The organism is Bacillota bacterium (genome assembly GCA_013178415.1).
Classification (GTDB): Bacteria; Bacillota; SHA-98; order Ch115; family Ch115; genus Ch115.
This window is the reverse complement of record JABLXA010000004.1, coordinates 1-57,671: the sequence shown is the minus strand read 5'-3', so window position 1 is coordinate 57,671 and position 57,671 is coordinate 1. Positions and strand designations below refer to the sequence as shown.

The 57,671-nt window shown below is 51.1% G+C and carries 51 protein-coding genes and 2 tRNA genes (1 of these 53 running past the window's edge); 36 read left to right on the top strand and 17 right to left on the bottom strand.

All coding sequences use genetic code 11. The features are described 5' to 3' along the window. The 3 genes from HPY52_04415 to HPY52_04405 form a co-directional block, all read right to left on the bottom strand. Positions 1-1,142, bottom strand: partial view of a TolC family protein gene (locus tag HPY52_04415; protein NPV79508.1) — the 5' portion only. It extends 217 nt beyond the left edge of the window; 1,142 of the gene's 1,359 nt are visible here — the first part of the coding sequence; its start codon is at positions 1,140-1,142; the stop codon falls past the left edge of the window. Positions 1,143-1,731: 589 nt separating this feature from the next. Beyond that, entirely contained in the window at positions 1,732-2,013 is a 282-nt protein-coding gene (locus tag HPY52_04410) for a hypothetical protein (protein NPV79507.1), read from the bottom strand. 4 nt (positions 2,014-2,017) lie between these two features. After that, positions 2,018-2,308 (bottom strand): hypothetical protein, encoded by a 291-nt coding sequence (locus HPY52_04405; GenBank protein ID NPV79506.1) that lies wholly within the window; start codon positions 2,306-2,308, stop codon positions 2,018-2,020. Between the two features lie 431 nt (positions 2,309-2,739). Here HPY52_04405 and HPY52_04400 point away from each other — a divergent pair, with 431 nt between their 5' ends. The 20 genes from HPY52_04400 to HPY52_04305 all read left to right on the top strand — a co-directional run bounded on the left by HPY52_04400 (position 2,740) and on the right by HPY52_04305 (position 20,125). Then, the gene (locus HPY52_04400; protein ID NPV79505.1) at positions 2,740-3,231 is read left to right on the top strand and encodes a ferritin-like domain-containing protein; all 492 of its coding nucleotides are present in this window, start codon (positions 2,740-2,742) and stop codon (positions 3,229-3,231) included. Between the two features lie 89 nt (positions 3,232-3,320). Continuing rightward, a complete protein-coding gene (locus tag HPY52_04395) occupies positions 3,321-4,601 on the top strand; it encodes an amidase domain-containing protein (protein ID NPV79504.1) in 1,281 nt (426 codons plus the stop codon). 238 nt (positions 4,602-4,839) lie between these two features. Then, positions 4,840-5,259, top strand: coding sequence for an Rrf2 family transcriptional regulator (locus HPY52_04390; protein NPV79503.1), 420 nt, complete (start codon positions 4,840-4,842; stop codon positions 5,257-5,259). A gap of 108 nt (positions 5,260-5,367) precedes the next feature. Beyond that, positions 5,368-7,236, top strand: coding sequence for an anaerobic carbon-monoxide dehydrogenase catalytic subunit (cooS, locus tag HPY52_04385; protein NPV79502.1), 1,869 nt, complete (start codon positions 5,368-5,370; stop codon positions 7,234-7,236). 165 nt (positions 7,237-7,401) lie between these two features. Further along, on the top strand, positions 7,402-8,391 hold the full coding sequence (locus HPY52_04380) for an AAA family ATPase (protein NPV79501.1): 990 nt from the start codon (positions 7,402-7,404) through the stop codon (positions 8,389-8,391). 3 nt (positions 8,392-8,394) lie between these two features. Further along, a complete protein-coding gene (locus tag HPY52_04375) occupies positions 8,395-9,006 on the top strand; it encodes a GTP-binding protein HSR1 (protein NPV79500.1) in 612 nt (203 codons plus the stop codon). 28 nt (positions 9,007-9,034) lie between these two features. After that, positions 9,035-9,595 (top strand): hypothetical protein, encoded by a 561-nt coding sequence (locus HPY52_04370; protein NPV79499.1) that lies wholly within the window; start codon positions 9,035-9,037, stop codon positions 9,593-9,595. Positions 9,596-9,630: 35 nt separating this feature from the next. Then, the gene (locus HPY52_04365) at positions 9,631-10,761 is read left to right on the top strand and encodes a diaminopimelate epimerase (GenBank protein ID NPV79498.1); all 1,131 of its coding nucleotides are present in this window, start codon (positions 9,631-9,633) and stop codon (positions 10,759-10,761) included. Next, entirely contained in the window at positions 10,761-11,930 is a 1,170-nt protein-coding gene (locus HPY52_04360) for an LL-diaminopimelate aminotransferase (GenBank protein NPV79497.1), read from the top strand. Before HPY52_04365 ends, HPY52_04360 begins: the two co-directional genes overlap by 1 nt. Next, positions 11,923-13,218: a hypothetical protein gene (locus HPY52_04355; protein NPV79496.1), complete on the top strand. Its 1,296-nt coding sequence runs from the start codon at positions 11,923-11,925 to the stop codon at positions 13,216-13,218. Before HPY52_04360 ends, HPY52_04355 begins: the two co-directional genes overlap by 8 nt. Positions 13,219-13,316: 98 nt before the next feature. Further along, positions 13,317-13,700: an S-adenosylmethionine decarboxylase proenzyme gene (locus HPY52_04350; GenBank protein ID NPV79495.1), complete on the top strand. Its 384-nt coding sequence runs from the start codon at positions 13,317-13,319 to the stop codon at positions 13,698-13,700. A 76-nt stretch (positions 13,701-13,776) separates the two neighbouring features. After that, complete coding sequence (locus HPY52_04345; GenBank protein ID NPV79494.1) at positions 13,777-15,213, top strand: hypothetical protein; 1,437 nt, start codon at positions 13,777-13,779, stop codon at positions 15,211-15,213. A 228-nt stretch (positions 15,214-15,441) separates the two neighbouring features. Continuing rightward, complete coding sequence (locus HPY52_04340) at positions 15,442-15,930, top strand: hypothetical protein (protein ID NPV79493.1); 489 nt, start codon at positions 15,442-15,444, stop codon at positions 15,928-15,930. Beyond that, on the top strand, positions 15,851-16,420 hold the full coding sequence (gene folE, locus HPY52_04335) for a GTP cyclohydrolase I FolE (GenBank protein ID NPV79492.1): 570 nt from the start codon (positions 15,851-15,853) through the stop codon (positions 16,418-16,420). The genes HPY52_04340 and folE overlap by 80 nt, the downstream gene beginning before the upstream one ends. Before the next feature lie 107 nt (positions 16,421-16,527). Further along, positions 16,528-18,006: a stage IV sporulation protein A gene (spoIVA, locus tag HPY52_04330; GenBank protein ID NPV79491.1), complete on the top strand. Its 1,479-nt coding sequence runs from the start codon at positions 16,528-16,530 to the stop codon at positions 18,004-18,006. A 143-nt stretch (positions 18,007-18,149) separates the two neighbouring features. Next, positions 18,150-18,422 (top strand): HU family DNA-binding protein, encoded by a 273-nt coding sequence (locus HPY52_04325; GenBank protein NPV79490.1) that lies wholly within the window; start codon positions 18,150-18,152, stop codon positions 18,420-18,422. A gap of 200 nt (positions 18,423-18,622) precedes the next feature. After that, complete coding sequence (locus HPY52_04320; protein NPV79489.1) at positions 18,623-18,940, top strand: hypothetical protein; 318 nt, start codon at positions 18,623-18,625, stop codon at positions 18,938-18,940. A gap of 170 nt (positions 18,941-19,110) precedes the next feature. Continuing rightward, positions 19,111-19,188 (top strand) — tRNA-Pro (locus tag HPY52_04315). Positions 19,189-19,498: 310 nt separating this feature from the next. Next, entirely contained in the window at positions 19,499-19,777 is a 279-nt protein-coding gene (locus HPY52_04310) for an acylphosphatase (GenBank protein NPV79488.1), read from the top strand. A gap of 150 nt (positions 19,778-19,927) precedes the next feature. Next, positions 19,928-20,125, top strand: coding sequence for a spore coat associated protein CotJA (locus tag HPY52_04305; GenBank protein ID NPV79487.1), 198 nt, complete (start codon positions 19,928-19,930; stop codon positions 20,123-20,125). A gap of 23 nt (positions 20,126-20,148) precedes the next feature. Here the strand turns inward: HPY52_04305 and HPY52_04300 are convergent, their stop codons facing one another. Continuing rightward, a complete protein-coding gene (locus HPY52_04300; GenBank protein ID NPV79486.1) occupies positions 20,149-21,408 on the bottom strand; it encodes an MFS transporter in 1,260 nt (419 codons plus the stop codon). A gap of 150 nt (positions 21,409-21,558) precedes the next feature. Beyond that, positions 21,559-22,611: a Gfo/Idh/MocA family oxidoreductase gene (locus tag HPY52_04295; protein ID NPV79485.1), complete on the bottom strand. Its 1,053-nt coding sequence runs from the start codon at positions 22,609-22,611 to the stop codon at positions 21,559-21,561. A gap of 347 nt (positions 22,612-22,958) precedes the next feature. On the opposite strand from HPY52_04295, the gene HPY52_04290 reads away from it, so the two are divergent. Together HPY52_04290 and HPY52_04285 are read left to right on the top strand one after the other, a co-directional pair. Continuing rightward, positions 22,959-23,228, top strand: coding sequence for a spore coat protein CotJB (locus HPY52_04290; protein NPV79484.1), 270 nt, complete (start codon positions 22,959-22,961; stop codon positions 23,226-23,228). Positions 23,229-23,233: 5 nt separating this feature from the next. Next, positions 23,234-23,806, top strand: a complete 573-nt coding sequence (locus HPY52_04285) for a manganese catalase family protein (protein ID NPV79483.1) — start codon at positions 23,234-23,236, stop codon at positions 23,804-23,806. A 100-nt stretch (positions 23,807-23,906) separates the two neighbouring features. On the opposite strand, the gene HPY52_04280 is transcribed toward HPY52_04285, so the two are convergent. Further along, positions 23,907-25,277 carry a PFL family protein gene (locus HPY52_04280; protein NPV79482.1) on the bottom strand — a complete coding sequence of 457 codons (1,371 nt, stop codon included), beginning with the start codon at positions 25,275-25,277 and terminating at the stop codon, positions 23,907-23,909. 26 nt (positions 25,278-25,303) lie between these two features. After that, positions 25,304-25,579: an ACT domain-containing protein gene (locus HPY52_04275; protein NPV79481.1), complete on the bottom strand. Its 276-nt coding sequence runs from the start codon at positions 25,577-25,579 to the stop codon at positions 25,304-25,306. Between the two features lie 175 nt (positions 25,580-25,754). On the opposite strand from HPY52_04275, the gene HPY52_04270 reads away from it, so the two are divergent. Further along, positions 25,755-26,861: a glycosyltransferase family 4 protein gene (locus tag HPY52_04270; GenBank protein ID NPV79480.1), complete on the top strand. Its 1,107-nt coding sequence runs from the start codon at positions 25,755-25,757 to the stop codon at positions 26,859-26,861. Here HPY52_04270 and HPY52_04265 read toward each other — a convergent pair. Further along, a complete protein-coding gene (locus tag HPY52_04265) occupies positions 26,826-27,866 on the bottom strand; it encodes a Gfo/Idh/MocA family oxidoreductase (GenBank protein NPV79479.1) in 1,041 nt (346 codons plus the stop codon). The genes HPY52_04270 and HPY52_04265 overlap by 36 nt on opposite strands. 239 nt (positions 27,867-28,105) lie before the next feature. On the opposite strand from HPY52_04265, the gene HPY52_04260 reads away from it, so the two are divergent. From HPY52_04260 to HPY52_04245, 4 genes are all read left to right on the top strand, one after another. After that, positions 28,106-28,252 carry an EamA family transporter gene (locus HPY52_04260; protein NPV79478.1) on the top strand — a complete coding sequence of 49 codons (147 nt, stop codon included), beginning with the start codon at positions 28,106-28,108 and terminating at the stop codon, positions 28,250-28,252. Positions 28,253-28,638: 386 nt separating this feature from the next. Then, the gene (locus HPY52_04255) at positions 28,639-29,268 is read left to right on the top strand and encodes an SGNH/GDSL hydrolase family protein (protein NPV79477.1); all 630 of its coding nucleotides are present in this window, start codon (positions 28,639-28,641) and stop codon (positions 29,266-29,268) included. A 302-nt stretch (positions 29,269-29,570) separates the two neighbouring features. Further along, the gene (gene deoC, locus HPY52_04250) at positions 29,571-31,259 is read left to right on the top strand and encodes a deoxyribose-phosphate aldolase (protein NPV79476.1); all 1,689 of its coding nucleotides are present in this window, start codon (positions 29,571-29,573) and stop codon (positions 31,257-31,259) included. A gap of 115 nt (positions 31,260-31,374) precedes the next feature. Beyond that, a complete protein-coding gene (locus tag HPY52_04245; protein NPV79475.1) occupies positions 31,375-33,246 on the top strand; it encodes an NAD+ synthase in 1,872 nt (623 codons plus the stop codon). 116 nt (positions 33,247-33,362) lie between these two features. Here HPY52_04245 and HPY52_04240 read toward each other — a convergent pair whose 3' ends face one another. Beyond that, positions 33,363-33,845 (bottom strand): spore cortex-lytic protein, encoded by a 483-nt coding sequence (locus HPY52_04240; GenBank protein ID NPV79474.1) that lies wholly within the window; start codon positions 33,843-33,845, stop codon positions 33,363-33,365. 302 nt (positions 33,846-34,147) lie between these two features. Then, positions 34,148-35,158, bottom strand: a complete 1,011-nt coding sequence (locus HPY52_04235) for a zinc-dependent alcohol dehydrogenase family protein (GenBank protein NPV79473.1) — start codon at positions 35,156-35,158, stop codon at positions 34,148-34,150. A 355-nt stretch (positions 35,159-35,513) separates the two neighbouring features. Between HPY52_04235 and HPY52_04230 the strand changes: the two genes are divergently transcribed. The 8 genes from HPY52_04230 to lexA all read left to right on the top strand — a co-directional run bounded on the left by HPY52_04230 (position 35,514) and on the right by lexA (position 47,902). Then, positions 35,514-36,557 (top strand): LCP family protein, encoded by a 1,044-nt coding sequence (locus tag HPY52_04230; protein NPV79472.1) that lies wholly within the window; start codon positions 35,514-35,516, stop codon positions 36,555-36,557. A 318-nt stretch (positions 36,558-36,875) separates the two neighbouring features. After that, positions 36,876-39,383: a magnesium-translocating P-type ATPase gene (mgtA, locus tag HPY52_04225; protein NPV79471.1), complete on the top strand. Its 2,508-nt coding sequence runs from the start codon at positions 36,876-36,878 to the stop codon at positions 39,381-39,383. A gap of 196 nt (positions 39,384-39,579) precedes the next feature. Then, entirely contained in the window at positions 39,580-40,773 is a 1,194-nt protein-coding gene (locus tag HPY52_04220; protein ID NPV79470.1) for a hypothetical protein, read from the top strand. A 184-nt stretch (positions 40,774-40,957) separates the two neighbouring features. Beyond that, positions 40,958-42,859: a polysaccharide biosynthesis protein gene (locus HPY52_04215; GenBank protein NPV79469.1), complete on the top strand. Its 1,902-nt coding sequence runs from the start codon at positions 40,958-40,960 to the stop codon at positions 42,857-42,859. Beyond that, the gene (locus tag HPY52_04210; protein NPV79468.1) at positions 42,859-44,262 is read left to right on the top strand and encodes an MATE family efflux transporter; all 1,404 of its coding nucleotides are present in this window, start codon (positions 42,859-42,861) and stop codon (positions 44,260-44,262) included. Before HPY52_04215 ends, HPY52_04210 begins: the two co-directional genes overlap by 1 nt. A gap of 52 nt (positions 44,263-44,314) precedes the next feature. Next, positions 44,315-44,539 (top strand): zinc ribbon domain-containing protein, encoded by a 225-nt coding sequence (locus HPY52_04205; protein NPV79467.1) that lies wholly within the window; start codon positions 44,315-44,317, stop codon positions 44,537-44,539. Between the two features lie 311 nt (positions 44,540-44,850). Next, positions 44,851-46,962, top strand: a complete 2,112-nt coding sequence (locus tag HPY52_04200) for a CoA-binding protein (protein ID NPV79466.1) — start codon at positions 44,851-44,853, stop codon at positions 46,960-46,962. Between the two features lie 283 nt (positions 46,963-47,245). Beyond that, the gene (gene lexA / locus HPY52_04195; protein ID NPV79465.1) at positions 47,246-47,902 is read left to right on the top strand and encodes a transcriptional repressor LexA; all 657 of its coding nucleotides are present in this window, start codon (positions 47,246-47,248) and stop codon (positions 47,900-47,902) included. Between the two features lie 143 nt (positions 47,903-48,045). On the opposite strand, the gene HPY52_04190 is transcribed toward lexA, so the two are convergent. Continuing rightward, a complete protein-coding gene (locus HPY52_04190) occupies positions 48,046-48,411 on the bottom strand; it encodes a hypothetical protein (GenBank protein ID NPV79464.1) in 366 nt (121 codons plus the stop codon). A 368-nt stretch (positions 48,412-48,779) separates the two neighbouring features. Further along, positions 48,780-49,175, bottom strand: a complete 396-nt coding sequence (locus HPY52_04185; GenBank protein NPV79463.1) for a TIGR04086 family membrane protein — start codon at positions 49,173-49,175, stop codon at positions 48,780-48,782. 239 nt (positions 49,176-49,414) lie between these two features. Here HPY52_04185 and HPY52_04180 point away from each other — a divergent pair. Then, positions 49,415-49,491 (top strand) — tRNA-Pro (locus HPY52_04180). Positions 49,492-49,549: 58 nt separating this feature from the next. On the opposite strand, the gene HPY52_04175 is transcribed toward HPY52_04180, so the two are convergent. The 5 genes from HPY52_04175 to hydE form a co-directional block, all read right to left on the bottom strand. Further along, on the bottom strand, positions 49,550-52,120 hold the full coding sequence (locus tag HPY52_04175; GenBank protein ID NPV79462.1) for an SMC family ATPase: 2,571 nt from the start codon (positions 52,118-52,120) through the stop codon (positions 49,550-49,552). Further along, the gene (locus HPY52_04170; GenBank protein NPV79461.1) at positions 52,117-53,244 is read right to left on the bottom strand and encodes a DNA repair exonuclease; all 1,128 of its coding nucleotides are present in this window, start codon (positions 53,242-53,244) and stop codon (positions 52,117-52,119) included. The genes HPY52_04175 and HPY52_04170 overlap by 4 nt, the downstream gene beginning before the upstream one ends. A 290-nt stretch (positions 53,245-53,534) precedes the next feature. Continuing rightward, positions 53,535-54,767, bottom strand: coding sequence for a [FeFe] hydrogenase H-cluster maturation GTPase HydF (gene hydF, locus HPY52_04165; protein NPV79460.1), 1,233 nt, complete (start codon positions 54,765-54,767; stop codon positions 53,535-53,537). A gap of 82 nt (positions 54,768-54,849) precedes the next feature. Next, positions 54,850-56,256: a [FeFe] hydrogenase H-cluster radical SAM maturase HydG gene (gene hydG / locus HPY52_04160; protein ID NPV79459.1), complete on the bottom strand. Its 1,407-nt coding sequence runs from the start codon at positions 56,254-56,256 to the stop codon at positions 54,850-54,852. 8 nt (positions 56,257-56,264) lie between these two features. Next, entirely contained in the window at positions 56,265-57,389 is a 1,125-nt protein-coding gene (hydE, locus tag HPY52_04155) for a [FeFe] hydrogenase H-cluster radical SAM maturase HydE (GenBank protein NPV79458.1), read from the bottom strand. Between the last annotated feature and the right edge of the window lie 282 nt (positions 57,390-57,671).

Genomic DNA, 57,671 nt, shown 5'->3' with positions numbered 1-57,671 from the left:
GAATGCCGCGCCGCTTGGAGTTCATTGAATGCTTGCCGCACAGAGACCTCTATTTGAGATTCGATAACGCGGACCTGCCGTTCAAGCTGGGAAATCGTCAGTCTGGCCTGCTTCTCTCTTTCGGCGCCTGTTCCACCATCCAGTGGGGTCCAGGATATATTGACCCCCGCGTACCAGCCAGCCGGCTTTCGCTGGTTTGCATCGACCGAGACCTGCGATCCCTTTATTGCCTTCTCTTCACCACATTGTCCAGTCAACTGCCAGCTGAGATTCCATTCAGGGTCCCCCGCGGAGAGACCGAATGACCAGTCTCTCTCAGCGTAACCTCCTGTGATAGTCATTATGGGACCTTTCGCCTGGATCAGCTTTTTGAGCTCCAGGTTTGCCTCCGTAAGCTTATCCCTTGCATCATATAGTTCCACGCGGTGCTTCAAGGCATGATCAAGCAACTGCTGAAGATCGTATTCCGCGGGAGCATAGTCCTGCTGGTCCACCAGGGCGATAATACCGGAACCCAATGGACATCCAGTCACTTGATTGAATTCCAGGTAGGCCAGCTCCAGGGCGGCGGCAGCCTTTGAGAGATTCTGCTTTGCTTCATCCATATCCTGCTGTGATTTGAGAACATCGGACGTCGACGCGATCCCCAGCTGTAACTTTAGCTTTGCATCGCGAAAAAGGGTCTGGGAAATCTCGAGGGACTTTTGGGCGAGCTCTAGAGATTTTTGTGCCTTGAGGACCGTAAAATATGCCGATGTAGTCTTATATATCACCTTCTCCCGGACGAGCGCAAGGTTCCTTTCCGCGCCCTTTACTTTCAGTTCTGCGAGAGCTTCCTGGATAGGCGGGCCCATCAACTTTCTCCCGGTAGGAAGAGAATCCTGCACACTCAGACTCAATGTCGCCGCATCATAGGTTCTTTTCATGCTCCTGTCCCAACCTGCGTTCGCGTTAGTTTCTATCTTGACTGTGGGGTTGAAAAGACTATCCCTGGACGCGAGTGAAAGATTGGAGCGTGCCATGATCACGGCATCTTCAGCATCAGCTATCTCGGGATTTGCCTCGAGAGCGATCTCAATCGCGTCATGTAAGGAGAGTTTTCCTTGGCCGTGTCCCCTAATCAGGTCGGACGATGAGTCCAAGACCCCTCCCTCAGCCTGGCTGGGACTCGAAGCGGATGATGGATTCGAGTTTCGTCCTTCAGCCTGGCCACCAGCAGATGCAGGTAATTGATTTGAACCTTGGTCTGCAAGGACACGGCCCATACTCGTGGAGAATATGAGGCATAGCGAGGCCACGACGAAAAATATTCGCATCGATCTGTTTCGCCACACAATGCGGTCACCTGCCAAAATGAAATAACATGATCCTGTGCCAGTTCCCCCCATCTCATGTTAGACGCATATACATGGCCAACCCTTCAAACCTTTTGAAAGTTTTTTCAAAGCAGACTCCCTATGTGGATACCCGTGCTAGGTGAAGGTTCGAAGATCTTCAGGCCTCTTGAACAAAATGGTTGCGGCGACCCTTCTCGACATGCGGCCTATGCTACGCTATGCAGAGGGGAGTCAATGTTCTCCTCGTACTATCACTTAATACTGAGGCTGTTGATGTTTCCCACATTTTGTCAACGCAGCCCGGTTGAATCGCGCAAAACCGTCGTCGTGCTCGGCCAAACTGGCAGCTGCTAGGGAAGTTCAACAGTCTCAGTACTACTCTGTTAGATAAGGATTAAGGGTGCAAGCCTCGAGAACGGAGCCTCTCAAGGTAGCGGTGCAAGACCATTCGGATCAGAGTAGTCTGGCCGATACCGGCCTTCTCGGCGACACGTCTGAATGTTTCCAGATCTTCACGTGGCAGTCGTAGAGAGAGGTGCACCAGTTCCTTTTCCGGAGCCCTCTTAGTTTCGACATTTACCTCCTCCAGACCCATCAAGTCCATGCTGTCGGTCTCGTCAAAGAATTTTGCAAGTTCATCGATATTATCGGTATCGGGAGGATACTTCCCGGCCATAAAGCTACCCCCTTTCATAATATCGTCGTTCGCGGTCGGTCATGTCCCGGGCGGTTATCGGGAGCGCGACTCCCTGTCCTTCGTCTAGAAGCACTATGTATATATACCGCCCATCGCTGGTCTTACCATAGAAATAGTAAATATAATGCTCCGGGTCCTTTTCAGACCTTGGCCCGCGTCGAATAATATGTCCTTCATCATCGAATACGACCTCTTCCACTTCATCGGTGTCGATGCCATGACGGGCTATGTGTGCAATGCGATCGAGCCTCCAGTTAAGCTTTTCGATCCGCATTTGATAACCTCCTATTGTACCACAATGTAGCACATTGATCAGGTAATGTCTATAAGGGAATGTTAGATCAGTCTAAAAATCTGATAGGGACCCGAGCATGAATAGTTATCTCTCCAGGTATTACTTCGATTTGATCCACCAGCATGCGAACAAAGCGTTTACGGCCCTCGAAGTCTAGGTTGTCCAGGGTGGCCTTTACTTCACCCAAAGCATCCCGGATATTCTGAGGAGCAGGCGCATGGCGTATGACTGTCAGGCGAGAGTTAATCTGCGATGTAGGCTCCAAATGAAACCCATAGCCTGATCCATGATCTGTGTGGCGGAGCATCAAGTGGATGAAACAAATAGAGTCACTTTCTGGCTTGGAGCCCAATATACTAGATTGTGGTTCATTAGAAATCATGGGGGTGATTTTCTTGCCTACAGACAAGATGCCGGAGGCGGCCTATGTGAGAGGTATATCGCAACGTCAGAGGGATGAGATACTGAGTGGTCTCAACGTGGATCTGATGTGGGAATACGCGGCCATGATCCAGTATATCCAACACGGCAGCATGCTTACGGGCCCAGAATATGTCGCGGTCATACAAGAGGAATTCGAGCATGCTCAGGATGAGCATCAACACGCTGTCATTCTCGCGGATCTCATTCAGTATCTCGGCGGCATCCCTACTGTTGATGTGGCTGAACGACTTACATCTCTTGACAATGAGGAAATGCTTCGTCAGGACCTCGAAGCCGAGTATGGGGCTATTGCACGCTACTTGACCCGGATCAGACAGCTTGAAAGTGTGGGCCTTTATGACTCTGCTCAGAAGATCCGCAATATCGTCCTAGTAGAACAGAATCACGCCATCGACCTCGAAAAGGCGCTCGGCATACGCAGAGCTACGTCCTTGGGACCATTCGGCAGTATAGACTGATGATGAATTTTCATCTTTGCCTTGAGACAAGCTATCATGGAGCATTCAAATTCAAATAGGTTATATAGGTCGATTCACAGGTGGCGTTTATGGCATATAGCAGATGGTGGAAAGGCTTTTCAGTTCGCGCCCGCCTTCTTGTCATTCTAGGGGCTTTCCTTTTGGTTGCCGGCGTGGCTACATATATGGATCATGGTGGCGGCAAGCCTCCGTCACCAGATGACCGGCAGAAGGAAGGCCCTCTTCCGGGGAAATCTGATGTGAATAGGACCACAGACGAGCTGTCCCAAGCACTACAAAGCCTTTTTGAAAGGCGGGCTGAGGCCGTCGTCAAGGGAGACATCGGCTTGCTGAACTCTATCTATAGTACAGATGCTTCATCTGCCCTCAAACACGAAAAGCGCCGGGTCAGATATGTCAAAGCATGGGCGAAAAAGAGGGGAGTTCGCCTCACAGGGCGCAAAGTATTTCTAGAGATTCAATATGCGGAGACCAGGGGAAACCTGGCATTTGTAAATGTATGGAGTAGCATGAATATATCATATATTCACACCAATCCCAGCACCAGTGCGACTCCCAGTGGCTCCATAACAAGGGCCGGGAGAACATCAGGGCACGATCAGGTTTCCCCTTTGGTCTTTGGCATCAGGACCAGACACAAGATGGTGCTTGTGTGTGATGACAAGGGCTGGCGCATCCGCAAGGACGACTATACTGATCCCCTCGGTGAAGACACTCTGGTTCCCGAAGTGGCACCAGCTGCGGCCCGGCCGGATGTCTCCCTTCTAACATTGCAGCCTGCCGTAAGTCACCGGCAAAAGGGCCTAGGCTATGACCGCGATGCAGCCGTGGCATATGCAAACAGATATTGTGGAGTCAAATTGAGCAGGGATGGAAGCTTTGGGTATAACCTGCGCTACAAAGATTATACTGACCTGGGTGGTGATTGCACAAACTTCATCTCCCAGGTCCTCGGAGATCGGGAGGCGGGCAAGCTTCCGATGAATGATACCTGGAACTATAATTACTCTGCCGGTGAGGCTGCTGGCGGGTCAAAGGCATGGACTCAGACTGAAGCATTCGCTGAGCATCTATTCTCCAGTGGCATCGCAAAATGCATCGCTCGGGGGGACTATTATTCGGTTACAGGCTCGACAAGGCAGTTCCCACGAGGCGCCATAAATGAGCTGAGGAAAGGCGATCTGATCGCATATGAGGAAAAGGGTGATATCCAACACTTCGCGGTCGTTGTTGGCCGCAATCCTGCAGGCTACGTCCTCGTGAACACCCACACCGCGGATAGATATAAGGTTCCATGGGATCTTGGATGGGATAGAAAGACGGTGTTCTGGCTGATAAAGGTACTGTAGATTCGGCATAGGGCTCTTTGCCAATTCTTTAGGCAGCCAGGCAAGTGTGCGGGGCATCGCACATTGCCGGATTACATGTTGACATGTGAAATATATAGGACTAAAATAGTCCTGTATAGAATATGATGCAGCATACATCAAAATCAGTTCCAGTAGCAGAAATATTGGGCGTTGGAATGCAGTAGCATTCTATAACGGTTAGCGGAATCTGGCAAAAGGTGAATCGGGTGGTACAGTATTGGAATTCATAAAAAGGAATACGGATTATGCGCTTCGCGCACTGGCATACATGGCCGCGCGATCTAACCGCGGAGTGTTCTCAATCTCGGAGATCGCCGCAGTTGAGCAAATCCCTGAGGATTTCCTTCGCAAGATCTTCCAAAAGCTTACTGGTGCGGGTCTGCTCGTTTCAAGCAGGGGACCTCGAGGTGGATTTTCCCTGGCTCGCGACCCACGCGAGATAACGGTACGCGAGATCGTAGAGGCAATTCAGGGACGAATCGCAATCAACCGCTGCCTTCTCGGGAGGGATGCATGTGAGCATTTTGATAAATGCAAACTGAGGGAAAGCTGGACGGGTATACAGATGGCTTTTGTCAATTTCCTTGAGGGCATCAGTCTTCAAGATCTGGCCAAACAACAGCACAACTCCGAATAGCATAAGGGGGCGGATAATCAGATCTGATTCTGAGGCTGGTCACCAATGCTTGTGTTCAGGACCACGACAATCTTCAGTATAGACGGAAATAGAATGGGAGGGGACGAAATGGCGGAGAAAGTAAGCCAGCACGAATCAATCCGGACAATGCACGACAAAATGAAGGAGGACGGGGTTGTCAGCGTAGTCGAGAGGTTTGAAGCCCAGGGAGCCAGGTGTACTTTCTGTGAGCAAGGAATAACCTGCCAGCTATGTTCGATGGGGCCTTGCAGAATCCTCAGAAAAGCGGATAAGGGAGCCTGCGGCATAGATGCAAATGGCATGGTGATGCGCAACATGGTGCACAGGGCAAATATGGGCATCGCAGCATACATCTTTCATGCCAAGGAAGTGGCCAAAACCTTGAAGGCGACCGCTAAAGGGAAAACTCCATTCCAAATAAAGGATAGAAGCAAATTGGACTTACTTGCAAATGTATTTGGGATTCCGGCCGGATGTGATGCCTTTGGGGAAAAGGTAGCAGACGCCATGGTCGCTGAGCTTAATAAAGATAGTCTGGAAGAATCAACCATTGTAAATGCCCTTGCTCCTGAATCAAGAAAGAGGCTGTGGCGTGACCTGGGTATCTTCCCAGGAGGGCCGGTAAGTGAACTTGTGGATTCTACCGCCCGCGCCATGACAAACATAGATGGCGATTATGTTTCATTAGCCAAGACAGCACTCAGGCTCGGAGTGGCGAGCTGCTATGGCGCCCTCGTTCCACTGGAGATCGCGCAAGACGCCCTCTTTGGCACGCCAGCTCCGCACGAAGCTTATGTGGATCTAGGCATCCTGGATCCAGAATATATCAACATTCTCCCCAATGGTCATGAACCTTTCGTAGGAATGGCCTTGATCGAGGCGGCGCGGTCTGAAGAGACACAGAGGAGGGCCCGCGAAGCCGGCGCGAAGGGGCTGAGGATTGTCGGTTCTATCGAGACTGGCCAGGAAATAATGCAGAGGGTTCCTTGCGATGATGTATTCGTAGGGCTTACGGGAAATTGGCTGAATCAGGAGTTTGTCCTTGCTACCGGGGCAGTGGATGTATTTGCCATGGATATGAATTGCTCCTTGCCTTCCCTCGCTCCAATAGCTGAAAAGTATCGAGTAAGCCTCGTTTCCGTATCCAGGCTTGTGGGCGTGCCGGGGGTGGATAGAAAGATCATCTATGATCCAGAGCGCGTTCATGAGCAGGCCATGGAGATCATCGATATAGCTATAGAGAATTTCAAGAGACGCAAATCAAATCTAAGCGCCAGGAATCTCAAGAAAACAAAGATCATGACGGGCTTTTCAATAGAGGCAGTCTTGGGCGCATTGGGTGGAAGACTGGATCCATTGCTGGACGCCATTAAGAGCGGCGCCGTAAAGGGCGTCGTGGCGCTTGTCAGCTGCACGTCTCTTAGAAATGGCGGCCAGGATACCATGACAACAGCTGTCGCCCGCGAGCTCATCAAGCGCAACATGCTGGTCCTTTCAGCGGGATGTGGCAATGCGGCATGCCAGGTGGCGGGTTTGAATTCCCTGGATGCCCAGGAGATCGCAGGCGATTCCCTGAGGGCCGTATGCAAGGCACTTGGGGTGCCCCCTGTCCTCAGCTTCGGGACATGCACCGATACGGGAAGGCTCGCGCTCCTGGTGGGAGCCGTCGCCAATGCGCTCGGAGTTGACACAGCTCAGCTACCTGTGGCAGTGACTGCGCCAGAGTATATGGAGCAGAAGGCTGTAATAGATGCCTTCTCAGCTGTGGCCCTGGGGCTCTATACTCATGTTTCCCCGGTGCCCCCTGTAACCGGCGCGCCTGATGTAGTGAATCTCCTCACGCACGATGTTGAAAAGCTCACTGGAGGAAGACTTGCTGTAGAGACAGATCCAGCCGCAGCGGTAGATGGCATCGAAAGACACATAGATGGCAAAAGAAAAGCATTAGGCATATAAGGCGAATAAAAAATCTACTGGTCAGGCAAGGGCGCTCGCGTGAGCGCCCTTGTTTTTGGCATTGCATGAATATCTCCATGCAGGTATGGCATCACCAATTGCCATGGTCCCCGCATATAATATAAGGTCCCAGATCTCCATCAATGATTTGGGGGGCGCGCCTGTATGCTGGCCTTTTATCCTCAAGATATCAATTCTGTGCTCTTAGGGGTGGAGGAGGGGAGGCTGAGCCCTCCCCAGGCCCTAGGGGTTCTAAGAGACCTACCACTCGATTATGAAGATCACCCGCAAGGGAACATGAAACCCCATTCCAGCAGCCTCCAGCCAGATCAGGAGAGGGCTCGTAGATTGCGGGAGGCCATGTCTGAGCTTGATAGCCTCGTAGGATTGGAAAAGGTCAAAGCCCTAGTCAGGGAAATCATCGCGTATGTGAAGGTCCAGCGGATAAGGGCCCAAAACATGTTGGCATCTGAACCCCTGGTTTTGCATATGATCTTCAGTGGCAACCCGGGAACAGGGAAGACTACCTGTGCACGTATACTTGGCAAAATCTTCAAAGAAATGGGCGTCCTCGAAAAAGGGCATCTAGTTGAAGTGGAAAGAGCAGATCTAGTCGGAGAATATATCGGGCATACCGCGCAAAAGACCAGGGAACAGATTAAAAAGGCCATGGGAGGCATATTGTTTATTGACGAGGCCTATTCCCTGGCCAGGGGCGGCGAAAAGGATTTCGGGAAGGAATCGATTGATGCCCTCGTAAAATCGATGGAGGATTACAAGGACAGGTTTGTCTTGATCCTCGCAGGTTACAGGAATGAAATGATCTCGTTCATTCAAACAAATCCCGGCCTCAGATCAAGGTTTCCCATTCATATGGAGTTTCCGGATTACACTATCGAGGAATTGATCAAGATCGCCCAGATGATGCTGAGGAAGCGGGAATATAAAATGGATTCTTCCGCTCTGTTCGAGCTCCGTTCCATCTTGATCTCCAAGATAGCAAATGATGGGGAAAACTCCGGAAATGCCAGGCTTGTGCGTAACATCATCGAGAGGGGCATCCGAAGGCAGGCCCTTCGCCTCATGAACAAGACGAACCCCACCAGGGAGGATCTAATGGTAATCAAGCGGGAGGACATAAGTGAGGGGCAATAGCCTGTGAAGCGGTGCATCATTGTGGGCAAGGCGAATGTTGGCAAGACCCTCTTCCTGATTGCCCTGGCAGAATCTTTGAGAGTCAAGGAGATCTCAATTATATTCGAGACGCCGGACGGCAAGAAGATGTCGTCAACGCTCAGGATCGAGGATGCAGTGAATAGACTTGTCGGGGTCAGACACCATCTGACCAGATGTCTCCAATCAGTTATACTAGATTTGCCCGCCGGGAAAGGACGGAAGGAGATAGAATTCATTGACACTACGGGCCTTTCTGATGGCATTCACCATGATTCTGATCTGAGGAAAAGCATGGCCCAGACCTTGGCTGCCCTACGTTCTGCCCACATGATCCTCCATATATTAGATGCAGCGGATATAGGCAGAGGTGAAAATCCCCTTGCGACAGGTGGGGTCGACAGGGAAATCTGCGACTTTGCGCGCTTCAGATGCAGTTATTGTATCATTGCCAATAAGATGGACCTGCCTGAAGCCGAAAAGGGGCTGGAAAAGATCATCCATTATGCTCCTCCCGGGGGAAAGGTTTTTCCAGTTTCAGCCTTAAAACGACAAGGGCTTACGGAGGTGAAACGATACGTCACAAGCCAGATTTGAACCTTATTATGGCTTTGCAGCCGTTATCTTGACCGGGTTTGCCGCCAAGTTGATGGACGACTTTCTGGACCGGGAAATCGATATGTCCGGGCAGAGGCCGTCGCTATTCACCCTCATGGGAGATGCCACTTTCCCTTATTCTATCCTATCTTTTGCGCTAGCCTGCGCGTTCGATGCCCGAATCGCATGTCCTTTGATGTTGGGCATCTATGCCACGGGCATGATCAGCGAAAATGGAGCGAGATATCCGTCCGGGCTCACGGCCTATCTCGAGGTGGCCTTGACCATCCTATTTTCCCTTTTATTCTTTGGCTTCAGGCTCACATTCGCCTCCGTTTTTCTCATGATAGCTTTACAGCTTGTCGACGATTTAGTAGACTACTCTAAAGAAAGAGATGTTGGATCAAGGAACCTTGTGAGGTTGCTGGGCAAAGGAGAGGCGTTCTTGCTTTCAATCTGCCTCCTCCTGGCCGGGTGGATAGCGGATAGGAAGATCACATGTCTGGTCGTAATCGGGGCGCCAATCGTCATGCTCTTGGTTTCCCTTCTCTGCCGTAGGGCTCGTTCTCGGGGAGCGATTGATCTATGACCCCGGAGGCCTGGATCCTATGCATTTTCATAGCCATGCTGGTGGGATTCATACTTGGGCGTAGATCGGGCATCATAGAGGGATATTGCCAGGGAGTCGTCTTTGCTCCTATCGAGTTTCGCAGGAGATCTCTCGAAAAAGGAAGATGCTCTATTTGCGGGACCAGAGTGAATGAGGACGATGGCTGGGCGTTTCCAGATTCATACGATATCGAAGATCTAGTTATCGAAAGAAGGGAAAGCCATTTGCAAAGCTGGTCAAGTTCTCTAGAATTTGTGAAGATGCACGGACTCGGCAACGATTTTGTGGTGCTGGATTGGGTAGATAACCGAGCTATGCCCAGCGGGGGACATCTTGAGGATGAGGAGCTTTCGCGTCTCGCCATTGAGGTCTGCGATCGCCATTTTGGCGTGGGGGCCGATGGCATGGTTTTGATACTGCCATCCGAGATAGCGGATCTAAAGATGAGAATTTTCAATCCAGATGGCAGCGAGGCTAGGATGTGCGGGAATGCCACCAGGTGCATCGCCAGGTATGCATACGAAACAGGACTAATCCATGAGCCCCAATTCCTGCTTGAAACGCTTTCTGGGATAGTAAGTCCCCGCGTGAATATCAGGGATGGAGAAGTCGTAGGAGTCACCGTCAACATGGGTGAGCCTGTTTTTAAAGCCAGCCGGATCCCGGTGATCTCTTCCACTGATACTGTCATAAATCAGCCAAAGGCGTTTGGGAATCAAAAAGTGAACATTACCTGCGTTTCTATGGGCAACCCTCACTGCGTCATATTCATCGATGACCTTGAGGCTATAGATCTCCATACCATGGGCCCGTTGATCGAAAATGATCCAATGTTTCCTGATAAGATCAATGTAGAATTTGTTCAGGTGCGCCGCAGGGATGATGTTAAGGCAGTAGTCTGGGAGAGAGGAGCCGGCCCGACGCTTGCATGTGGCACGGGCGCATGCGCCATAGTCGCCTCCGGCGTGATGAGGGACATCCTGGATAGGGAAGTATCGGTTGAGCTTCCCGGAGGCGTATTACAAATCCGCTGGGATCAGCAAGATAATCATATCTATATGACTGGCCCGGCTCAGAAAGTCTTTCGCGGCTTTATGGATATATCCGAGATAACAAATCGAGATCGAACTGGGAGGTCTGAATAGTGCAAGAGGCTGATAGAATCCGTAATCTTCCACCATACTTGTTTGCCGAAGTTGATAAGGCTATAGCTCGCGCAAAGCAGCAGGGTAAGGATGTCATCAGTTTTGGCATCGGGGATCCGGACCTGCCTACCCCTTCCCATATCATCGAGAGGTTGGAACACGAGGCCAGAGATCCCAAGAACCATCGGTACCCTTCTTATGAAGGCCTGCCGGATTTCAGGAAAGCCGTAGCGGATTGGTATGAGAAACGTTTTGGGGTCATCTTGGATCCCGAGACGGAGGTCGTGTCTTTAATAGGATCAAAGGAAGGTATTGCCCATATCTCATGGTGTTATGTGAATCCTGGCGACATAAACTTGGTGCCTGACCCTGGGTATCCAGTTTATTCTATTGGTACTTTGCTTGCCGGAGGTACAAGCTATATGGTGCCACTCCGCCCGGAAGAGGGGTTTACGCCGGATCTTGATGCCATCCCCGAGGAAATCTGCCGGAAGGCGAAGTTGATGTTCATAAATTATCCAAATAATCCTACCGCCGCTGTGGCGGACCTTGATTTCTTCGCAAAAGTTGTGGAATTCGCCAAAGCTTATGACATCATCGTCTGCCATGATGCCGCCTACAGCGAGATAACTTTTGATGGCTACAGGGCGCCCAGTTTTCTTCAGGCCCCAGGCGCAAAAGACGTAGGCATAGAGTTTCATTCACTATCTAAGACCTACAATATGACCGGTTGGCGTCTTGGGTGGGCTTGCGGCTCTCGAAGAATCATCGAGGCGTTGGGTAGGGTCAAGACAAATATTGACTCCGGAGTCTTCCAGGCCATTCAGTATGCCGGCGTCACCGCCCTTGAAGGGTCTGATGAATCGACCAGGCGGACATGCGAGATCTATCAGAGGAGACGCGACTTGGTGATATCGGGTCTTAATAATCTCGGATGGAACCTCGAGCCCCCAAAGGGAACCTTCTATATCTGGGCACCTGTTCCAAAAGGCTTCAAATCTATCGAATTCAGCAATTATGTCCTAGAGAAGACAGCAGTCTTCCTAACACCGGGGATCGGGTACGGATCCTGCGGGGAAGGATACTTCCGGATATCTATCACGACTCCTGAGCACCGCATCGAGGAAGCCATGGATCGTTTTGCGAAGGCAGGAATTCATTTTGAATAGCGTCGATGGGTTCTTTGATGAAGCCGGACAGGTATACGGCATCGATGAATCGCTCATAGCACTTGCTAAAAAGGCGGTAGGAGACACCGGACATGCCTGGGATGAAGTTGAGCTTACCTGCCGGCATAATTTCCTCAAAGTGATGAAGGCATATCAGAAGGTCGGGGTAGGGGACCATCATTTCGCCGGTACCACAGGATATGGCTATGGGGATTTGGGGCGCGAGGCGCTGGAAAGGGTCTTTGCTGATGCCTTTGGAGCCGAGAGGGCCATGGTAAGGAGTCAGATCTCCTCAGGGACTCAGGCTGTAGCATTAGGCCTGGCCGCTCTTCTATTGCCGGGCGATGAACTGCTCCTGTCAACCGGCGCCCCATATGATACTCTTCAAAAGGTGATCGGCCGCAGCCCTGGAGATGCCGGTTCTCTCATGGAAATGGGGATCAATGTAAAGCAGGTAGATCTCTTGCCGGATGGCTCGCCGGATTTGGATGCCATAGGGGAAAATATCAATTCGTGTACCAAAGTCGTATTTGTGCAGCGATCTAAAGGGTATTCCTGGCGTCCGGCCTTATCAGTGGATGAAATAGGACGTATCGTGGGGACCGTAAGGCAGGCTAACAGTAGGGCAAAGGTCTTAGTTGATAATTGTTACGGAGAATTTGTTGAAAGAGATGAACCTACCGCAAAGGGGGCTGATCTTATATGCGGTTCCCTCATAAAGAACCCAGGTGGAGGTATCGCGCCTTGCGGAGGTTATATCGCCGGCAAAGATGAATGTATGGAACGTGTTGCAATGAAATTCACCGCGCCGGGTCAGGGAGATGAGATCGGCCCGACTCTGGGCCTGAGTCGCCTATTCCTGCAAGGTTTTTTCCTGGCCCCATTCATGGTTTGCCAGGCTCTCAAAGGCGCCATATTCGCCTCTGGCCTATTTCGTCTCCTTGGGTTTGATACAATCCCCGGACCGAATGACCATAAGGGGGATATAGTCCTCGGGATATTATTTGGAAATCGGGAGAGGCTTGTGAGTTTTTGTAGGGGAATCCAAGAATCATCCCCGGTGAATGCGCAAGTCTTGCCAGAACCCGCCCCCATGCCGGGGTATGACCATGAGGTTTTGATGGGCGGCGGCACCTTTGTGCAGGGAGCGTCCTCCGAGCTTACAGTGGACGCCCCGCTTCGTGAACCCTATGCGGGATACCTACAGGGTGGATTTGCCTGGGAACAGGTCGCTCTTGGCGTTTTGAGGGCCATAGATCGCATGTGGAGGCAAGGTTTGGTCGACTAGAATATTGACTTTTGGGGGGGATCTGCTAGAATCGGTATTGACCGATGCCCCTGTATTCGGCGCGGCGGTCTGTACCTTGAAGGGAGGCGGGACTTTGGATGGAGAATACTTTGGGTCGTCATATCTTGTGCGAGGTGTACGGGTGTGACCCTGAGGTACTGAATGACGTGAAGACCATCGAGGAAGTCATGACCAACGCTGCTTTGCGGTCGGGTGCTGAAGTCCGCGAGGTGGCGTTTCATAAATTCAGCCCGCAGGGAGTCAGCGGCGTTGTTGTGATTTCTGAGTCCCACCTTACTATCCATACCTGGCCGGAGTATTCATATGCTGCAGTGGACGTATTCACCTGTGGGGAGCATGTAGACCCCGTCGTCGCATGTCAGTATATCTTCGAAAGGCTCAGGGCAAAGGATATGGTGGCGTCTGAGGTCAAGAGGGGGATCCTTAACCGTCATGAACTGGGAAGCATTTCCCCGGGGTAGAAAAAGAGGGTCGGTCGATACCTCGTGTGAGGACGACCGGCCCTCATGCTCTTCCATGAAGGAGGGGGAGGACCATATGAGGCGAGTGCGTGGTCTACTCTTGATGATAGTGATCGGTTTGTGGGCCGCATCTCTATCCATGAGCACAGGAATGGCAATAGCAGCGCAGGATACATCGTCCCCACCAGGTTGGCCCTCTGTTTCCGCTGGATCTGATCTGCGACTCACCATATATCAAAATGGATTCGGCCTAGCGCGAGAGACCAGGGAGTTCCGGCTTCTGAATGGAAGAAATTCTGTGTACCTGACCGATATTCCCGAGACCATTGATACCTCGACTATACAATTGGTTTTTGATTCATCGGGTCTTGCTCCTGTTGTCACTGATTATGAGTTGTGGCGTGAAGATATCACCAAGGCGGGACTACTCAGGGAGTACATTGGCAGAGAGATTGAGATCATAGATGAAAGCGGTACATATACTTGCACCCTAGTGTCAGCCGGCAATGATGGTATCATAGTTCAGAGAGGCGACCGCATCATCCTGAATCCTCCCGGGACGATCGTCATTCCTGCGGAGTCGCTCAAGTCATGTAAGGGTAGACGCCTGGTCCTGGGAATCAATTCAAACACGAATGGTAGTCTGAAAGGGGAAGTCAGTTATATCGCTTCAAAGCTTTTCTGGGATGCTTACTACACCGGGGTTCTAGATAAGAGCGAGTCAAGGCTCGATATTTCGGGTTGGGCGAGACTGACAAATCAGACTGGCCTTGAATACAGGAACGCCGCGATAAAGCTGGTGGCAGGGGACCTGAATATGTCATATGGCAGGGATGCCGGGCAATCGAATGCTGCAATGAGTATATCCGGGCCAACCGGCGGGGCGGGATATGAGCTGCCGGCAGAGTCACAATTCTTCGAATACTATGCTTTTGACATCCCAGGGCGTATTACCTTATCGCCGTCGATGACGAAGTATGTGCAGCTGATTCCCACCAGAAGCTTGCCTGTCAAGAAACTCTTTGTCTTTGAGGGGCCATCCTATGGTGGAGTAGAACCTTTTGTGGGTCTCAAGCGCACTCTGAACGCCAATATCATATTGGAATTCGTCAATGCCAGCGGCGGACCTCTTCCCGCGGGCAAGATCCGGATCTATCGGAGGGGAGAATCCCGATCCCTTGAATGGTTGGGTGAAAATTCGATAAAACAAACCCCCAAGGATGAACGGGTGGAGCTTGTCGTAGGAAAGGCCTTTGATGTAGTAGGAAATCTGACGGTTACTGACTATCGTCGAACGGGCGCGCGTTCCTATGAGGAGGCGTGTTCTATAAAACTACGGAATCACAAGAACGCCGATGTGGAAGTTGTTGTTTGGCAACATTTTACCGGGGACTGGTCACTCTCAAGCCCGGTTCCATACAAGAAGATAGATGCTTCCACTGCGGAGTTCAGGGTCAAGGTGCCAAAGGATAAGGAAGTTGAGATTCTGTATCGAGTCAAAGTCTCAGGATGATTTCAGAGTGGCAGCCGGCTATGCGGGTCCAACCGGCGCCACCGAAGGATGAAAATGTCGGCAGATCGTTTCGAATCAGGGTAGGGGAGGGCAGAAGCTTCAAGGTGTCCGACAGATGGGGTGGCGAAAGCCACGGATGGCCTGAATGTCTATGGATGTCCAATATTCGGGCGGAACTCTCTGCCGAGGGGCCATTTTGCGCTCTCTCGCGTCAATATGCCCCATCCTATGGAGCCTAGGGACATGCAAGGTCTTTGGCATCGCAAGGGTATATGTTGCTGTGCGATCATCACTTACAATGGCAGAGCCTTCGATGTTCCATTTATATTCAAGAGGGCCGAGGTCCTCGGTATCCAGTCCCAGTCTCGCCAAAGCTTCAACCAGATTGATCTCCTGCCATGTGCCAGGCGGTATTATCGACGTATGCTTCCGGACTGTAAGCTATCGACGATCGGGGCCTATATCCTCAATCTTCCCAGGGAGGATGACGTTCCTGGATGGATGATTCCGGATCTTTACTATCGGTTCATTAGCACGGGTGATAGTGAAATCATCACATCCATACTTGAACATAACGCCAGGGACCTTCTGACATTATATCTTTTATCCCAACATGTTCGGCAGTTATCGGAGGGCAATTATCGTGATAGATCAGGAAAAGGTGAAAGAAGCAGTCAGGATCGTCTTACAGGCCATTGGAGAGGATCTGTCTCGTGAAGGAATAAAGGATACGCCTGAACGGGTGGCGCATATGATGGGGGAGCTCTTCTGCGGGATTGGAAAGGATCCACGTGATGAGCTCCAGCCTATATTTACCGAGGAACATGAGGAACTGGTGCTGGTCAAGGATATTCCGTTCTATTCTATGTGTGAGCACCATTTGTTGCCATTTTTAGGCAAGGCTCATGTGGCCTATCTGCCCAAGGGCGGGCGTATCGTTGGTCTCAGCAAACTGGCACGTGTGGTGGAAATCCTTGCGCGACGCCCGCAGATGCAGGAGAGGCTCACTGCGGAAATAGCTGATATGATAATGGATGCTCTCAAACCCCATGGCGTTTTGGTAGTCATTGAAGCCGAGCATCTCTGCATGACCATGAGAGGAATCCAAAAGCCCGGAAGTCTCACAGTTACTTCGGCGGTAAGAGGGTTCTTCAGGAAAGACGCGGCCGCGCGGGCGGAAGCTTTTAGCCTTATTAACAGACGCTGAGTTATATTCCTCGACTCCCCTCATATATATTATGTGAAGGCCGGATAAGCCCGGCATGCCGGGTAGTAATTCCACTCCGGTTATGGTTGGTGGAGGGGAGTGAGAAGGTGGAAAAGTTTGACGTTTTAAGGGACATACAGGAGCGGACCGGCGGAGACGTATACATCGGTGTCGTAGGTCCCGTGAGGACAGGTAAGTCTACTTTTATCAGGCGGTTCATGGAACTCTTCGTGCTACCCAACATCAAAGATGCCTATGACAGGCAAAGATCAATCGATGAACTACCTCAAGGCGGCGCCGGGAAGACCATCATGACAACCGAACCGAAATTCATACCCAGCGAGGCTGTAGGGATAGATGTGGCAGAAGGAGTCCACCTCAATGTGAGGATCGTAGATTGTGTCGGATATACTGTAGAGGGGGCCCTTGGCTATAGGGAAAAGGATGGCCTGCGCATGGTCGCGACACCATGGTTTGATCATGAAATCCCATTTGAGGAGGCCGCTGAGGTAGGCACACGCAAGGTCATCTCCGAACACTCCACAATAGGTTTGGTGGTCACCACTGACGGTAGCATCGTGGAACTGCCAAGGGAAGCCTATGTATCCGCCGAACGAAGAGTCGTCCAGGAGCTAAGGGATCTGGGGAAGCCATTTGTTGTGATATTGAACTCGACCCATCCTGATGCCAGGGAAACCCGGTCTCTTGCGGCTGAACTGGAAGGTGAATATGGGGTCCGTGTAATGCCCCTCAATTGCGCAGAATTGGAGACCAAGGACGTTGCCGGGGTGCTGCAGGAGGTTCTCTATGAATTCCCTGTCAGAGAGATGCGGGTGACCTTGCCTATCTGGCTGAGAGAGCTTTCAGAGGATCATCAGGTGCGCCAGCAATTTGAACAGAGTGTTACCGAGGCGGTCAGAAAGGTTAGGAGAGTCAGGGATGTCTCGGGTGTCAGTGAAGAGCTCAAGAGCAAAGAGTTCATAGAACGAGTGGAACTGATTGGGCTTGATCTAGGGCACGGGAAGGCGGAGCTAAATCTCGTGGCTCCCAGGTCTCTCTTCTTTGCCGTGTTGAATGAAGCCAGTGGGCTGTCCATCGATGGAGATCACGATCTCCTGAGGATCATCAGGGATCTCGCCACTGCCAAGAGGGAATACGATAAGGTAGCTCAGGCGTTGGATGATGTGCGAAATGCCGGATATGGCATAGTAATGCCTCTTCTCGACGAGATAACATTCGAGGAGCCTGAGCTTATTCGTCAAGGCAATAGATTCGGTGTGAAATTGAAGGCTGTCGCGCCTTCGATTCATATGATCAGAGCAGATATTCGCACAGAAGTAACAACAATGGTGGGCACGGAGAAACAGGGTGAGGAAATGGTAAGACGTTTCTCCGAGGAATTTGAATCAGACCCGGGCCGTATCTGGCAGACTGATTTCCTTGGCAAGTCTCTATATGAAATTGTGCAGGATGGCCTTGAAAGCAAACTCGTGCGGATGCCTGAAAATGCCCAGCAAAAGCTTCAGGAGACATTGAGCAAGATCATCAATGAAGGCAGTGGAGGGCTTATTTGCATCATCCTATAAGCTTACGGCGGCGCAAAAGATTGAGGATGAACCCTCATTTGGGGGTATCATCCGCTGCGTCGCCGCAAGACCACATTTCATGCGTCTTTGCATAATAATCGCCCCGCCTTCTGGACAAGCTACTGGATAGGGAGGTGAGGGCGATGACTAAGGCCGAACTTGTCGACAAGATCGCCGCCAAAACCGGAATGACCAAAAAGGATTCTGCAGCGGCTCTTGACGCCGTGCTGGATTCTGTGGCCGAAAGTCTGAAAAACGGCGACAAGGTATCTCTTGTTGGGTTTGGTTCATTCGAGGTACGTAAGAGGGCCGCAAGGACAGGCAGAGATCCCAGAACGGGACAGGAGATCAAGATCGAGGCCCGTAAGGTGCCCGTGTTCCGGGCCGGGAAAGCCCTCAAGGACGCAGTTTCTTGAGGATGAGACAAATGGTACGTTTTGATCTGTGAATTTAGGGTTGATGAAGGCCATCAACGGGTGAGTTTCGACAAAAGGGGCGCGTAGCTTTTGCTACGCTCTTCCTGTTTCAGGGACATTTTTCTATTGGGAGGAAATACAGCATAAATGGGGAATAGATAATGTGACGGGCTTCACTAATCAGTGGGAGTGGAAATATAGTGCGAAGGCCTATTTATCGCAAACGCAAAAGCGTAGGACTTGCATGGTTTTTTTCTTTGATCTGGCCAGGGTTAGGTCAGATCTATCTGGGTCATCTCTGGAGGGGGCTGTTCTTCCTGATAATCCAGGGGGCTATTGTCGGTTTCTCAGGAATCCCGCAGGGAGTAGCCTATTTGATCATGCACAAGCAGGATTTAGTTACCCCGGACTATCGACTCATAACGGCTGCAGGGATCTTCTTGATCTACAATCTTTACGATGCAGTGAGGCTAGCGAGACGTATCAACCGGCCCCGGTATATTGAGCGGAGGATGTAGCGAGTGGGTCCCCGGGTTCCCGGGTTTCACGATCGGGCTTGCAACAGACCCTGGTCTCTGCTATAATCATTTTTGCATGGGGTTTATCCGGGCTCAAAGATGCCGGCTGTGTCTGGCATTGGGGGTCTATTCAAAATCAATGGGTAGTGCGTCTACCTATGCTTGTTTGTCGGGGCGTAGCTCAGGTTGGCTAGAGCGCTTGCTTGGGGTGCAAGAGGTCGCTGGTTCAAGTCCAGTCGCTCCGACCATTTCTTTTTTCCGTCCACAAGTGGGTGCCGTCGCGAAAGGGTGCCAACGCCGATGAAGGGACCTTCATTTTATCATGACTGAGGACAATAAAGGGCCGGCGGACCAGCCGGGAGGTTGGAGAAGCAATCTTGAATGAAATGGTGTTCTCCTTAAGAAGACGGGCGAACCGTCATCCCCTCTGTTTCGACTGTCATCCGTCGGCATTCATAGTATGCCCTTTTTAGCGCCGACCAAACACCTTATGGCTGGTTCAGATTCGAATTTCTTATTGGTTTTTAAGGAAGTTTTTTTCCGGAGGGACATTCCGTCATGGCTGCTCTTTCAAGGGCTCGCATCAGGGTACGAGGATATGTACAAGGAGTAGGGTTTAGAGCTTTCGCGCAGCGGAAGGCGCTCTCCCGCGGCCTTCGAGGATATGTCAAGAACCTCCCTGATGGCTCAGTAGAGGCTGTCGCTGAGGGTCCAAAGGATCTGATACAAGATTTCATCATCGATCTCAGGTCGGGGCCATCGCTATCAGAGGTTGAGGAGGTCAATGTCACCTGGGAACAATACGTAGGAGAATTCGTCAGCTTTCGAATCCATTAAGAGTGAGGGATGCGTAAAGGCCGGACATCCGAAACGATCCCCGAATATAATGATGGTAGCGCCGGGAGATCCCGGAAAGAATGCATAGCTTACATCATTGGACAAGGGGGAAATCTCATGGTTTCGGATTCTTTTGAGCCCAAGGGTGACATGAGGGGGCCCGGGCCCGGAGCAAGTGGGCATCCGCCTGGTCCGGAGAACAAATCTGCGGATCAACCGGAGCCTCTATATTATTTTGGAGAACTCGCTAGGGCATATGTGCCTCCCCAGGTTTATACGGAACGGTTCAACCCCGCTGAAGGATTGAGAAGGGGTACAATCTTTCCAGAACTTGTAAGCCCATACTGAGAAATATATGTGCCAGCATAAAATCAAAGCCGGGCAGGAGGGCCGTAGATGGAGGGTTCCGCGCCTGCCCGGCGCTTTAGCTGGGCTTTGTACACGATAGCGCCGGTTGCCAGGCTCAAGATGCCCGTTGTGATAAAAATCATTTCGAGCCCCAGGACATCCCCTATTACCCCAGAGATTGCCGGTCCCATGAACATGCCCAGCGAATATATGGCTTGGAAAAAGCCCATAGCCGTAGCTCTCTTTTGGACAGGTATGGATTCAACGGCCAGCCCCATTAGCACCGTAAACACCATACCACGCGCCCATCCCCCTACAGCCTGCGAAAGGCTGAGCGACCAAATGTCCCTCATGAGTGGCACCATGAGCGCGGAAATACCTGTTAATGTAAACCCGATGGATATGATCGTGCGCTTCCTGAAGTACCTGATAAGGTAGACTCCTGTCGCGAGATTGGCGATAGTCGTTGGGAGGATAGTGGCAAAGCCCAGAATCCCGAGATCAGTCTTAGACGCTCCCATTCTTGCTGCATAGACGGGAGTAAAACCATATACCGTCACGAAGGTCGCATATTGGATAATGGCCCCAAGGCTCGATACAATGAGGAGCATGGGAGTTCTGCCCATGGTGAGAAGCTCATGCATCTGGATACTGCCAGACCTCAGTTTAAAGGCCCTTTCCTTTATGGAGAGCATTAGACAGAGCCCAACAAGAGCAGTGATGGCAGAGAGGTGAAAGGGGGCCCTCCATCCATAGATTTCGGCTGCCAGCCCTCCAAAGAACGTCGCTGCCATCTGGCCGAGGGATGAACAAAAGTTCATGATCCCCATGGCAAAGATGGCCTTTTCAGGAGTGAAGTGGCCAGAAAACATTACGGTAAACGCAACCCATGTGGTTGCAGCAGCTCCGGCAATAGTCCGAAATATCAGCAAGACCCATGGATCATTTGCGAGCCCAAGGCCAAGGGCGCTCAAAAATGAAAAGATAAAGCCTGCTAATATGAAAGGTCTTCGCGAACCGAGTCTATCAGACCATATACCTGTCGGTATCCGCAACATAAGCTGTGTGAACCCATAGGAGCCGACGATGAGCCCAACCATGCCCAATGTAGCCCCTAGATGTTCGGAATAGGGGGAGAGGATTGGGACATAAAAATATAAAGACATCCAGAAGACCGTAGTAGCAGCACCAAAGGTAACAAGCGTGCGGGGTGATGGAGTATAGTCCGGCTGCGCCTGGGGTTGCAGCTGCGGTGACATGTCATTGGGCGAAATAACCTTCATCGGATGCAACCTCATTTCATCTCAGATCTTGGAGATATATGTGATATGTGCGGCCCTGACCGGATTTATGCGCAACGCTGGTCCTACGCGAAGCAGGACCAGCGTTGACGGGACTGATTGATCGAAACAGAATATCTGCTGGCTAATGGATTAGGCAAGACTTACAGCCTTTCCGGATTCTGAGGATTTGTATATCGCCTCTAGTATACGGGTTACCTGGGCGGCCTGTTCAGGCTGGACTATGGGTTCTTTATCATTCAGCAGGCAATCTACCCAGTGAGCGATCTCCCTGTCATAATTGCTGTCCTTGCTGGATGTCGATGTTGGGACGAGGTCCCACAGTCTGTTATGGCTCTGGCCGCTTATCTTGAGCTCACCGTTTACCAGGCTGGCCCCAGCCTGTGTGCCGCATAGGATTGAGCCAAACAAGTCTTTTTCTATATTGAGCGCCCAGGATGATTTCAAAATTACGGTAGCGCCGCTTTCCAACTTGATGAGGGCAAAGGCAGAATCTTCAACCTCAAAGGCCTTGGGATCCCAAGGTCCCCATGCATTGTAGCCGCCAAGTGGGCCGAGCTCCTGATATGTAGACCCAAGTACGGCCACTGGTTTGGAATAATCATTCATGAGCCAGAGGGTGAGATCAAGGCTGTGGGTTCCAATATCAATTAGAGGACCTCCTCCTTGCTTCTCCTTAGAAAGGAAAACTCCCCAGGTCGGCACCCCTCTTCTCCTCACCGATAGGGCTTCGGCATAGTAGATTCGACCGAGTTCGCCTGCCTCACTCATGCTTTTCAGGAATTTCGCGTCATCTCCAAACCTCGACTGGTATCCAACAGAGAGCTTCAGGCCATTCTTCCTTGCAGTCCTGACCATCTCATCAGCCTCTGCAGAGGTTACAGCCATGGGCTTTTCGCAGAACACATGCTTCCCGGCCTTTAGTGCAGCTATTGTCGTGACGGCATGGGTGTTGTTGGGGGTGCAGACGCTGACAGCGTCAAGATCCTTCATCTCGAGCATCTCTCTATAATCAGTGAATACTTTTGCGCCGGACGCTCCAAATGTCTCTGCAGCCTGCTGCGCCCTCTCCGGGATGGCATCGCAGAAAGCGACCATTTCGACTGTATCTAATTTCGAATACCCCCCCATATGAGCGCGAGCAATTCCACCGGTTCCTATGATCCCTACTCTGAGTTTTTTCATAAATCTTTTCAGCCCTCCGCATTATAGGGTAAGGGCCTTTCCTCCTCTCCACCGAAGTAGATGGGATTACAACCACATTGTAATTCGACCTAACTTGAAAAGATCCTTCAAGAATTCGGAATATCTTTTACAGGATTCCAGCACGAAAAGCACAAAGATATGCATGGTTCGAGCCTGAACAACTCGGCCCGGGACCATTTCGATCGAGGCATCTAGAATGAGCGATTGGACGTGGCAGTGTCCATGTATCGCGCTGGTGAATATACTGAAGACAGCCGTTATCTATTTGCCTTGCAGCTTGAGGCTCATGGTTTCGGCCTATCGTCTCTTTTGAGGAGGGTTGAATTATGGACCCAAGACGGCAAGCGCTCCTGAGGATCATGGAGCTTGAATTTACAGCCATTGAACTCAACCTTTATCTTGATACACATCCCGAGGATCAGCGAGCTCTTAGTGACTATAATGCGACGGTCCAGGAACTTATGGGAGCTAAGATGGCCTATGAAGCTCGATACGGTCCACTTCTAAATTACGGGTTCTCTCCCAGCCCACAGACATGGCGATGGATCGAAGAGCCTTGGCCATGGGAGATGACCTTTTCTCCGAGGGAGGTTTGATTGAGATGTGGGTTTATCAAAAGAGTCTAGAATACCCTGTCAGGGTGTCGGGTCCAAACCCGCGCCTTGCAAAGGATATAATCACCCAGTACGGCGGACCTGATGGCGAACTTGCAGCCTCGTTGCGTTACCTTACTCAACGATATACTATGCCGATATCGCAGGCGAAGGGCATCTTAACTGACATCGGGACTGAGGAACTGGCTCATATGGAAATAGTTGCTGCTTTGGTGTATAATCTGTTAAAGGATGCCTCCGTCGACCAGATCATCAGGGCCGGATTAGATCCATATTATGCAGATCATGATAAGGCGCTCTATTTTGTGAACGCTTCTGGAGCTCCGTGGATCGCAAGCTATATTCAGTCTAAGGGTGACCCCATAGCCGATATTCATGAAGATATGGCGGCAGAGCAGAAGGCCAGGGCGACATATGAATTCCTGATCCAACTGTCAGATGACCCTGAGGTAAGTGATGTTCTGAGGTTCCTGCGGGAAAGGGAGGTAGTGCACTTCCAGAGGTTTGGGGAAACCTTGAATCTATTGCATGAGTATATGGATCATAGGCATGTATTCTGATCGTTTGCCGCGCCCCGGATGGACCTCGCATGGGGCGCGGATTCATGCCAATTAGATCGTCGCGGGACGCGAACTCCCGTCAAGCGGGGCGCGGAGGTCATCAATTGGTAAGCGCACCCAGAGGAGCGGGAATCCTGCCGCCGCGGCGGCTGAATACCGTTGAAGAAAAACGGCTTACCTCGATGATGGGCGCACGTCCCAGGAGACCGCCAAATTCCGCCCATTCGCCTGCGGCTTTGCCCGGCACAGGAATGACCCTAACGGCTGTAGTTTTATTGTTTATCATTCCAATGGCCGCCTCATCAGCGATCAGGGCTGATATGGTCTCAGGAGGGGTATCACCTGGAATGGCGATCATATCGAGCCCGACGGAACAAACACTGGTCATAGCCTCTAATTTTGCGAGGCTCAATGCCCCTGCTGCCGCGGCTGCCATCATACCGCTATCTTCACTTAATGGGATGAAAGCTCCGCTCAATCCGCCAACATAGGATGATGCCATGGCACCACCTTTTTTCACCGCGTCATTCATGAGGGCTAGCGCGGCAGTTGAGCCTGGGGCGCCGCATTTTTCTATCCCCATTGTCTCGATGATCTCTGCAACGCTATCCCCTACGGCTGGAGTTGGTGCCAGGGATAGGTCCACTATTCCGAATGGCACACCGAGCCGCTGGGCTGCTATACGGCCTACGAGTTCTCCCATTCTGGTCACCTTGAACGCTGTACGTTTGATTATTTCCGCTAGAGATCCGAGATCGGCATCCTGATGATTTTTGATCGCGGTCAGGATCACGCCTGGACCGCTTACCCCCACATTTATTACACACTCCGGTTCTCCTGCTCCATGGAATGCTCCGGCCATGAAGGGATTGTCCTCCGGCGCATTGCAAAAGACCACTAGCTTGGCGCATGCGATGCCATCCCGATGAGAAGTGCGTTCTGCCGCCTCTTTTATGATGTTTCCCATCTCTCTCACAGCGTCCATGTTTATCCCGGCGCGGGTGGATCCGACATTGACGGAAGAGCAAACCCGCTCAGTTTCAGAAAGCGCTGACGGAATAGACCGAATGAGAGCCAGTTCCCCATGAGTGGCCCCTTTCTGGACCAGTGCCGAGAATCCCCCCAGGAAATCCACGCCGAGCTCCTTTGCCACCTGGTCAAGAGCATGAGCGATATCTATAAGGCCATCTACCCCTAGATGCCCGGCAATATCCGCTATTGGTGTCACAGAGATCCTTGTGTTTACTATGGGCACCCCATATTCCCGGTCTATCTCACGGCTTACTTTGACAAGATCCCGCGCGTAGCGGCGTATCTTATCACATATCTTGCCTTTCAGCTTTTTCAGGTCGTTGTCTATGCAATCATGCAGGTCGATCCCCATGGTTATTGTCCTTATATCCAGATTCTCCATCTGGACCATGCGTATGGTCTCTAGGATCTCTCCCGTGGAAAGGTTTGTAAACCCCATGTTTTGCCCCCCCTTTGTGGTTCCGCTCAAATACGGTGCATGAAATTGAAGACATCCTCCTGCTGCATCGTGATCTTGAGTCCCAACTCTTGACCTGCGGCGATGAGCTCATCTTGAACCCTGGAGAACCTCCCCCGGTCTCCCCCAAAATCCACCAGCATGATCATGGTGAAGAATTCCTGCATGATGGTCTGGGAGATATCCAAAATATTAACCTCATTCTCGGCAAGAATGGCTGCGACACGGGCTATGATTCCAATCCTGTCCTTGCCGACGATACTGACTACTGCTCTATTGCCCATATGATGTGATGCTCCCTCCGAGGTAGATAAATTGTGGACATGGCCTCCAAATCCAATTATAATCAAATAGTCCGATGATGTAATATCTGACGGCGCTATTCGGAAGATTTTTATGTGCTGTACTGGGGTAGATCTGGAAGCGATGCAGGCAAAGGTTCTAGAGATGTGTCCTTTCATGAACCTCGGAGGGACGGAGAGCCATCTCTTAAATCTGGTGACGGAACTCAAAGATGAATTCGAATTTGTTATTGCAGCCCCACATGGCCCTGCGCGCAGTAGATTTGAGGCCTGTGGATTTCACATTATTGACTATCCTGCGGCATTGTCGATCGCGCCCTCCAGCATCGCGGCTGTGGCCAGGCAGGTCAAGGGGCTGCTCGATATCACGGATCCAGATCTTGTGCATGTTCATGCGGCCCGGGAGATGGTGCTATTCATAAGACTAGCCGGTAGATCCACCCCGCTGATCTTTACCCCACACGTCTATACCTCTGTCCTTGATTTTATAAGCACCTCGCTATTTGCTAGGCTCGCAGACAAGGTAATCTGTGTCTCTGATTTTGAGAAGACGAGACTGGATAGATTTCTAGGGGGAAGGGCAGGGAGCCTGACGGTCAGGATATATAATGGAATTCCGGCGGCAGATGCGACCCCCACCCCGGATAGAGCTAATTTACATTTTGGAAGTCAGGGAGACCGCGGGGTTGAACCTGCTTCAGATCACATGACCCTTGGATGTGTAGCAAGACTTCACAGGGGAAAGGGCCTAAACATCCTGCTGAAAGGATTTTCCGAGCTTTCCTCGGTCTACCCGGGGCTCGAGCTAGTTATCGTGGGAGAAGGTGAGGAGCGAGCCGGGCTTGAGAAACTCGCATCTAGACTTGGAATACGTGAAAAGGTAAGGTTCACCGGGGGTCTCCTTCATCCCATGGAGGAGGTCAGGAACTGGGATATCTTCGTATTGCCTTCCTTCAATGAGACCCTGTCCATGGCCATAATAGAGGCCATGTGGCAAGGTAAGCCAGTGATATCCACGAAGGTCGGAGGTATCCCGGAAGTAGTACAGCACGGCCGGACAGGCCTTTTATGCAGGCCCAGGAGTGTCTCAGATCTTAAGAATGCTCTGGTGGAATTGATCGAATCACGGAAGAAAAGGGTCATATACGGGCAGAGAGCTCAAAAACGAGCCCATGAGCTATTCTCTGCCCGAAAAATGGCCATCGCGACCGCGGAGATATATAAGAAGCTATTGGAGCTTGATCTCCCTTCCCGATCTGGCTGATTCGTAGAGAGCATCTTGAAGCTTTGCTATGTAAAGAGCCTCTTTTCCCGAGCTTATGGGGATTGGTTTATCATTCATTACGGAATCGACGAAGCATTCCTGAGCTGTAGGATACTGCGCCGGGATATCAGGTTCGATTGCTATAGGTTCCTTGCCGCAATACCACACTGGCTTATATATTTTCAGAGGAGAGAGGCTGAGCCCACCTTCGGAGCCGAAGAAGAATGTCTCATTCTGCTGAGGTCCGTTTATGGCAAAGGCCGTCTCGAGCCATACAGTCACGCCTGTTACGGTCCGGATGAACCCCAGGGCGAGTTCCTCTACGGATACGCCCTTGGCAGCGGCTTTTTCCTTATCGATCTCTTGATAAGTTGAGCATGAGACAGCCCCAATAGCAGGGAAACCTATTAGCCCCAGTGTCACATCTAGGTCGTAGCCGCCTATATCCATGAGCGCCCCGCCGCCTGCCTTATCCTTGTCCATGAACCACCTGCCGAAATTCTGCATGGTCGCATCGAAACCTGGCCTGCCCCTAAAGCGGTAGCGTATGGTCTTGCAGTAATAAATGTTGCCCAATTCTCCGGAATCAATAATTTCCTTTGCTCGACGGACTTCAGGACTGAATCGTCTGCGCCAGTATACCATCAGCTTTTTTCCAGTCTTCTCCGCGGTGTCCACCATCTCCTGCGCTTCCTGGGCATTTAAAGCCATCGGTTTCTCGCATAGGACATGCTTTCCTGCCTCCAGGGCATCAATGGTGGCTGGCGCATGCATGAAGACTGGCAGACACACGCTCACCGCGTCGATATCAGTGGCCTCCAGTAGTTCTCGATAATCGCCATAGACCCTGGGTATGTTGTAGCGTCTAGCAAAATCCTGTGCCCTTTCAGTCAAGACATCCGAGACGGCTACTACCTTTACCGCAGGAATGATCTCATATCCCTTCATGTGCGCGTTAGCTATCATCCCTGCACCCAGGACGCCCACTCGCAACTCTTGGCTCATTTCATCAACACCCCCGCGTTATTTAGAGTCAACATAAGACCAGCAAAACGCAGACCTCATGAACATGACCAGACATTGATCGCCATGCCATTACGGGATCGCCTTGCTTCATCTTCTACATTCAGCGGGGTCTTTCTAAATCCTCCTAAGATCGCGACTATTTTTCACACCCACGATACGGACGATGGGGGTTGCCAGCATCCTCATAATGATAAATATCGCTGGCAGTAGATTCGGCAGTGGCATCACGCGTTGTTCCCGTCACCGCCGCGTATCCCATTGTTGCGGTCCTGCTCGGGTGGATGGTGCTCAAAGAAGGTCTTACTCCGCTAAAAGTATTGGGCAGCATCTTGATCATCGCAGGGATTCTGCTGATCAAGCGATAATGTCTGCGAGGCAGGCGCTGATCACATTGATCGCATAGTTGCGAGGCGGCGATCAAATATAGTCACACGCCTTTCTCTATAGAGAGTGATAAATTCTGTCAACATAGGATAGACCCTATATCGCTGTGTACGGCGGCATTATCATTTTATTGTGCCATTGGAACAGGATCATGATAAAATGGTGATGGGTTGGGTGTTTGAAGCCAATATAGTATATCACGCCGGGCAGGCTCTAAACCTGACCGGATGACCTTTCTGGCAACGGGCGGGCGTCCATGCTACCTATAGACTTCTACTTCTATGCCGCGTACCTGGGACAGGCATAAAGTTTGCACGAATCAAAACCTGGAATCCTATAACTTTGGTCAGGGGAGGTTCAAAATCATATGTCAACTTTGATAGAAACGGATGCTGTGGTGCTCTTCCAGGGAGATAGCATTACTGATGCCGGTCGCAGCCGGCTCAATGATGATGACCTGGGTTTGGGTTACCCGATGCTGACGGCGGCATGGTTCTCAGCGAAGTATCCTGATAAGAGGGTCCGCTTCATCAATCGCGGCGTAAGTGGAGATAGGGTCAGGGATCTACAAGCAAGATGGAAGAGAGATTGTATTAGCCTGAAGCCCACATGGGTGTCCATCCTCATTGGCATTAATGATTGCTGGCGCCGATATGACAATGATGACCCGACATCAGTGGAGGATTTTGAGGCTAGCTATCGGGATATCCTCACGCAAGTGAAGGAGAGACTGGATGCAAAGGTGATCTTGATGGAGCCTTTTGTTTTGCCTGTATTTGCAGAACAGGCGAGGTGGAGAGAAGACCTGGACCCTAAGATTCATGTCGTAAGGAAATTGGCTAGAGAATTCGAAACTCTCCTCCTCCCGCTTGACGGGCTTTTCGCGCAGGCTTGCACGCGGCGGGACCCCAGTTTCTGGTCGCCGGATGGAGTTCATCCTTCACCGGCCGGTCACGCGCTCATAGCTAGAGCTTGGCTTGATTTGCTGGAGCGCTAAACCCCTTACCTAAGTGCCGAGGGATTCTTGGAAGAGGGGATTATTTTGCGCGAATCTCCTGGGACCACCAATATAATCCGCATCCGTCCGGCCACCTCATCGGATGCTCCCACTGGGGCGCATCTTTCACATTTGGCTATGGGGAAGCTGGCGGATTTCCTTTCGGCTGCGAGGGTTTCTATAGGATGGTAAACTGCCTCCGAATCGAGCCGGAGGCATAACGTAGGCATTTTCGGTCATTCCATCGGAAGGGGGGTAATCTGCCATCCGCAAGTCATGTATTCCTCGGATGGCAGGCATGTATGTCTTCGGTAAAAGCGATCTGCCTCGGCGAACTCTTGATCGACTTCGTTGCCATGGAAAAAGACGTCTCTCTTGAAGAGACATTGAGTTTTGCCAAGGCGCCGGGTGGCGCTCCCGCTAATGTTGCTGTGGGGCTTCAGAAACTGGGCACTCCTGCGGGTTTCATTGGAAGGGTAGGTGATGATCCCTTTGGGAGGTTTCTCGCTGGCGTTTTGAGAAATCATGGAGTTGATATCTCTCGTATCAGCTACGACCCGTATGCGAGGACCACGCTCTCCTTCGTGGCAAGACGAAGCGATGGTAATCGCGACTGCATGTTTTACCGCAACCCAGGCGCTGACATGTTACTATCCGAAAAAGACATAGACGAAGCATATTTTCGCAGAGCGCGCATATTTCATTTCGGCTCCATAAGCCTGATAGCTGAAGAAAGCAAGAAAGCTACGCTTAGAGCCATCGAGCTTGCCCATTCCAATAGCCTCATTGTTTCATATGACCCTAATCTACGGCCTATGCTCTGGGATTCTATGGAGCGTGCGCGCAAGGAGATCCTAGAGGGCTTCAAATTTGCCGATATCGCAAAGGTGAGCGAAGAAGAATGGGAATTCATAACAGGAACTCGAGATCTCAGGGATGGCGCAAGGTTGCTCCTCGATCTTGGACCCAGGGTGATAGTAGTCTCGCGCGGCGAAAAGGGCTGTTATTTCAATGACGGACGGAGGGAGGGACAGCTTCCCGCGTTTAAGGTAGAGGTTCGGGATACCACGGGGGCCGGAGATGGTTTCGTGGCCGCCATCTTGAGCGAGGTTGCGCGTTTCGTAGAAGCTGGGGAGACTCTTGATGAGATCATTTCTGGCAGACTTGAGGAAATCCTCACCCTTGCCAATGCTGTCGGCGCCCTTACGGTTTCAAAAATAGGGGCAATACCGGGGCTCCCTACCCGTGAAGAAGCCATCGCCTTCATGAAGGCACAGTCCCATATGAAAGCTCAGTCGCATGGGAAGCAGAGTTCGCCGGAATACCTGGAGATCCCGCCAGAGGCTCTTGCTAGCATGATAGACCATACCCTCCTTAATCCCCAGGCAACACTTAAGGATTTTGAAAAGTTATGTGAAGAGGCCAGACATTATCATTTCGCCACGGTGGCAGTGAATTCATCGGTGGTAGAGTTCTGCGCCAGAAAACTGGCCGGAACTGGGGTTGGGGTTACTGCCGCCATCGGGTTCCCGCTCGGACAGGCCTCCACAGAGGCAAAGATCTTCGAGGCCAAAGAAGCCATAGCAAAGGGAGCGTCGGAAATAGACTTTGTCATAAATATCGGAAGGCTCAAATCCGGGGATTTTGACTATGTGGAAAATGAAATCAAACGAATTGTGGAGGCGTGCGATGGCCACATAACTAAGGTCATCCTTGAGACATGCTATCTCACTGATGAGGAAAAGGCGGCTGTAGTTGAAATGGCCCTCAGGGGAGGGGCGAGTTTTGTGAAGACGTCAACAGGTTTTGGCCCTGGCGGCGCCACTATTGAGGATATAGAATTGATGAAGCGTGTCGGCGGAGACAGGATAGGAATAAAGGCGTCCGGGGGTATAAGAACCTTTGAGGAGGCCAGGAGATTCATCAAGGCTGGGGCCACTCGTATCGGAACCAGCCGGGGGGTGGCGCTGGTCGAAGGAGCACGAAGTTGAAATGTCAGGAAATCTTACACAAGATTTGACAACCGGCGACTCCGCGCTTACCATTATGTGTTAGAGTTGAATGAAAATCATGAGTTTAACATGGGTAATGATCGGGGGAGATTACATGGCCTGCCTCCGTCTGGCCGCAGCTCAGATAAACCCAGTGGTAGGAGACATTTCTTTCAATAAGTCAAGGATTCTAGAAGTCATGGGAGAAGCACGAAAGTGGAAGGCAGATGTGATAATCTTCCCTGAGCTGGCTGTGACTGGCTATCCGCCGGAGGATCTGCTCCTCAAGCCTAAGTTCATCGAGGGGAACCAACGGTGTGTCTATGAGATCGCGGCTTCGACTACAGAACACGATGCTATTGTGATCATGGGTTTTGTAGACAAGCAGGATGACATCTTCAATTCGGCTTGCATAATTCATAGGGGTAGGGTATGTGGCGTCTACCATAAATCATATCTTCCCAACTATGGGGTGTTCGATGAAGAACGCTATTTCTGCGCTGGGACCAAACCCATGGTGGTCAAGACTGAAAAGGCTTCGCTTGGAATTTCCATATGCGAAGATATATGGTATCCAGGGGGACCCATAGCAGATGAGACTGTATTAGGTGGGGCTGAGATCATAATAAATATCTCTGCCTCACCCTACCATATCGGGAAAAGCGCGCAAAGGGAGAGAATGCTGAGAACCCGCGCCCAAGATCATGCGGCCATAGTGGCCTTTGTCAACATGGTAGGTGGACAGGATGAACTCGTCTTTGACGGTAACAGCCTGATAATTGATGAGCGCGGGGAAATCATTGCCAGAGGTAAACCATTTGAGGAAGATCTGATAATGGCGGATGTCTTCACGCAGAAGGTGTTTTCCAGGAGACTCCATGATCCCAGGCGTCGCAAGGCCAGGAAGAATGGCAATGGACTTCGAGATGATGGCGGTTTGGATATAGTGATCCTTGAGAGTCAGACAGCCGATGATGGGGTGAAGCCCGATCTTCCAAATGGCCCTGGTCTCGCCCGCTCAGATTTACCTGACCATCATCGTATTCCGAACCGCTCCGGCATTTCAGACCAACACCGTGCCCCGGACCGCGAAGCCATTTCATGCTTCGCAGAAAGCTCAGCTGTAAACCTTACGTCTGATGTGGTTCATGAGGCTTATCTTGCCCTCTCGCTGGGGCTAAGGGATTACGTGAGGAAAAACGGTTTCGAAAAAGTGGTGGTCGGACTTAGCGGCGGGATAGACTCAGCTCTTACAGCTACAATTGCGGCAGATGCCCTTGGCAATGAGAATGTGGTGGGCGTCTCCATGCCATCGCGATTCACGGAGGATAGAAGTATAAAGGATGCCAGCGAATTAGCAGCAAATCTCGGGATAGAATTCAAGGTAATTCCGATTGAGCCTATTTTCAACTCATATCTGGAGTCCCTTAAGAAAATCTTTAGAGATCTTCCCTTCGGTGTGACAGAGGAAAACCTACAGGCCAGGATTCGCGGCAACTTGCTCATGGCTCTTTCCAACAAATTCGGATGGCTCGTCGTCACTACAGGGAATAAGAGCGAGATGAGTGTCGGCTATGCAACCCTCTATGGAGATATGGCAGGAGGTTTCGCGCTTCTGAAAGATGTGCCAAAGACGCTGGTCTATAGCCTCGCAAATTATAGAAATTCGATGAAACCGGATCCAGTAATCCCAGGGAATATAATATCTCGACCGCCGACAGCGGAGTTGCGGCCAAATCAGAAAGATACTGATTCACTCCCGCCTTATGGACTGCTTGATCCAATAATTCAGGCTTATGTCGAGGAGGACATCGATGTCCCATCTCTGATAGATATGGGATATCCGCAAGACGCGGTGCGCAAGGTCGTAAATCTGGTTGCCAGAAGTGAATACAAACGTCGCCAGGCGCCTCCCGGGGTGAAAATCACCCCGCGGGCATTTGGGCGTGACAGGAGATTCCCAATAACGAATCATTTCCTCGAATAGCCTGGAATAGTGGGGAGCCGGGCCTTCCGCCCCAGGTCTGATCTGGCCAGGCAATAGGTAGGGCAAGACCTGAGGGAGGATTGGGGGAATCGGGCGAGGACGACTCGGTGCCTATCCTATCTCAAAAACAGATGGTTTCCGATCTGAGTGATGGGAGGCCTTGTCCAGATCCACCAATTTACAGGCTTTGAAGGGTTGAAGTAATAGAGAGCCCCACCAGTAGGATCCCAGCCGCTCAAGGCATCCTGGCTTGCCATGTAGGAATCACGGGTTGGCGCTACTCTCCATATGAGCCCATTGGATACTGACTCGAAGGCATCAGGTTCAAAGATCACCCCTGGTATGGTCTTAGGAAATAGAGGGCTATCCAGTCTATTCATTATCACTGCGCCAATGGCGACCTTGCCTAGATAAGGCTCAGTCGCAGCTTCCCCCTGTATTACCCTCGCCATCAGATTTATGTTATAGTCATATTCAGGGGCTGCCATGAGGCCCTGGCTAGCATGTGCGCCATTACGACCTTGAAGGGCGGCCCAGATACTCCTGGCATTCGGATAGAGAATGCAGAACGTGAGTAGTATCGCAGCTATATATAGCATAAGGTATCGTCGTCTCATGGGTTTTGAATATCCCTCCTGAGATAATCCTCACTCGCCGTCCGCGGGTATATTCCAGCGGTGGGAATAGAGGTCGTCTGGTCTATTTTGTCGCCTAGTCTATTTTCTTTCCTTTGCGGGCGGCATATTCATGATCACACGGTCTGAAACGTTTCTTTCAAGATCATATAGCATATACCCCAGGCTCGCTACCGGGCTCTTAAGACCATCCCCCGGGCTGAATGCGATATGCAATGGATGGGGAAGGCGCCCTCTCGAGAGAACGCCCTCCCCGTCTCATCATCCTACGGGATTATAACGAGCTTCATATCGGCCTTGCCATTCGCCACGATGTCAAGTGCTTTTGGAAACTCGGACAGCGGGAATGTGCCTCCGATGAGGGGGTCAACTTTGATGTATCCACTTTCCATCATCCGTAATGCGGCAAGATATGTCTTTCTTATGGCGAAGGAGCCAATTATCTCAATGTCCCGTTTATAGATCTCAAACGGACTTATGCTTATCTTCGCATCCGGAGGACATACCCCGAAGATCAGCAGCTTGCCGCTATTCTTGACATACTGGACGGCGTTTTCAACTACCTTGGGCGCACCAGTAGCGTCGATAACGAGATCATAGCCCCGGGGTTCTATATCATGCAATGCTCCCTTCAGGTTGGGGTCATCGCCAAGGATAGTCCTTCTTGCGCCTAAGGATTTCGCAATTTCTAACCTGCCAGGTTTCAAGTCTACAATATCTACTACAGAGGCCCCCGCCCTGAGGGCAACCTGCAGGTGCAGCAATCCTATGGGCCCGGCGCCAAATATTAGCACAGAATCTCCTATGGACATTCGGGCGCGCTCATGTCCGTAGATCACGCAGGCAAGAGGCTCAACAAAGGCGGCGTGCCTCAAATCCTTGAGAGTGGTCTTGAACACATTGGCCTCAGGGACAACGACGAATTCAGCGAAAGCGCCTGCCACCGTATTACCCAGCCCATTCCAATTTTCGCAATGGTTTTGCTTGTTCTGGACGCAGAAATAGCAGCTCTCACAGAAAAGCGACGGATCCACAGCTACGGCGTCGCCCGGTTTTACCGTTGTTACTTCAGATCCGATCTGTTCTACGACACCCGCTAGTTCATGCCCTGGGATGATGGGATATGGCGAAATGAATTCCCCCTTGAAGATATGCACGTCTGTGCCACATACCCCGCACGCTTTGACCCTCACAAGCACCTCATTCGACTTAGGCGCTGGGGTTGGGACTTCCTTCATCTCGAGATCGTTCGGCTTGTTTATGACCGCTGCTAGCATGTCTCTCCCTCCCATAGATCTTCGAGCACAATCTATCGCACGGGAGAATAATCAAAGGCCCCGCTGCGACACACCTTATGCCCGATATTTCCACTATATTATACTTCATCTTGTCCTTCCTGGATGCGGATGCGCGATTTTCGAAATCTGCGCGCCATCTCTTTGAAATACATTATGGGCCCTCGCGAATGAACCTCCGCCTGCGTCATTTACGCCTTTGAGATTCATTTTCTATGTGGTATATTTATAACAGCGAACAGCGTTCCTATGATGGTGATTTCTCTGATCGTCATTCGGGACCGGGAGCCATTCCCTTAAACCCACACATTGCATATATCCGGGGGGAGTGGGGTAATTGAGTTTTGGGCCAACAGATTTAGAGCCATCACAAAGGCAGTACCTTCCCAGGAATGGGAGCCGTCGCGGAAGACTGGCGTTGGTGCTAGTGATGGTAGTTTCTTTGATTGTTGTTGCGGGCGGCATCTCTTTTAAAAGGGTATCACAGACGGCAATAAAGAAGGCAGTGGATCTCAAGGAGACATTCAGTCTTGAAGAAGCATTCGATACGAAACGTAGACCTGTTAATATCCTCTTACTGGGAATCGATCGAACCTATGACCGTGATGGACATCCTGTGCCCGGAGCTCAGAGGGCGGATACTATTATGCTCTTGAGCATGAATTCCGCCTCGAAAAGGGCATCCCTTATCTCAATCCCTAGGGATACCAAAGTCGATATCCCCGGTTATGGCACGAATAAAATCAACGCCGCTCATGCGATAGGGGGCCCCGAGTTGATCATGAAAACTGTCGAGGGACTAATTGGGCTTCCTGTAGACGGGTATGTGGAGACGGATTTCCAGGGTTTTGTCAAATTGATTGATCTTGTTGGTGGAGTCACCATCAATGTGGACCGGGATATGAAATATCGCGATAGAGCCGGAGGCCTGAATATAAACATCAAGGCCGGCGTTCGCCACCTCAATGGTGTTCAGGCTTTGCAATTTGTTAGATTCCGACATGATGCCATGGGGGATATTTCTCGTGTCAAGAGGCAGCAAGAGCTGCTCAAAGCCGTGGTCACATCGATAGCTGTACCCAAGAATTTGATAAAGGCCAGGTCTTTGCTCAAAACCGCGATGGAGTGCATCAGGACTGATATGTCCCTGAGGCAGGTAAGTGTTGTTGGGTGGTTCCTTACCCATATGGAAAATGGTAGTGTAGAGACGGTCACGCTGCCTGGGAATTTCTCACCACTATATTGGCAGCCCGACCAGGCGGGTATTAGTGAACTCGTCCGCTCTCTGTCATATGCACATCCCTCAGATAGTGGAATGCCGGCTGCTGATATGTCGCGCTCCGTTCCTGACAGCCCTCCAGCCGGTGATTCAGGTAATTAGAGGAAACCGGGGCCCGGTGCCGGGTTCCTTCTTTATCCTATAAACCATTAGATAGTGCTTTTGCTTGACAATGCCGTGCGATGGGAATATTCTAGAGCCGTGAGGTGAACCGTCAATGTCAGAAGACGGAAACGGAAGTAGTAAGCGTAACATCATGAAACAATTCATTCCAAGACAGGGGGGAGCGTTATCGCCGAGACGCGATTAGCGTTGTCTTGCCTTTAACGCGCCTCCCTGACCGGAAGGGGGGCGCTTCCCATGTACTTTGCCGCTAAGAATGGATTAAGCCATCAACTGAACCAGCCAGCCCAGAACTACATGCTCAACCTGCCCATAGGGGAATTGCTGTCGCGTTTGGAGGCCACTCCTGACGGCCTAACAAGTGAAGATGCGTCGGTACGTTTGGAGAGGTATGGCTTCAATGAGTTCCCGCGTTCACGCGGAGTGCCGGCCTGGCTTGCCTATTTGAGGCTCTTCGCCCAGCCCCTTGTGGCCGTGTTGATCGCGGCAGGGGCGATCTCGACCTTATTCGGAGAACTCCATGGCGCCGTGATAATTGGAATCCTGGTCATACTTAGTGTCACGCTTCAGTTCTTCCAGGAATATCGGTCGGAGGAGTTCGCCAAAAAGCTCGCAAAACAGGTGGCAATTACAGCTACGGTAGTACGGGATGGCATCATCTCCGAAATGCCGATGCGGGAGCTTGTCCCAGGGGACGTAATACGACTTGGCGCAGGGGATATAGTCCCAGCTGACGCGAGGGTACTTTATGCAAGGGATTTCTTTGTTGATCAGGCTATACTCACGGGGGAGCCGTTTCCGGTCGAGAAGATGCCGTGCGATAACCCTGGTGCGTACCTGGCTGTGCCCGATATGAATCATGCCGTCTTTTCTGGCACAAATGTGGTGAGCGGGACAGCAACTGCTATAGTCGTGGGGACGAATGGGCAAACTGAGTTCGGCCGCATAGCGAGGAGCCTGTCTATAGAGCGGCCAGAGACCGAGTTTCAGCGAGGTATCAAGAAGTTTACCTCGTTCCTTATCAAAGTGATCGCTGCCCTCGTCGTATTGATTTTCTTGCTGAATGTCGGACTTCACCGGGGGGTCCTTCAAGCCTTGCTTTTTGCGGTGGCCGTATCAGTCGGAATCACTCCTGGACTTTTGCCAATGATAATGACCATCACTCTTTCTACCGGCGCGGCGGCGATGGCGAAACGAAAGGTGATCGTTAAACGCCTGCAATCCATACAGAACCTTGGAAGTATGGACGTATTGTGCACCGATAAGACCGGCACGTTAACCGAGAGTAAGTTGGTCTTGCATAGTCATATTGATATCAATGGGCAGAATTGTGAGCGAACCTTCAAATTGGCGTGGCTTAACAGCGCATTTCAGGCTAGCCTGCGTAGCCCAATGGATGCCGCAATAATAGCATACAAAGGAGGCGGTTCTGATGGGTATATCAAGGTGGATGAGATCCCTTTCGATTTCATCCGCAAGCGCATGTCTGTGGTAGTGGAGAACGACAAGGAACGGCTTCTGATAACCAAAGGGGCGCCGGAGGGTGTAATTGAGGCATGCAAATTCATAGAACTCAATGGACAAACTTTGGAACTCAGTCCCGAGCTTAAAAGGCTTGCTCTCGCTCGTTTCGTTCAGCTGAGCGGCGATGGGTACCGAGCTCTTGCGGTGGCCTACCGTCCTATTGGAAATGATCGGGCCGTTTATTCCGCGACTGATGAAAGTGAATTGATCTTCGTCGGTTACATCACTTTCACGGACCCGCCGAAGGAGAGTGCGGCGAGGGCAGTTGAGGAACTGAAAAACCTCGGCGTAAATGTGAAGATTCTGACGGGCGACAACGAGCTCGTCACCAGACGCATATGTGAGCGCGTCGGACTTGATGTGCATGGGATTGTCATGGGACAGGATATAGATGCCATGGACGATGAAAACCTTGTCTCAAGAGTTGAGGGCGCGACTATTTGCGCGCGATTGAGCCCAGAGCAGAAGAACCGGATCATCTCTGTGCTAAAAAAAGCGGGACATGTTGTTGGTTATATGGGGGATGGCGTCAATGACGCTCCCGCGCTCAGAACCGCGGATGTAGGCATCTCTGTCAACAATGCTGTGGATGTAGCCAAAGAGGCCGCGGACATCGTCCTTCTGGAGGAGGGGCTGCACATTCTTGAGATGGGGATTATAGAAGGCCGCAGAACATTCGCGAATACTATGAAATATATCATGATGGCCACAAGCTCAAATTTCGGGAATATGTTCAGTGTCCCGATAGCGTCTCTGCTGGTCCCATTTTTGCCCATGCTGCCTGTACAAATACTTCTAAATAACCTTCTCTATGATTTTTCTCAGGTGAGTATCCCGACTGACAGGGTAGACAGCGATTATATAAGGCAGCCTAGGCGTTGGAATATTGATTTTGTAAGGAATTTCATGGTCATATTCGGGCCGATCAGCTCTCTTTACGACATCGTGACTTATCTGGTTATGCTTCATGTATTCCATGCGGGCCCTTCTCTTTTCCAGACTGGGTGGTTTGTTGAATCCTTGGCTACTCAGACGCTGGTCATACACATAATTCGTTCGCGGTATAGCCTTTTCAAGAGCCGCGCCAGCGCCATGCTTTGGATTACTACGCTCATGGCTGTCGGATTAGGAACGATAATTCCATATACTCCGGTCGGCGCCTTCTTCTATTTCAGACCGCTGCCATTTCCATTACTCATGGTTTTGGGCGGAATGGTGGGGGCGTACCTTTTGACGGTGGAAAGTGTAAAGCGATGGTTTTACAGGCGATTTGGATGGTGAAAGGATTTGCGCCCGCATCCAAGCCAGCACGGCTAGGAACCAGATTCCTTCGATATTAAGACTCGCGCGGCTAAGATCAAGACCTGCGCGGGGAAGCCCGCAGGTTTCAACCGTGAGACTCAGCCACATAAAGGAATATCCAGCGTCATGTCAAAATATACTGCGTGGCCAATTCTGATTACCGGGGGAGATCTGGATGCGCAACATCAAATTCCTCCTGACAGTGGCGATTGCCTTAACGGCCATGACGGCCGGTTTCACTGTTTTCGCGGACGTGGATTTTTGTCTTGCCGAGGGCGGCATGGCCGTATCTGAGGATCTTCCCACCGGGATGATTCCGGGTGTGATCGAGATTCGCCTCATGGCAGGGGAGGGGGCGGGGATAGGCTCTCCCCATGCTGGGGCCGAGGTTCAGTTTCAGGCAGTTTCAGGCAGGCTCGGAATTGCCCTCGGATACGAAAGTGTAAGATGGGGCGCTGGCAGATATGATACGCTCATCCTCGATGACCGCGCACAATCCTATCCATTCATTCTGCTAAACTCAACCGCCCAGACCAAATTTGGCCGGGTTGAATATAGCAAGCTCACGGGCAAGCTCGGTCCCTATCCTGATACATACCTTTTAGGACAGCGTCTCGATCTATATCCCAGACCATGGCTGCGTTTCGGAATAAGCGAAGTCGCCATAGCTGACGGCAGGTTCGCGAGCATGGTGACCAATTGGATTCCCCTGTGGCCATTTTACCTGACCCAGCATATAGCTATTCACTCTGGCGTGCCAGAAATAAATGAATCAAGCAATGAAAATCTTGGTCTTGATGCGACAATTGTCTTGCGCCCGGGAACGACCGTCTATGGCGAGTTCTTCGTTGATGATATGCCCCAGAACCCCAAAAATGGCGGCGTCTATCAAATAGGTTTCCTAGTGGGAGGGACAACAGAGCTAAATAAAGACTTGCGTTTAGATGCTGAATACGCCCGAGCCAATAACTATACATATACCTTCCGAAATCCGGCGAGAAGTTATCTTAACCAGGGTGAGCCGCTAGGTTTTCAGCTCGGGCCCGATGCGGACAGGCTCATTATCATGTTGAGAAAGCAGTCTGAAAAGATCGAGACTAGAGCCGGGGTTGAATTGCGCCGCCGCGGAGAGGGACGCATCGGAGATAAATGGCAAGATATCGGGTGGCAGAAAGCCCGGAAGTATTCGTTTCTCTATGGGGTGGTGGAACAAACCTCTTTGGCTCGGGCCGAGGTTGATAGGGCCTTTGGTCCTGAGAGCCGGATCAAGAGCGGAATCGCAATTGGGCCGGTGAGGAATAAGGATAATGTCCCCGGGGCAACGGATATGAGGATGGAGTGGACTCTGGGACTAGAGCTTAAGCTCTAATACCTGCGCTAATGAAAATTTGTGGTTCTAGAAGGCTTTCGTGTATTCGCGTGGAATAAAGAAGTAATGCGCTCAAGGGGTGGAATGGCGGCCCCAGTGCTGTGTGGGTTCAGACCGCCCCATGCTTCCGGGCGATATATATTGGCTTCTAGGATCTAGAATAATGTAGTTGGACTGGTAGGTAATGATGAGCCGATGGCTTAGAACAGCTATCCTTGTGTTCCTTGATTTTATCTCTATAATCGTTGCAGGCATATTTGCCTTTCTCATCAGGTTTGATTTTGTTATTCCTGCGCAATATCTTCTTATACTCGAGAGGAATCTTCCTTTTCTGATCCCGATCCGCCTCATTAGCTATTCTCTTTTTGGATTTTATAATCGCTTGTGGCAATATGCCAGTGTGCGTGAGCTTTGGGTCATCGTCGAGGCTGCAACAGTCGCATCTCTTGGAGACTGGATCCTTTTGCATGTGGTACATAAAGCCGGATTCCCGCGAAGCATAACTCTTTTGATGTGGATCCTCAACATAATCCTGGCAGGCGGAATCAGGTTCCTGGTGCGCTTCCATCAAGAATGGGTGACTAGTAATGGCTATGCCGCTGTGGATGGAGTCGAGCATCTACCTTCGGAGGCCCGAAAACGCGAAAGAGTCCGCGTTCTAATAGTGGGGGCGGGGCAGGCCGGGAACATCGTTGCGAAGGAGCTACGTTCACATAGAGAATTACCGTATGATGTCGTTGGGTTTGTCGATGACGATCCGGCCAAGCATGGTTACAGAATGGCAGGCTTACCTGTTCTTGGTTCCCGTCATGACTTGCCCAAGATCATAAAAAATCAGTCAATAGAAGAAGTCATAATCGCCATGCCTTCCGCTCCAGGGAGCGTGGTCAAGGAGATAGTCGACATTTGCCATGGCCTGCGGGTCAATCTCAAGACCTTGCCTGGGATGTATGATCTAATCGACGGAAAAGTAAGCGTAAATCTAATACGCGATGTACAGATCGAAGATTTGCTGCGCAGAGAAGAGATAAAAGTAGATCTAAACAGCATCGCAGGTTACCTACGTGGTGAACGGGTCCTGGTGACTGGCGCAGGCGGCTCCATCGGATCAGAGCTTTCCAGACAGATAGCGAGATTCGGTCCGGCGAGCTTGATTCTTCTCGGTCATGGCGAGAATAGTATATATGAAATAGAAATGGAACTTCGGGCTGCCCATCCGAGGTTTGAGATAATTCCGATCATCGCAGACATAAGAGATGGGGGGAAAATCGATCAGATCTTCGAAAGATTCAAACCTGACGTGGTATTTCATGCGGCCGCGCATAAGCATGTGCCATTGATGGAGGCAAATCCTGATGAAGCCATTACCAATAATATCTTTGGGACATGGAATGTGGCCACGGCCGCGGATAGACACGGTGCCAAGCGCTTCGTCCTGATTTCCACTGACAAGGCCGTAAATCCAGTGAGTGTCATGGGATGTACGAAACGTGCCGCTGAGATCGTGATCCAGACGCTCAATAAAACGAGCAAGACCAAATTTGTGGCCGTGAGATTTGGCAATGTGCTGGGAAGCCGGGGAAGCGTGGTACCACTTTTCAAGAAACAGATAGCCCAGGGTGGCCCCGTTACCGTGACGCATCCTGATATGTTGAGATATTTCATGACCATCCCAGAAGCTGTCCAGCTAGTCATACAGGCGGCTGCCATGGGGGAGGGCGGGGAGATTTTCGTCCTCGATATGGGGCGTCCCGTGCGGATCCTGGATATGGCCAAAGATCTCATCAGGCTCTCGGGTCTCGAGCCCGGGCGGGATATCAAGATTGAATTTACCGGCATCCGCCCTGGGGAGAAGCTTTACGAGGAAACACTCACGGCCGAGGAAGGAACGACGGCTACGAGGCACGAACGTATTTTCATTGCTAGGGGCAATTCTGCGCTTCTTGATAGAGGACTCGAGGAATTTCTGGAAACCTGCCGCCAAATTGCGGCATCTCGCGAAGATGCAGGGAATTCATTAGTTAAGTTGATAAGACAATTGACAGCCATAGATAAGAACGAAGAGGAAACGGGGCAAAAGGTATAATGGATGTGGCTTCAGCCTTTCGTCGATTTTGGAAGGCTAACGGCGTAGAACCGAGAGGTTCGGACGTACGGAGTGAGATCCTGAGACTCATGTGGCCTGCAATGATTGAAATGATACTCCTGCAGGCTGTACAGGTCATCAATATGATGATGGTGGGCCGCCTCGGACCTGTGGCCGTGGCTGCCGTCGGCGTCACAAATCAACCCATCTTCATGGCCCTATCGGTCTTCGTGGCTCTCAATGTGGGCACCACTGCCCTGGTTGCGCGATATATAGGGGCGGGGGACTTCAAAGCGGCCAAAGAGGTAGCTCGCCAGTCGATGATCGTAACTGCTATCCTGGGCATCCTGGTTTCCTTACTGGGGTATCTTCTTGCAGGCTATGCCATGATAATGATGGGAGCCGGCCCCGACGTGGTCGAGACTGGAATAAGATATTTCAGGCTTATCAGTATAAGTCTTCTCTTTGGCACCCTTGCGACTTGCGCATCCTCCATATTCAGGGGAGCCGGAGACACCAGAATCCCAATGATAGTCAACATTGCCACCAATGTCATGGTGGTGATCTTGAACTCAATATTCATCTATGGAAGGCTTGGAATTCCGCCCATGGGTGTCATAGGTTCGGGCGTATCTACTATACTGGCCAGGGTCTTTGGGGCATGTTTGTTTATTCTCGCCCTTCATGACCGCAGAGCAATACTCCGTGTTCCGTTGAAACCGCCTTTCAGATTATCGCGTAAGGTCCTGGGACCCATGCTCTATATTGGCTTTCCCAGCGCCGCCGAGCAGTTTTTCCTGCAGACAGGTCTTATCCTATTCGCCAGAATAATAACCGGCCTCGGAACAGTCACCTTTGCCGCGCACCAGATCGCCGCCAATATCCATGGGATGTCTTTTACACCCGGGCAGGCATTCGCGATCGCCTGCGTGACGCTTGTTGGACAAAACCTGGGCGCCGGCCGTCCTGACAGGGCTGAGGCATCAGCCTGTGAAGCGAGAAGGCTGGGGCTATATTTCTCGAGTTTTATGGGGCTGGTCTTTTTCTTCGGCAGCGAGCCTCTGGCAACCCTTTACACCACAGATGATGAAGTTATAAAGCTGACGAGCCAAGTACTCAAGATAATCGCGTTTTTCCAGCCGATCCAATCATCGCAATTCATTATCGCGGGTGGATTACGTGGGGCGGGAGATACGAAGATTCCGTTGTATAGCACCGCCGTAAGTGTATGGCTCATTAGATTGACTGCAGCCTATGGCCTTGTCTATGGAGTGGGGCTCGGACTGGCTGGCGCATGGCTGGCATTTGGAATTGATCAAACCTTTCGCTGGTTATTCATTACATTGCGCTTCAAGACCGGTAAATGGAAGAATAGCGTGATGGTATGCAGGGAGGCAATTTGAAATTAGATCTTATTGGTGTATAATGTCAGCGGAGTAGGGGAGGGTGATGTTGATGCCGGTTTTTGAATTCATATGCAAATCCTGTGGTCATAAATTCGAAGAATTGGTCTTGGGCAGGGGCGAGGCCGCGCCCAAATGTCCTAGCTGCGGCTCATCCGATGCAAAGAAGCAGTTCTCAGTGTTTGGGTATAACGGCGGGGCCTCAGGCTCCTCATCTGCAAGGTCCGGCGGCGGCTGTGCCACTTGCGGCGGCGGGCACTGCAGCACCTGCCATTGACTTGCTTGCACACCTGGCATAAAAAGCCGGCCGGGGCGACACAACTAAGATTGGCCGAGTTCGTCCATAACATTTGATGGAGTTTTTCGTCGGATATTTGTCGAATGTTTGATGGATATCCAGCAGGATTTTCGCCGAGCGTGGCGAATGTGTATCTCGGTCTAGGGGTTTGTCCAAGCGTTAGAGATGCATCTATATCATGGCAACTGGTCCTCAGGTAGGACCTGTTGCTTTGTGTACAGGCTTGGATCGCCTTGACATATTTATTTGCTTCTGGTTCCAAGAGATAACCGAAGAGGTGATTTAAAAATATGGCTGATCTTACATCGTTATTCCGTCCGCGTTCCGTCGCTGTAATTGGCGCATCTAGGTCCCCGGGAAAGGTAGGAAATTCGATACTCAGAAACATCCTCAAAAGCGGATACAAGGGTCAAATCTACCCAATAAATCCTAAGGAAACCGAAATCGAGGGACTGAAATGTTACCCAAGTGTATCCGAGGTCAAGGCAGAGCTAGCAGTTATCGTGATCCCCGCCGGGGGAGTCCTGTCAGTTGCAGAGGAATGCGGCAAGCAGGGAATTCACAATCTGATCGTGATTACCGCGGGTTTCAAAGAGGTAGGTAAGGAAGGCGCAGAGTTAGAAAAGAAGCTCGTCGACATTTGCAAGCAGTATTCCATCAACCTCGTCGGCCCCAATTGCCTCGGAATCATGGATACCCATTCACCATTGGATGCTAGCTTTGCCCCCAAATTCGCTCTTCCTGGCCAAATCGCATTCATATCCCAGAGCGGCGCTCTTGGCGCAGCTATCCTTGACTGGAGCGTAGGCCGCGGCCTGGGCTTCAGCAAATTCATAAGCCTCGGCAACAAGGCAGGCCTCGATGAGGCCGATTTCATTGAAGGCCTTGCAGATGACCCGGATACCAAGGTCATCCTTTGCTATCTAGAGAGCATCAACAGGGGACAGCATTTCATGGATGTGGCCCAGAAGGTGTGTATGAAGAAGCCGGTCATTGTATACAAGTCCGGTGTCAGCGCTGCAGGCGCGAAGGCTGCGTCATCACACACTGGTTCTCTGGCGGGCAACGACCGAAGCTATGAAGCGGCATTCAAGCAGTGCGGCGTTCTGAGGGTCAAGAAGCTCGAAGAGCTATTCTCTCTGGCGACTGCGCTCACCACTCAGCCCCTTCCGAAGGGCAATACGGTTGCAGTGGTCACAAATGCAGGTGGCGCGGGCATCATAACCACTGATAATATCGAAGCATCGAGTCTCAAAATGGCACAGCCTGCAGAGTCTACAGTCGAGGAACTCAAAAAAGTACTTCCTGCCGCAGCCAATTTCCATAACCCATTTGATGTACTGGGCGATGCCAGGGCTGACCGGTATGAATATGCTCTTGAGCGGGTGCTAGATGACCCGAACGTGAACAATGTCATCGTGCTTCTTACTCCCCAGGCGGTCACTGAGCCTGATCCTACCGCAGATGCCATCATAAGATGCTGGAAGAAGAACCCCAAGAAGCCTCTTGTCACATCGTTTATAGGCGGCGAGGCCGTGGAGAATGGCCGCAGGAAGTTTGAGGAGGCCGGGATTCCAACATATAGCTTCCCTGAGGCTGCAGTTGATGTGCTTGATGGGCTTTCACGCTATGCTGCATGGAGAGAGCGTGCCGAGAAGCTTACGGCAGAGGAATTGACTCTCACTCCGCGGCCAAACCGCGACAAAGTGACAAAGATCATAGCAGCAGTGCGTGCGGATGGGCGCAACACTCTGTTGGGAAGCGAGGCAGCACAGGTAGCTGAAGCATATGGCATTCCTGCTGCCCCATCTATTTTGGCAAAAAATGGAGATGAAGCCGTGGCTGCCGCTAAAAGTATGGGATTCCCTGTGGTGATGAAGCTGGCCGCGCCCAAGATCACACATAAGACAGATCTGGGGGGAGTCGCGCTAAACATAAAGACTGAAGAAGATGTGAGGAACACCTTTGACAGGATATTGCGCAATCTTCGCGACAAAATGCCTGATGCAGTGGCATATGGAGTCGAGGTCCAGAAAATGATGCCGGCTGGGCGTGAGTTGATCATAGGAATGTCCAGAGACCCTCAGTTTGGCCCGATGATCATGTTCGGCCTTGGCGGGATTTATGTAAACTTGATGCAAGACGTTTCCTTTAGAATGGCGTACAAGCTCACAAAATCGGAGATCGAGGATATGCTCCAGGAGACAAAGGCATACAAGCTTTTGAAGGGCTACAGAGGCGAAGCTCCTGCTGATATCCCGGCGTTAATCGATGCGATAGCGCGCATCGCCCAACTTACCATCGATTTTTCAGATATAGCTGAGCTTGACATCAACCCTGTATTTGCGTATGAGAAAGGACTTTCAGCCCTTGACGTAAAGATCATCTTGACGAAAGAATAAACATCGCCAGGGGGAAATCATGGCCAATGGCGATGCACCCAATTGTTATTATCATGATCGTCATGACCATGGGATCAACGATAATGGGCCGGTTGAGAAATCAGCCGGTCCATTTTATTTGATTTCCACCATAGGGCGCTAAATGATCTTTAGTTTACATAAGATCTATTATACGACGTTATATCAATTGCAGTTCTAAGGGAAATGGCATACATTTGTTTGTGGGTTGGCAATCCTGTGCTATAATCCAATTAGGAATTATGGTAGGGAGTGCATTATCGAAATGGGCAGACGACCGTCCAGGGATATATCCCCCAAGCAGAGCAAGATTTTGGGTTTCATTCAGGCCCGGATAGCTCAGAATGGCTATCCTCCGTCGCTCAGGGAGATTGCGCAGGCATGTGGCCTAAGGTCAGCATCAACCGTCCATGGCCATCTTTTAAGACTAGAGCGGAAAGGATATATAAGACGTGATCCAACAAAATCTAGAGCTATCGAGATAATCCAGGCAAGCCCTGATTCGCCCGGACTCCTGAATGCGCGAGATGATGACATCATTGACGTTGCAGTGACTGCGCCGGTTGTCGGCAAGATAGCTGCTGGGTATCCGCTTCTTGCGGTAGAAAATATCGATGAAGTTTTGCCGATTCCAAAGGAATTTGCAGCAGATGGGCCCGTATTTGCGCTCAGAGTGCAGGGAGATAGCATGATAGGCGCAGGAATATTAAACGGCGATTATGTTATAGTGAGGCAACAAAATTTCGCCCAGAATGGTGATATTGTTGTGGCACTCTTAGGCGATGAGGCTACCGTGAAACGCATCTATATCGAGAATGATTTCGTCAGGTTGCAGCCCGAAAATCCCAATATTGCCCCCATTATAGCTCGTGATGTCACAGTATTGGGCAAGGTGATCGGACTTTTGCGCAAGATTCGCTAGATTTTGGTTTAAGCGAAGCAGATCCCGGTCTGAGCGCACCTTGGTCGGACATGCCCGCACATCGCTCTGTATTTGCCTGGGCAGCCCCCCATGCCGCTGCGGCACCGCCAGCAGGGACATGATGGCTTTTTATTACCTTTTTATTACATCGATTGTTGTACTTCGGCGCTGGTCCCCTGAGCCTTTAGTTCCATTAAAGTCTGCTTATCGAGCCCCATTGTCTGGAGGAACATCTCAAGGGCATGGAGCTGGCCCCTCGTCTGCGCATCATCCATGGTTGGCTCAGGCAATTCGAGATATTCTTTGAGGGCCATGTCGTAGGCAGCAGTCACTCCGTGCTCGGAAACCAACATTATCAGATCCTCATATTTCTGTTTGCGGGAGAGAGCGTGGCAATAATAAAAAGCAGGATTTGCGGTCTTTGAGCTGATCAGCAAATCCTGCTTTGCCAGGCTCTTGAGGCGCTTTAGCCCCCTCACGACATCTTCCACATTTAACATGATCTCCATGGCGGATCCCCCCAGTCGTTTATTGTTATACTGATGCCATCTGGGTCGCATCAAACCCGCTCAATGAATGATATATTCTTCGACCTGAATCGAAAACCTCCTTTGACCCTGACAAGAATATGACAAGAATAAAGGCTGTTGCACCAATTATATCCATTGGCGCGCCAGCCCTGTGCGGTAAATCCGTTGAGATAAAATGCGGTACATAGCTTTTCTCCCCCGAAAATGTTTATGTTTGTCCTCTCATATGTACAATACGCAATCCGTGGCGAAAAAGTTCCCACATAATATGCCGCCCGATCGACATCAACCTCTCAATAATAGTATTCTAAAGGCAAATTGGATTTATGCCCCAGCTTCCGAAGTTTTTAAAAATTCACACCAATTATTCCACCCACCGCGCCGCAGAATAGAGAGCCAGCAATTCTTAAGAGCGAATCCGCTGAGAATAGGGTGACCGTGCCGCCACTGTATGCGGCGGCCAGTTGTATAAGAGAGAAAAAAGCCCCAACCAGGCACCCGACGGCTATACCCTTCTGCTTCGCCTTTTTCCCCGCCAGAGCCGCCCCTATCAATATTGCCGCATACTGTAAACCCAAGGCGATACTTCGCTCAGAATGACCCGGCAGTTCAATGGCGGCGCCCACAATGGCTGTAGCTATCGTCAACAACAGGATTACGATCAACGAAAAGATCAGTCCCAATACGGCATATCTCCACAAGGAAAACGGCACGTCAATCTCCCCGGTTCTCCGAGTAGCCACTTCGATACCCCCCTGCTACAGAATGGCGGATATTTCTCAACGTAGTTCAGTTCCCCTCTATAGCAAGGATATTCGTGAGTCTTCTATATATGCAAGGTTGACTTCCGTCTAGGTGTGCGATATACTTGAAATGCAAAATCCCATGATGCGCCTTGGAAACCCGGGGTTTCGCGGAAAAGCGCACTTTTCGATCGAGTCCCAGATTTCTGATGGGCGAGAAAATGATAGAAGATGTAGATCGGGGCATAGCGCAGTTTGGCAGCGCGCTTGGTTCGGGACCAAGAGGTCGGCGGTTCAAGTCCGCCTGCCCCGACCAGTTATGTACCACGCGAAACTCGCGAATCCGCGGTTATTCTGCCTACTCGCTCCTATTTCTATTTTCTCGAGACCTTCGCTGGAACGCCCCATGTCAAAAGGTCTTCATTGTGAGAGAGCGCAAGGATTTGGCGATCCTTCCCTACCCTATCCAAAGTCTTGGCAAGATTAGACAGCCTCCCGCTATCGCAGCTCACAAATGGATCATCGAAGATCAAGGGCAATTTGATGTCTGAAGCAAGAAGATCGGCGATCGCAAGCCGGAGCGCTATATATAGCTGATCTTGCGCCCCTTTGCTCAGTTGCGCTATATCACATGGTCTCCCATCATCCTCTACATGGATCTTGAATTCGTCATCTATCACAACGGCGCGGCCATCGACCCCTGTTATCTCTTTGAAATATCTTGTGGCAGCCTTCTCGAGCCGGCTACGGTGCGTCTCCTGGTAATCGGTTATGGCAGCTTTCAGTTCTTTACATGCCTCTGTCAGTGCATCGGCAACCAGACCTGCCTCATCGCGTTTCTTCTGAAGATACGACAGCTCTAGCTCCGCCTGGGCGATATTCAAAACGCCCATATTCCGGCCATCCAGCCTAGCTAGTTTCCCCTCTAATTCGTGACTTTCATCCATCAAGGATTCCACCTTCCCCTCGAGATCCCGCACATCCCTAACGAGCGATCTATAACGAGTCTCCAGGATCTCCACATCCCCTATCTCATTCACTCCCGGAAGACCGGGGTTCTGCTCCATCAAATCTTTCAGGCGCGATAGGGACTCCCCTGCCCTATTCTCTATATCTATCCTTTTCTCCGCGAGACTTTCGAGAGAAGTCACTGCATATTGCTGAAACAGCGTCTCAAGGGAAGCGAGCATTCCATGCATGTGTTCACTGTACCTACGACTCTCCTCTCTCCTCTGCCTCGCCTGTTCGATTTCTCCTAAGATGGATTCATAGTCTTTCTGCGCCCTCATCCTCTCATCTTTGCCAGGCAGGCACGCCTTCCTTTCGCCTAGGGCAGCGGCATCCTCATCCCGCTGTTTTGCCTTTTCATATAGGGCCCCTAGCCCAGCTTCATCATTTGAAGCGAAGTCTCCGAGCGCCTGATCAAGAGTCGACATCTCATGGCGTAGATCAGAAAGCCGCTTGACAAGCGTCTCAAGCTCGGCCTTTATTTTCTTGTGTTCAGGGAGGAAGAGAGATCCGTGATAAGAGCCTATATAGTAGCCGAGAAGTCCAAAGATGATTCCGGTAGCCAACGAAGCCAATCTACCTGTAAATCCCGCAAAACGGCCCCATACCAACCATATAAGTATGCCGGTCAAGGCCGCTAGCGCTAGGCCGGCACCAAGTCGCGCACCGAAGGAGACTTTGAGTTTCTGCTGGCACTCTTGCAATCTGCCGTTTAACATCCGCTCCTCACGAATAGCTTTCAGTTTTTTGGAAATGGTGTCTGACGCGCCCGGCGCGAGGGAGGAGATCCCGGCGTAACGCTTGTGGAAATCCGCCTGGCCCTTTTCGAAAATGCTTATCTGCTCGTCGATCTCGCGCAGTCGGCGCTCGGCATTGGCCTTTTTATTTTCTAGATCCCTCTCTAAGGTCGATAGTCTCGCAGACCATGAGTTGAGCTTTCCCTTGAGGGAAGCAAGATCGTTTGCCCCGAAGCTCATATCATCAGGGGTGATGTCAAGCTCCGGGTAGAGTCTTTGTATTTCATTACACTCATTCTTTATCTTTTCAATTAGATCCTTGGCGCTATCCACCGCATTGCTGATTCGGACCTGCTCTCCCAGGAGCTGCCGGTATTCGCCGCTCAACCTTCTCCAATCTGACCATGCACCGAGTATGGAGCGCTTAGCAGCTAAGGCGATACGTGTCTTCTCCAGCTCACTCGTGACTTTGGCTTGTTTCTCTTTCAATGCCTCCAGCGAATCCACTCTAGCCCGACACTCCTCTATTTGGGATTTCAGCATGGCTATCTCTGAATCAAGTTTTTCGAGGTCTCGATCTTTTCTCTGGTTAGAAGGGGTGATCCCTCTATCTCCCGTATTCCTCGTCATGTTCTTTAACTCTTCCACAAGAACTCCAAGGGCCCGCATAAAATCCGCCCCGGCCCCCGAAAGGAGACTTTGAATGGAATTGTCGAGTCTCCTATCGACAGGCAAAGGTTGGGTTATACAAAAGGTGGACTCAAACAACTCCCGGGAGGTCAGCCCAAATAGCTCATGCAGCCATTTCTCATATGTCAAGTTAGGCTTTTTGGCTCCAGGATTATGCTCTCCGCTTACCAGGCTGGCAAACCCCCCGTTATCATATCTAGCCAGGGAGATCCTGTGCGTTTGGAAATCTCGCGCGATTCGATATTGGACACCATCCGCTGAAAAATATAACTCTCCTTCAAATCTCGAGGGATTATCCCAGTTCTTGAATCGGGCCTGGCCAAATTCGGCGGGATCTGTTTTGCCTGGAAGACCGAATATAGTCGCCAATAGCCCCATAACGATCGACGATTTTCCAGTTTCATTTTTCGCGACATAGGTATTGATCCCATCAGATAGCTCGATTTCAACCCCATCCCTATAGGGGCCGAATCCGCGAAGGATGAGCCTATTGAAACAAATGTCCTTCACCTTGCCCTCCCTCCTCCCTGGAAAGCTGCGAGGCCTTTACGAAGGGCAAGTTGCAGAAGCCTTCTTTCACGATCATCTGCGGCTTTGTTGATCCTATCGAGGAGTCTCCTGGCAAAATAACCCCGAATGGTGATCTCCTCCGAGTATTCTTTGATGAGGGCAGGGGTTAGAAAATCTGTCTGATCATCGACCTCAAGGTAGAAGAACTTGTCTTCGATGGCTGCAGTAAGGGTTTCTACATCAATGGAGAAAGGAGGCGCGCCTGTGAGGATGATCCGGGCCAAGGCCTCAGGGTCCCCCATATGGGTAAGCGCTTCAATGAGTTCATTTTGGGACCGCATGGCAGAAACGTCTATCGTCTCCTCGATATGCTTCCGCACTGCGATTTTTGGAGTTTGTATGGTGACAAATCCCCCGTCGAATTGGGCGATGGTGAGATGTCCTACCCCCGGATCAGAAAGCCCCTTATATTCGATGGCGCCAGGATAGACGGCTATGCCTTTCCCTATATTCGCTTTGATATGCTTGTGAATATGACCAAGGGCGACATAGTCATAACCTGCTCTGGCAAGCGCGCTGGACATCATGGGAAGGCTTCTGTCACCGGCATTCCAGTCGAGAGAACCATGAAATATCCCCATATGAAGGCCGGGATCTGCTGCCCGCGGCAAATCCGCAAGTCTATCTGTACGTGTGAGTCCGCCTGTATACGCAAGGGAATAGATGACAATGTGCGTTCCATCTATATCTGCAGAGCAAACCTTGTCCGGCATGGGATTTCTCACCAGGACGCCGGGCCACGAATCCCCCCGCACCCTATATACCGAATCATGATATGTGATCTCATCATGATTGCCTGGCACAGTGACTAAAAGGATACGTGCCTGCATCAGGCGACGCAGCTGTCTAAGGACCTCTTCCACCAAAGAAGCATCCGGCGCATGAGATTCAAAAAGATCCCCCGCGATAACCACCATATTGATGCCGCTATCGGGGGCAAGGGCATAATCAATCGCTCTTTTTAGTAAGGAGTCTCGTTCTTTCTGCCGGATATCTCTCTTATCCGGCGGCAAATCCGGAACCCAGCCAAGATGCAAATCGGCAAGGTGGAGACAGCGAATCATCTATATCACCTCGAAAGGACTCCATGGCAATCTAAGCATAGGTACTCTTCCTTCCTTGGGGAACCCGGTATAGCACTTCCATGAGATAGGGCGGAAAGCCAAATATAGGACAGGTTGGCTATTTAAAGGATATCACAATAGTGGCAAGAGTGGAAGGGAAAAAGAGCATGAGCCATTTGCGATGTGACTTTTTTACCATAGGCTAGCCCCAATCTATGAAAGGAAAGCCCGGGCGAAATGGGGGATCTAATGGAGCAAGATTGGGGATCTAACGGAGCGGGCAGGCCGCTTTACCCGCGCCCTGCGCCCGCCTGAACCAGGATGCCAGCTTTGTTGAATGGCATGAGAGCCCTTTCGAGGATGCCATGAAGATATGCTATGAGCACGCCATAATTTACTATTGGCACTCCAGCCGCCCTTGCCTGGGCGAGTCTATACAGCATTTCCTTCCTGTTGATCATGCAGCCGCCGCAGTGCACGACGAGATCGAAATCCGAAAGATTCCCCGGGAAATCCATCCCTGCAGCCCAGGTGAAATCAAGTTTCCCGCCTACCCTGGCTTCCAGCCATCTTGGGATCTTTACCCTCCCGATATCATCTCCGATTGGATGGTGGGTGCAGGCTTCCGCTATGAGAACCCTTGCGCCCGGCCTGAGACTTGCCACATGCCTCGCCCCTTCCACAAGTGTCGATAGGTCCCCCTTATACCGCGCAAAGAGGATCGAGAAGGAGGTGAGATTCACATCCAGTGGCACCTGCCTCGATACAGTCTCAAAGGCCTGAGAGTCTGTGACTACCAGGGCCGGGCGGATTTTGAGCTGCCCGATCGCCGTTGCAACTGCATCTTCTTTTACAACCAACGCATGAGCATCATGATCGAGAAGATCTCTCAACGTTTGCACCTGTGGCAATATGAGCCTTCCTTTCGGAGCTTCGAGGTCTACAGGAACCACAAGGATCACCGTATCCCCAGGGACGATGAGATCGCCTATTATGGCCGGCCCCTCCCAATCCTTTGGGGCCACCCCTATGATGCGTTCCTTGAGTACATCTATCCCTTGCCTGGTCCTAGCGCTCACCGGGGTGAGCTGGACGCCAAGTTCCTCTTCCCATAGGGTAAGGGGCGCGGAACAAGCAAGATCCATTTTATTGGCCACACCTACCACAGGTAATCCTCTCCGCTGTATTTCAGCCACCATGGAGCGCTCATATTTCCCAGGACCTAGTGTGGCGTCCACCACCACAATGGCGATGTCGGCTTTCTCCAAGACTCGCCTGGTCCTTTGCACGCGGAGCTCACCTAACTCCCCAGTATCATCTATTCCTGCGGTGTCAATGATCACCACAGGCCCCACAGGCAGGATCTCCATGGCCTTATAAACCGGGTCCGTGGTAGTGCCTGGAACATCCGAAACAAGAGCGATCTCCTGATTTGTGAGGGCGTTTATCAGACTTGACTTGCCAGCGTTGCGCCGGCCCAGGATAGCAATGTGCAGCCTATTGCTGCGGGGAGTCGCCTGCATTGGCACGCTTCATCCTTTCAGCTCCGCTGGCTCAGACCGGCGCGGACGCCCGCCCAAGCCGGCGCAAATAATATCGGATAATCTAGAAATAGAGATCCCGTTCACCATTCTCCAATCTCTGCAACCTAGCGATCGTCTCTTCCCGCACTTTTGCCGACGGTATCATTTCAAGGTGTTCCTTTATGGCAGCCTCCCCTACCCTCTTTGTCTCACAGGATGCATAATCCAGCAGATATTCTTTGAATGTGAGGATAGCGTTTGGCTGGCATAGATTTTGAATTCTTCCTGTCTTGGCGAATTCCATGAATCTGTCGCCAGTGCGGCCCCTTCTGTAGCACGCTGTGCAGTAGCTTGGAATGTACCCCGAGCGCGCCAGGCTGGCGACAATTTCATCGGGGCTGCGGCGGTCATCGACCGAGAATTGCGCTTGTCCATCTCCTTCGTCGGATCTGCATTCTTCATGGATTTCACTCTTGTATGCTCCTACCCCTGTACGTGAACCTGCGCTGATTTGCGAGATCCCGACCGCGAAGACTTCATCCCGGAATCCCGGGTGTTCCCGGGTCGATAGAATCATTCCGGTATAAGGAACGGCAAGCCGCAAGATGGCCACTATCTTCTTGAAATCCCTATCAGCGACAAGGTAAGGAAACCGATCGAGCGTCACGCCGAGAGCGGGTCTCAGCCTTGGAACGGATATGGTGTGGGGTCCAACTCCAAACTTGGAGTCCAGATGCATGGCATGGTAGACCAGGCCCAGCACCTCGAATCGATAATCATACAATCCGAATAGCGCGCCTATGCCCACATCGTCGATGCCTGCTTCCATCGCCCGGTCCATAGCGCCGAGATGCCAATCATAATCTGATTTCGGCCCTGAGGGGTGCATATACTCATATGTAGGCCGGTGATAAGTCTCCTGAAACAGTACATAGGTTCCGATCTTCGCGGCCTTAAGGCGCCTATAGTTCTCAACTGTAGTGGCCGCGATATTCACGTTCACGCGCCGTATACTGCCATTGCCCACTTTTGTCTCGTAGATGGTCTGGATAACCTCTTCTATATAATCCATCGGGCAATTTACAGGATCTTCGCCACATTCCAGGGCGAGCCGCTTATGTCCCATGGATTCCAGCACCTTCACTTCCTCGACTATCTCATCTTTTGTAAGTCTCCTCCGGCCGAATTCGTTATCATGTCTATAGCCGCAATAGAGGCAGTTGTTGACGCAGAAATTGGAGAAATACAGGGGAGCAAATAGCACGAGTCGCTTCCCGTAGATCTTTTCCTTTATTTCATGGGCTGCCTTATATAGCATTTCAAGGGATTCGTCATTCTCGACACACAAGAGCCTCGCAACTTCATATGGAGAAATACCCTTTGCCTCCCGCGCCTTTTCAACGATATCTTGGACCTCCCTGATGTCTGGCTCAGCTGAATCCTCAATCAAACTATAGATTTCTTCATGCGGAATGAAGTCGCAGGTTATGGTTCCCTTCACTCTAGATCACTCTCCTTCTTGCTCTTGTAAATGCCGGCGCTGCGCTCATAATCCTCAGTAGCAGAAAATGACGCACATGTCCCTGGACATTTCTGGTCACGGAATTTCGGACTATCTCCTTTCGTTCCCGACACATATCTCCCCATTGAGTCAAGCATGGTACGGATCTCGGCTATCCCTCCATCCTCTGGATCATGCAGGGATTTGCTTTTGGGGTAAATCTCATACAAGCGGCGATACTCGAGAGGTGTTACATTCGGCATGATGACATTTGCGCCGCAGCAGAGGCCCATACGCCTTCCTTCAGGATGGAGCGTCGCAAGAGCAGTGGTGGCGGGAAGGTGAACGAGGGGCAGCATGAGCCTGGCTATCGCCAGAACCCTGAGCGTCAGCATTACATCGCCCGGAGGATATGAGCCAAGAGGAGTATCCGGATGAGGGATGAAAGGCCCAATCCCGGCCATCTCCACATCTAGTTCCCTGAGCAGCAGGATATCCTTTGCCAGAGTTGCAAAGGTTTGACCGGGAAGTCCCACTATATTCCCTGAACCGACTTGAAAGCCGAGTTCGCGAAGGTAAGACAAGCATTCCAGGCGGTCTTCGAGAGACATGCCCGGGTGGAGGTCCCTGTAAAGGACCGGATCGGCAGTCTCATGTTTGAGAAGAAACCTATCAGCCCCAGCAGCCCTCATGACCGAATATTCTTTTTTGGATCTTTCACCGATGGAGAGGGTAACCGCCACATCAGCCCGGCTCTTGATTTTCTCCACGATTCTGGCAATGTCGCTGGCTCGATAGTACAAGTCATCGCCGGACTGGAGCACGATGGTCTTGTAGCCCGCGCTTGCGGCTTTCGCGGCCGAAGCCACCACCTCATCAACGGTCATACGGTAGCGCCTGAGCTTGAGGTTGTCACGCCTCAAGCCACAATAGAGGCAGTTTCGCGCGCAATAATTGGAGAATTCAATGATACCACGAAGATGGACCTCATCTCCCATGAATTCCCTGCGAACTCTGTCTGCCCGCGCGAATAACATATTTTGCTGTTCTGGACCTGCGTTGATAAGTGCGAGTACATCCTCCTCGCCAGCACCAGGAGTGGTCTGGCCCGCGGCATACAATAAACCCGTCTCCCTGTGGAAGACGGGTTTACTGCCACAATCTGACAGATACACTAACCTCGCCTCCCCTTGTGTTCAGGTAACCCCTCAACTCAGGGATAGCCAAGACAATTATATTTCCAAAACAACAGGAAATCAATCACTAGATGAGATTAGGGTGCACGACATTTTTATGAAAGGGATTGACGGCCTTCTTTTTTATGGTAATCTGAATGTATAAATACATACAGAGGGGGTTGCTGTAAAATGTCCTTAGATATGGAGCGTTTGGAAGCAGAGCGG

Bases quoted from the DNA above. Each gene is read 5' to 3' on its own strand.
- HPY52_04410 (NPV79507.1), bottom strand. From the start codon at position 2,013: ATGGCCGGGAAGTATCCTCCCGATACCGATAATATCGATGAACTTGCA.
- HPY52_04405 (NPV79506.1), bottom strand. From the start codon at position 2,308: ATGCGGATCGAAAAGCTTAACTGGAGGCTCGATCGCATTGCACACATA.
- HPY52_04400 (NPV79505.1), top strand. From the start codon at position 2,740: ATGCCGGAGGCGGCCTATGTGAGAGGTATATCGCAACGTCAGAGGGAT.
- HPY52_04395 (NPV79504.1), top strand. From the start codon at position 3,321: ATGGCATATAGCAGATGGTGGAAAGGCTTTTCAGTTCGCGCCCGCCTT.
- cooS (NPV79502.1), top strand. From the start codon at position 5,368: ATGGCGGAGAAAGTAAGCCAGCACGAATCAATCCGGACAATGCACGAC.
- HPY52_04380 (NPV79501.1), top strand. From the start codon at position 7,402: ATGCTGGCCTTTTATCCTCAAGATATCAATTCTGTGCTCTTAGGGGTG.
- HPY52_04365 (NPV79498.1), top strand. From the start codon at position 9,631: ATGCTGGTGGGATTCATACTTGGGCGTAGATCGGGCATCATAGAGGGA.
- HPY52_04350 (NPV79495.1), top strand. From the start codon at position 13,317: ATGGAGAATACTTTGGGTCGTCATATCTTGTGCGAGGTGTACGGGTGT.
- HPY52_04345 (NPV79494.1), top strand. From the start codon at position 13,777: ATGAGGCGAGTGCGTGGTCTACTCTTGATGATAGTGATCGGTTTGTGG.
- HPY52_04340 (NPV79493.1), top strand. From the start codon at position 15,442: ATGGAGCCTAGGGACATGCAAGGTCTTTGGCATCGCAAGGGTATATGT.
- HPY52_04325 (NPV79490.1), top strand. From the start codon at position 18,150: ATGACTAAGGCCGAACTTGTCGACAAGATCGCCGCCAAAACCGGAATG.
- HPY52_04310 (NPV79488.1), top strand. From the start codon at position 19,499: ATGGCTGCTCTTTCAAGGGCTCGCATCAGGGTACGAGGATATGTACAA.
- HPY52_04305 (NPV79487.1), top strand. From the start codon at position 19,928: ATGAGGGGGCCCGGGCCCGGAGCAAGTGGGCATCCGCCTGGTCCGGAG.
- HPY52_04300 (NPV79486.1), bottom strand. From the start codon at position 21,408: ATGAAGGTTATTTCGCCCAATGACATGTCACCGCAGCTGCAACCCCAG.
- HPY52_04295 (NPV79485.1), bottom strand. From the start codon at position 22,611: ATGAAAAAACTCAGAGTAGGGATCATAGGAACCGGTGGAATTGCTCGC.
- HPY52_04290 (NPV79484.1), top strand. From the start codon at position 22,959: ATGGACCCAAGACGGCAAGCGCTCCTGAGGATCATGGAGCTTGAATTT.
- HPY52_04285 (NPV79483.1), top strand. From the start codon at position 23,234: ATGTGGGTTTATCAAAAGAGTCTAGAATACCCTGTCAGGGTGTCGGGT.
- HPY52_04280 (NPV79482.1), bottom strand. From the start codon at position 25,277: ATGGGGTTTACAAACCTTTCCACGGGAGAGATCCTAGAGACCATACGC.
- HPY52_04275 (NPV79481.1), bottom strand. From the start codon at position 25,579: ATGGGCAATAGAGCAGTAGTCAGTATCGTCGGCAAGGACAGGATTGGA.
- HPY52_04270 (NPV79480.1), top strand. From the start codon at position 25,755: ATGAACCTCGGAGGGACGGAGAGCCATCTCTTAAATCTGGTGACGGAA.
- HPY52_04265 (NPV79479.1), bottom strand. From the start codon at position 27,866: ATGAGCCAAGAGTTGCGAGTGGGCGTCCTGGGTGCAGGGATGATAGCT.
- HPY52_04255 (NPV79477.1), top strand. From the start codon at position 28,639: ATGTCAACTTTGATAGAAACGGATGCTGTGGTGCTCTTCCAGGGAGAT.
- deoC (NPV79476.1), top strand. From the start codon at position 29,571: ATGTCTTCGGTAAAAGCGATCTGCCTCGGCGAACTCTTGATCGACTTC.
- HPY52_04245 (NPV79475.1), top strand. From the start codon at position 31,375: ATGGCCTGCCTCCGTCTGGCCGCAGCTCAGATAAACCCAGTGGTAGGA.
- HPY52_04240 (NPV79474.1), bottom strand. From the start codon at position 33,845: ATGCTATATATAGCTGCGATACTACTCACGTTCTGCATTCTCTATCCG.
- HPY52_04235 (NPV79473.1), bottom strand. From the start codon at position 35,158: ATGCTAGCAGCGGTCATAAACAAGCCGAACGATCTCGAGATGAAGGAA.
- mgtA (NPV79471.1), top strand. From the start codon at position 36,876: ATGCTCAACCTGCCCATAGGGGAATTGCTGTCGCGTTTGGAGGCCACT.
- HPY52_04220 (NPV79470.1), top strand. From the start codon at position 39,580: ATGCGCAACATCAAATTCCTCCTGACAGTGGCGATTGCCTTAACGGCC.
- HPY52_04215 (NPV79469.1), top strand. From the start codon at position 40,958: ATGATGAGCCGATGGCTTAGAACAGCTATCCTTGTGTTCCTTGATTTT.
- HPY52_04210 (NPV79468.1), top strand. From the start codon at position 42,859: ATGGATGTGGCTTCAGCCTTTCGTCGATTTTGGAAGGCTAACGGCGTA.
- HPY52_04205 (NPV79467.1), top strand. From the start codon at position 44,315: ATGCCGGTTTTTGAATTCATATGCAAATCCTGTGGTCATAAATTCGAA.
- HPY52_04200 (NPV79466.1), top strand. From the start codon at position 44,851: ATGGCTGATCTTACATCGTTATTCCGTCCGCGTTCCGTCGCTGTAATT.
- lexA (NPV79465.1), top strand. From the start codon at position 47,246: ATGGGCAGACGACCGTCCAGGGATATATCCCCCAAGCAGAGCAAGATT.
- HPY52_04190 (NPV79464.1), bottom strand. From the start codon at position 48,411: ATGGAGATCATGTTAAATGTGGAAGATGTCGTGAGGGGGCTAAAGCGC.
- HPY52_04170 (NPV79461.1), bottom strand. From the start codon at position 53,244: ATGATTCGCTGTCTCCACCTTGCCGATTTGCATCTTGGCTGGGTTCCG.
- hydF (NPV79460.1), bottom strand. From the start codon at position 54,767: ATGCAGGCGACTCCCCGCAGCAATAGGCTGCACATTGCTATCCTGGGC.